The organism is Methylobacterium sp. AC690 (assembly GCF_979256535.1).
In genome coordinates this window covers 1-55,059 of the sequence record NZ_CEEDOX010000026.1, presented here as the reverse complement: position 1 = coordinate 55,059, position 55,059 = coordinate 1, and the positions used below count along the sequence as shown (strand labels likewise).

The window sequence follows — 55,059 nt, the reverse complement described above, 5'->3', positions numbered from 1 at the left end:
TCGGCATAGGCGCCGCCCTCCCCCGCGCCGCCTATGCCGACATGTTCGGCCCCACCACCGGCGACCGCATCCGGCTCGCCGACACGTCGCTGGTGATCGAGGTGGAGCGCGACCACACCACCTACGGCGAGGAGGTGAAGTTCGGCGGCGGCAAGGTCATCCGCGACGGCATGGGCCAGTCCCAGGTCACCAACCAGGACGGTGCCGTCGACACCGTCATCACCAACGCGGTGGTCCTCGACCATTGGGGCGTGGTGAAGTGCGACGTCGGCCTGGTGAAGGGCCGGATCGCCAAGCTCGGCAAGGCCGGCAACCCGGATATCCAGCCGGGCGTCGACATCGTGGTCGGACCCGGCACCGAGGTCATTGCCGGGGAAGGCAAGATCCTCACGGCCGGCGGCTTCGACAGCCACATCCACTACATCTGCCCGCAGCAGATCGACGAGGCCCTGTGCTCGGGCGTCACCACCATGCTGGGCGGCGGCACCGGCCCGGCGCACGGCACCTTCGCCACCACCTGTACCCCGGGACCGTGGCACCTCGCCCGGATGATCGAGGCGGCGGAATCGTTCCCGATGAACCTCGCCTTCGCGGGCAAGGGCAACGCCGCGCGGCCCGAGAGCCTCGTCGAGATGATCCGGGCCGGGGCCTGCGCCCTCAAGCTGCACGAGGACTGGGGCACCACCCCGGCCGCCATCGACACCTGCCTGACGGTGGCCGACCTGTACGACGTGCAGGTGATGATCCACTCCGACACCCTCAACGAATCCGGCTTCGTCGAGGACACGATCATGGCCTTCGCGGGGCGGACCATCCACGCCTTCCACACCGAGGGGGCGGGCGGCGGCCACGCGCCGGACATCATCAGGGTGGCGGGGCTGGCCAACGTCCTGCCGTCCTCGACGAACCCGACGCGGCCCTACACGAAGAACACCATCGACGAGCATCTCGACATGCTGATGGTGTGCCACCACCTCGACCCGGCGATTCCCGAAGACCTCGCCTTCGCCGAGAGCCGCATCCGCCGCGAGACCATCGCGGCCGAAGACATCCTGCACGACATCGGCGCCCTCTCGATGATGTCGTCGGACAGCCAGGCCATGGGTCGGGTCGGCGAGGTCATCATCCGCACGTGGCAGACGGCGGACAAGATGAAGCGCCAGCGGGGTGCCCTGCCCGGCGACGCGAGCGGCAACGACAACCTGCGCGCCCGCCGCTACGTGGCGAAGTACACCATCAACCCCGCGATCGCACACGGCGTCTCGGCCCATATCGGCTCGGTGGAGCCGGGCAAGCTCGCCGACCTCGTGCTGTGGACGCCGGCCTTCTTCGGGGTGAAGCCCGACCTCGTGATCAAGGGGGGCGCCATCGCCACGGCCCCGATGGGCGATCCCAACGCCTCGATCCCGACGCCCCAGCCGGTGCATTACCGCCCGATGTTCGGGTCCTTCGGCCGGGTGCCCTTCGCCACCGCCCTGACCTTCGTTTCGAAGGCCGCGATCGAGGACGGGCTCGGCGAGCGCCTCGGGCTGCAGAAGCGCCTCGTCGCCGTCGAGAATGTCCGCGGCGGCATCTCGAAGAAGAGCATGATCCTCAACGACGCGACGCCCGACATCGCGGTCGACCCCGAGACCTACGACGTCCGCGCCGACGGCGAACTCCTGGTCTGCGAGCCCGCCGAGGTGCTGCCGATGGCGCAGCGATACTTCCTGTTTTGAGGTCGGATGCGTTCGACGCCCGCGGAGTCCCCCCTGTCCAAGGCTGCCGCCAGCCCATCCCAGGGGCACGACCTCTCCGAGAGCGACCTCTACCTGTGGACGCAGGATCAGGCCGCCCTGCTGCGCGCGGAGCGACGGCAGGACATCGACCGGCACCACCTTGCCGAGGAAATGCAACGCCTTCGGATCGAAGGTCGTCTCGACGTCAGCCCGAGCCTCCGAGCCTGGCCGGAGACGGTTCTGTCGAAGGCCTGTCACCTGGGGCGCGTTCGCGCAGCGGACGAGACCGGGCTGGCGGAACAGACCTGTCCGCCGGCTTGTCCCTCTACCCTGGCGCAGATTCTGGACGACAGCGTCTATCCGGGGGCCCTCGAGCCCCGCTTCACCTGATGAGCCCTGCCTGACCCATGACCGCCCGCACCGTATCGTCCCACGCCCCATGATCCGCGCCACGAAAGTCCTGCGCCGCGACGCCCTCTCCGGCGAGATCGTCGACCGCATCGTCCTCGACCACGGCGACCGGCATCGCCGGCGCATGGCCATGCGCACGGTGGGCGGCCTGTCCTTCCTCCTCGACCTGCCGGAGCCCGCGATCCTCGACGACGGCGACGCCCTGGTGCTGCAGGATGGGCGGCTGGTCTGGGTCGAGGCCGCGCCGGAGCCGTTGCTGGAGATCCGCGCGCCCGACGACCACGCCCTGAAGCGCCTGATCTGGCACATCGGCAACCGGCACATCCCGGCCGAGATCGGGGCCGACGCGGTCTATATCGCCTTCGACCACGTGCTCGCCGAGATGGTGCGGGGTTTGGGCGGCAGCGCCGAGGCGGTGGAGCGCCCGTTCCGGCCGGAGGGCGGCGCCTATGCGGGCGAGGCCGCGAGCCAGCACCATCACGGCCACCATCATCACGGCCACCATCATCACGGCCATTCGCACGACGACGCCGCGCACCCCCACGACGGCCATCGCCATGACCCCGCGCACCCTCATGATTGAGGCCCTGCGCCTGATGGCGTGGCTGTCGCCGGGCTATCCGGTGGGCGCCTATGCCTACTCGCACGGGCTCGAAGGGGCGGTGGAGAGCGGCGAGGTCGGCGGCGAGGCCTCGCTCACGGACTGGCTCGCCGACGTGCTCGCGCACGGCTCGGGCCGCAACGACCTCATCCTTCTCAGCCAGGCCCATGCGGCGGCGCTGGCCGGGGATGCGCGGACGCTGGCCGAGCTCAACGACCTCGCCCTCGCCCTGGCCCCCTCGCGCGAGCTGCACCTGGAGACGAGCCAGCAGGGCCGCAGCTTCCTCGACGCCACCGTGGCGGCCTGGGGCACCCCTGATCTCGACCGCCTCGCCGCCACCCTCGACGGGGCGGTGGCCTACCCGGTGGCCGTCGGCCTCGCGGCCGGTGCCCACCGGATGGCCCTGGCCCCGGTGCTCGCCGGCTTCGGCCTCGCCTTCCTGCAGAACCTCGTCTCGGCGGCCCTGCGCTGCGCACCCATCGGCCAGAGCGCGGGCACCCGGATCATCGCCGCGCTGACGCCGCGGGTGACGGCGCTCGCCGCCACGATCCCGGCCCTCGGGCGCGACGATCTCGGCAGCGCCACCCTGAACCTCGACCTCGGCTCGTTCCGGCACGAGACCCAGTATTCCCGGATCTTCCGCTCCTGAGGACACCTCTTGAGGACCCTGCGATGACCTCTCCCAACGGCCCCCTCCGCGTCGGCATCGGTGGCCCCGTCGGCTCCGGCAAGACCGCCCTGATGGAGCAGCTCTGCAAGCGCTTCCGCGACACCTACGAGATCTGCGCGATCACCAACGATATCTACACCAAGGAGGATGCCCGCCTCCTTACCGTGGCCGGCGCCCTGCCGGAGGAGCGGATCATGGGCGTCGAGACCGGCGGCTGCCCGCACACGGCGATCCGCGAGGACGCCTCGATCAACCTCGCGGCGGTGGCGGAGATGCGTCGGCGCTTCCCGAAGCTCGACCTCATCCTGATCGAGTCCGGTGGCGACAACCTCGCGGCCACCTTCTCGCCGGAGCTGGCCGACCTCACCCTCTACGTCATCGACGTGGCGGGGGGCGAGAAGATCCCCCGCAAAGGCGGCCCCGGAATCACCCGCTCGGACCTCCTCATCGTCAACAAGACCGACCTCGCACCCCTGGTGGGCGCCGATCTCGGGATCATGGAATCCGACACGAAGCGCATGCGCGGCGCCCGGCCCTACGTGTTCTCGTCCCTGCGCGACGGCCACGGGGCGGACGCCATCGCGCGCTTCGTGGTGGAGGCGGGCGGGCTGAGCTAGCCGGTCCGCCGGGCCTGACACGACGAAGGGCCCGGATCGCTCCGGGCCCCTTTTTGGTCCGCTCGTCCGGGTTGGCACTCAGGCGGCGCGCACGGTGGCCAGGAAGCGCTGGACCTCGGCGCTGAGGTGCTCGGACTGGCGCGAGAGCTCCGAGGCGGCGCCCAGCACCTGGCTGGCGGCCGCGCCGGTCTCCTCGGCCGCGCCCGCCACCCCCGCGATGTTGGTCGTCACCGCCCCCGTGCCCATCGCCGCCTGCGCCACGTTGCGCACGATCTCCTGGGTGGCCGCTCCCTGCTCCTCCACCGCCGCCGAGATCGAGGTGGCCACGCCGCTGATCTCGCGGATGCGCGCCGCGATCCCGTCGATGGCCGCCACCGCTTGGCCCGTCGAGCCCTGGATCTGGCTGATGTGCTCGCCGATCTCCTGCGTGGCCCGCGCCGTCTGGTTGGCCAGTTCCTTGACCTCGGCGGCCACCACCGCGAAGCCCCGGCCCGCCTCGCCGGCCCGCGCCGCCTCGATCGTGGCATTCAGCGCCAGCAGATTGGTCTGGCCGGCGATCGAGGTGATCATCGTCACCACGTCGCCGATGCGCGCCACCGCCGTGTTGAGGGTCTGCACGAAGCTGGCGGTCTGGGCGGCCTCGGCCACGGCGGTCTGGGCCATGGCGGCCGAGCTGCCGACCTGGCGGCCGATCTCCTGCACCGAGGAGCCGAGCTCCTCGGCCGCGGCCGCCACGGTGTTGACGTTGGCGGCGGCCTCGTCGGCCGCGGCCGCCACGCTGCTGGACTGGTTGGCGGTCTGGGTGGCGGTGCCGGCCATGCTCTGGGCGGTGGCCTGCAGCTCGGTGGCCGAACTCGTCACCATGCTGATGATGCCGCCCACCGCGCCCTCGAAGCTGTCGGCCATCGCCCGCATCGCCGCCTTACGCTGCGCCTCCGCCCCGGCCCGCGCCAGCACCGTCTCCTCCTCGAGCTTGCGGGTCTGGAGCAGGTTGTCCCGGAACACGCTCACGGCGGCGGCCATGTCGCCGATCTCGTCGCGACGGGTCCGGGACGGAATGTCCACGCTGGTGTCGCCCCCGGCCAGCCTGCCCATGGTGCGCGTCATGCGCTCGATCGGACGCGCCACGCCGAACAGGCTGAACAGCATCGTGCCGATGGCCGCCACCACCGAGATCGTCATCGCGATCCAGGCCGTCAGCATGGCCGAGCCGGCGCTGGCCAGGCTCAGCGCGGTGCTGTTCTGGGCGCCCTCCCGGTTGAAGTCGACGGCCCGCTGCAGGGCCCGGATGGCGCCGTTGTTCAGGTCGGCCATCGCGGCGCTGGTGGTGAGCGCCAGGGCGTCGGCCTTGCGGCCGGCCTTCATGAGGTCGATGACCTGCTGCTGGCCCTCGCCGTAGCGCGTCCATAGGGGCGTGAAGGTGTCGTAGAGCGCCTTCTCCTCGGCGGAGCTGATCAGCGGCTCATAGGTCCGGCGCAGGCCGTCGAGGGTCTTCATGGCGGTCTTCAGGCCCGCCTCGTTCTCGGCCAGCGCCTGCGGCGTCTCGGAGGCGACGACGAAGCGGTACAGCTTCACCCGCACGTCGCGCGTCGCCGTGCTGATCGTGTTCACGACGTTGACGGAGGGAAGCCAGTTCGTCGCGACCTCGTTCACCTCGCGCTCGATCGCCCTGAGCTTCACGACGCTGACCACGCCCTGACCCGCCGCGGCCACGCCGAGCAGGGTTACCGAACCGATCAGGATGGATTTCAGAGACACACGCATCGTTGTGGGACCGTCCGGATTTGCATTCCGACCGGAGCAAACAACTGCATGCTTAACATGGCGTTATCAGATTGGCCTGGAACGTAACGAGGACTGATTTGTCATGTTTCCGACGATCGATGCGGTTGGAGCGATTACGCCCAATGCTGTCCGTTCAACGGTTGCCGAAGCTCCCTATACGGTCCGACAGCGCCCGGTTACACGCGCCGCGTGAGGTCAGATACCCGCGTACCAGGGGAAGCCGAGCTCGGCGACCATGCTGCCACGCCCCTTGCCGAGGCCCTCGACCCGATCCACGGCCTCGATGGCGCTGATGTACTTCAGGCTCTTGTAGCCGAGCTGGCGCTCGACCCGCAGGCGCACCGGCGCCCCGTGCGCCACCGGCAGGTCGCCGCCGTTCATGCCGTAGGCGAGGATGGTCTGCGGATGGAGGGCGTCGAACAGGTCGTAGCTGTCCCACCAGCCATCGACGCTGCGCACCACGATGAAGCGCGCCTCCGGCCGCAGCCCGACCTGGGTCATCAGGTGGGCCAGCGGCACGCCGGTCCAGCCGCCGATGGCCGACCAGCCCTGCTCGCAGGCATGAAGCGTGATCTGGGTGCGGGCGGGCATCGCCCTCAGGTCGGCCAGGGAGAAGGCCCCCGGGCGCGCCACGAGGCCGGTGACCGGAAGCGTCCAGTCGGAGAAACCCAGCGCCTTCGAGCGCCGGTAATCGGGATTGTCCGGGTCGGTGGTGTTGATGGTCGGGAACACCGCCGAGATCGCCTCCGGCCCGAACTCGCGCACCAGGGGCTGGTGGCGCTGGAGCCAGCGCTGGACCGCGAAGGTCAGGCCGTTGCTCCAGTCGTAGGGGGTGGCGAGCCGCGAGAGCGCCGGGGCGTCGCAGCCGCCGAGGAGGCCGGCGCCGATCAGGCTGCCGGAGCCGGTGAGCAGGCGGCGGCGCGAGAGGTCACGCATCGGGGGGCTCCGCGAAGGGGGGGCGGGCCGTCGCTGGCGGAACCCGGAAGCGTCCGGTGATCATCGACCGCATCAGGTTGCCGGCCCCGCCGACGAAGACCTGGGCCACGTGGACCACGAGGAAGAGCACGAGCAGGCAGGCGACGGCGAAGTGCAGGGTGCGCGCCGATTGCCGGCCGCCGAACAGGGCGAAGAGCTCCGGATAGGCCGCCGTGACCCCCGGCGACATGGTGAGCCCGGTGAGCACCATCAGCGGAAACAGCACGAACAGGACGACGAGATAGGCGAATTTCTGCAGGGCGTTGTAGCGCAGGGCCTCGCGTCCGCGCGCCGGCTTGAGGCGGGCATGGTCGGCGATCTCGCGGGCGAGGTGGCCCGGGGCCAGCTGATCGCGATCCGGCACGAGGTCGCGGGCGAAGTGACCGCCCACGAAGGCCACGATGAGGTAGACGATCCCGTTGAGGACGAGCACCCAGGCCGCGAGGAAGTGCAGGTTGCGGCCCCAGCCCGTCTGTTCGAGGTTCACGGGCAACGGCAGGTCGAGGGCGGCCGGCGCCCCGTTGGCTCCGGTCTCGCCCCAGAACAGCCGCGGCAGGGCGAGCAGGATCGCGATGCCGCTGACCAGGAGCGCAAGGAACGCAACGGCGTTGAGCCAATGCGTCAGGCGCACCCAGGCGGCGTGCCGGTGAACCAGGGACGGTCCCGGATCCTCCGCCATCGGCGGGCGGCTCACGCGGGGGCCCGCAGCACGTCGAGGCGATAGCGCTCGGTGCGGCCCCTGCGGTCGGGTTCGAGGGCACCGCGGGTGAGAGCGATCAGCGTCTCGACCGCCGTATCGGCGCTCAAGGGGAAGTTCGTCTCCCCGAGCCAGTGGACCAGGATGACCTCGCCCCCCGGTTTCAGGGCCGCCGCCAGGCGCACGGCGATGTGGGCGAGGTCCTCGGGCGTGAAAAAGTACAGCACCTCGGAGAGCACCACGAGGTCGAACCGGCCGGGGGGCCACTCCGCCGGCACCGCGGCGCGCCGGAACGCGACCTGGGGGCACGCCGTGCAACGGGCGCGGGCGGCATCGAGGGCCGTCTCGGCCACGTCGAGGGCGAGCAGCGCCGCGCAGCGGTCGGCCAGCCGGCGGGTCAGCACGCCGATCGAGCAGCCGATCTCCAGGGCCTCCGGGTAGGTCTCGCGGCCCAGCGCCGCCAGGGTGGCCTCGTACTTGGCGTGCTCGTAGGGGCTTGTGGTGAAGTCCCACGGATCGGGGTTCGCGGCGTAGAGGTCCGTGAAGTAATCCGGCGGCAGCGTATGTGGGGAGCGTGTCATCACCGTCACCGCCTAAAGATCGGCCGGACCCTCGTCGGGGCCCGGCGCCCCGGCGGAATCGCGCCAGAGCCGGTCCGCAGGTCGCGCATCGCCGAGGACGTAGGCCGCCGCGCTGGTCAGGGCCCGGTCGGGTCCGGGCTGGCGCAGGTAGGTCGCCAGGTCGCGCGCCAGCCGCTCGAGGGGATGCGGACTGAGGAAGCCCGCCAATCCCACGGAGCGATGGGCCCGCTCCAGCACGTCGAGGCCGGCCCGCTCCACCGCGAGACGCGTGAGATTGACGTAGGCGATCACCCGGTCCGGCTCCGCCCCGGGGTCGGCGGCGAGCCGGGCGGCCTGAGCCACGAAGAGGCGGGCGCCCTCCACCGCGATCGCGGCCTCACCCAGGCGGGCCGCCTGATGCGGGTCGCCGCCGCGGCCGGTGGCCCGCAGATGCGCCCGCAGGACGTCGAACACCGCCTCGATGCCGCCGAGTTGTACCGCGGCGAAGCGCCAAGCGCCGGCGGAGAAGTGCGGCTCGGCGAAGTAGTCGTCCGGGCCACCGACGAAGCAACCGGGGCCGGCGGGCAGGCCGGTGAAGTCGAGGAGACCGGAGGTCGAGGCCCGCATACCCTGCGCCTGCCAGCCGGACAGGTCGGCCCGGGTCCCGGTCTCGAGATCCGCGATCAGCATCTGCTGGCGGCCGTCGGGCCGGCGCGCCGTGACCAGGGGGCGGGTGACCGAGCCGGCCCCGGAGGCGAAAGACTTGACCCCCGCCAGCATCCAGGCCTCCCCGGCCGGTGCGGGGCCGTCGAGGATTGCCAGGCTCGGGCCGTCGGCTTCCTCGGGGCTGAGGCCGGCCTTCTCGAGGCTGAGGCCGCCGGCTTTCTCGAGGCTGAGGCCGCCGGCCTGGGGCTGGGTATTCCAAACGCCGAACAGGTGTCCGGCACGGACGTCGCCGGCCAGCCGCTCCATCACCGCCGGCTCCGCATAGCGCAGCACCAGGGACAGGGCGTTGACGTGGCCTTCGTAGAGGCGACCGAGGGCGAGGCTGCCCCGGCCGATCTGCGCCAGGACATCGGCGAGAACCGGCGCCATCGCGGGGGCGTCGAGACCGGCCCCGCCCAGGGCTACCGGCAGCGGCGCGGCGAGCAGCCCGGCCCGATGCGCGTGGGTGATGTCCTCGGCCGGAAAACCGCCGTCCCGATCGAGGGCATCGGCGCGTTCGCCCGCGCGGTCCGCGACCGCGCGGGCCGCGGCCTGGATGCGGACGGCGTGGGTCTCCGAACGATCCTGAAGATGCCGATGCGATGGGATGAAGTTCATACCCAGCACATGGATCACGCCCGCGCGATCTCCAGATGGCGGGCGCGTTTAGAAGGCCGGTTTTCCCCGCGTCAAAGGGCGCTGGAGCGTCCCCGGATTAATCCGCCGTGGACGCCCGTGCCCGCTCGGCGCGGCCGGCCCGCAGGTCGGTCAGCATGTCCCGCACGGTCCAGCCCACAGTCAGCAAAGTGAAGCTGCCGATGGCCACGATCAGGGCAGCCCCCACCAGCATCTTGGCGGTCTCGATATCCACGGTCCAGGTTCCCGAATACAGGTGTGCGTCACCGCATTCCGCGATGAAAACGATGATCACGGTCTTAAGATACGCCTTGCTGCCGGAACCCGGCAGACCTGCCAGACGAAACGCTGGCATGCAGCGATCCGGGTCCGGCGGGTGCGGCCGCACACGGATGTCCGGCGCGGCTCCGGGGGAGCACACCTGTTTGGGCCGGCCGCCGGTCACGGATCGAGCGCGTCGTCCGCCTTCGAAGCCGGTGGGGCGTGCGGGTGTTTCCGGCTGCGAGCGCGGAGCGGGATCGAGGGGGGCGACCTCGCGCGGGAGCCGGACAGGGCTTGGCCGCGCAGGCGCGGAGCAAGCGTCCCCGGAGGCGGGTCGAGCGCCCGTCGAGCGCCCCTGGGTATCTTCGTTAAAGGTCCGGCGGCAATCCCTCCGGTATAAGGAAGGCCTCGGCGAGGCGCGTTGACTCAAGGTTGCTCTGATGTTCGTGCTCATCCTGGATGATGCGCCCCTGAACAACATGCTGATGGTGGAGGCTCTCCGCGACCTTCCCGGCTGCACGGCCCGTGATTTCCTCCGGCCCGACGATGCCCTGGCGTTCGTCCGCGAGCACCCGGCCGAGATCGGCGTTGCTATCTCCGACTTCGAGATGCCGGGCATGAACGGCATCGCGTTCATCCGCGCCGCCCGGGACATCCCGGGCTTCGAGCATGTGCCGGTGATCATGGTGACGAGCCTGGACCAGCGCGCGCTGCGCCGGGACGCGCTGGCCGCCGGCGCCACCGATTTCCTCGCCAAGCCCTTCGATCCGGTCGAAGTGCGCGCCCGTGTCTCGAACCTGCTCGCCCTCAACCAGGCGCGCCTGGCGCAGATCGACCGTGCGGCCTGGCTCGATCGCGAGGTGAAGGCCGCCACCGCCCTCATTGTCGCCCGCGAGCGCGAGATCATCAGCCTGCTGATGAAGGCCGTCGAACATCGCGACTCGGAGACCGGCAACCACGTGGCGCGGGTCGCCGAATACGTGGCCCGGATCGCCGAGGGCTTGGGCTTTGCCGCGGAGGAGGTGGAGCAACTCAGCCTGGCCTCCACCATGCACGATATCGGCAAGCTCAGCGTTCCGGATTCGATCCTGCTGAAACCCGGGCGCCTGTCCGCGGACGAGCGCCGGACGATGGAGACGCATGCCGAGCGCGGCCGTCGCATCCTCGAAGGCAGCGACTCGCGTCTGGTCCGCCTCGCGGCGGAGATCGCGGCCACCCACCACGAGCGCTGGGACGGCAGCGGCTATCCGGCGGGCCTCCGCGGGGAGGCCATTCCCCTGTCGGGGCGGATCGTGGCCGTGGCGGACGTCTACGATGCCCTGACCTCCGATCGGCCGTACAAGACGGCGTGGTCGCCGGCGGAAGCGTTGGCCCATCTCCAGGATGAGGCCGGGCGTCATTTCGATCCCGCCTGCGTGGAAGCCTTCCTGAAGTCTCGCACCCGCTGAACCAGACCGGTCGTGGCGCGGCGCTCAACTTCAGGAAGACTCCAGGATCCTGTTGCGTGACCTTAACCTTGATCCTGTCTTCGCCCGAACACAGTGATTTTTCGGGGACGGTTTCAGGAGGTCGGTAACCCGCCCCTCGTAAGCGTAACGGCATGACTGCCGCCCACGCCGCCAAGTTTGCCGCCTGTTTCCGCACGGACCAACGTGGCGGCGTCCTCGTTCTCGTCGCCCTGCTGTTTCCGATCCTGACCGGCCTGAGCGCCGTGGCGATCGACTACGCCTCCCTGGTCAAGCGGCGGGCCGAGCTCCAGCGCGCCGCCGACAGCGGCAGCATCGCGGGGGTCAACCAGTTCAAGCTCGCCAATGCGGACGACGCGGCCGCGATCCGCACCGCCAAGGCCATGGCTCTGGCCCAGGCCCGCAGCGGCAGCGCGGCGCCCCCGGCCGTGACGGCCGAGGTGCTCAACAACCATTCCGGCGTCCGCCTCACGCTCAGCGAGCAGGTCGCCCTGTCCTTCGGCAAGCTCCTCAACATCCCGAGCCTGGAGGTGAGCGTCTCGTCGACGGCGAAGCTCGCCGGCACCACGCGGCTGTGCCTGCTCGCCCTCGACCGCCAGGCGATGGGCGCCTTCCACCTGGAGAGCGCGGCCCGCATCACCGCCACCGATTGTTCGCTCTACTCGAATTCCACCCACCCGGAGGGCATCCAGGGCGAGAACGCGGCGGTGGCCACCGCCCTCTCCACCTGCTCCGCCGGCGGCTATTCCGGGTCGGGCGCCAACTTCACGCCGCCGCCGGCCACCGGGTGCCCCGCCCTGCGTGATCCCCTGATCGATCGGCAGGGCCCGACGCCGGGCTCCTGCGTCAGCCTCGGCTTCTTCGTCGATCCGAAGAAGTTCATCGACGGCATCGACGACCCGACCTACGGCGTCAACGTCGTGAGCGGGATCGTCACCCTGCAGCCCGGCACCTATTGCGGCGGCCTGCACATCACCAAGGGCGCGGTCGTGACGCTGCAGCCCGGGATCTACATCCTCAAGGACGGCCCCCTCGTGGTCGACAAGGATGCCAGCCTGAGCGGCGTCAACACGGGCTTCTACTTCACCGGCGTGCGCGGCGGCCTGCTCTTCGACGAGAAGAGCATCATCAGCCTCACCGCGCCGAAGACCGGCCTGCTGGCGGGGCTGCTGTTCTTCGAGGACCGCAACGCGACCATTCCGTCCATCCTGCCGCTGCCGCTCGGCGGAAAAGGCAAGCCCAAGCCCGCGCCCGGCGGGTTCATCGCCCTGCGCGAATACCGCATCATCAGCGACAATGCCCGCACGCTCCTGGGGACCATCTACCTGCCCCTCGGCCGCCTGATCATCGATTCCAAGAAGCCGGTCGCCGACCAGTCGGCCTACACGGTGATCATCGCCCGGACGATCAACCTCTATGACGGCCCGAACCTGATGCTGAACGCCCGCTACGGCAGCACCGACGTGCCCGTGCCGGCCGGCGTCGGACCGAGCTCGGCCGACACGCAGCTCACGCAGTAGGCCGGGCGCCACCGACAGGCGGCTCGTGCTGGCCGACCGGCCGGGCCGCTCAGCGCGGCGGGCAGGCGGTGCCGCTACCCAGGACGACTTCGGGGCTCATGCTCGCGTAGCGCCGGCCGTAGCGGACCGGCCACAGGGTCTTGCGGGTGATGACGAAGCCCGGGCCGCCATCCCTGAACAGGGACGAGCCGGTCACCGGCTTGTAGGGCGCGCTGATCTCCACGAGCAGCAGGCGCGTCCCCTTCGGCTGCAGGCTGTCGGCGACGGCGACGGGGGCGGGCGCCCCGGGGGCACGAACCGGCGACCCCGCCGCGGCCACGCTGGAGCAGATCTGCAGCGGGCCCGTCTCGGTGTCGCCCACCACCCCCACCGCGCTCACCGTCATCTGCACCCCGGTGCCGTCGAAGGGCGCGAGCACGATGGGCGCCACCTGGAACACGTCGTTCACCTCGTCCGCCGTCGGCATCGTGCGCTGGGAGAGCGTGTCGCCGATGGTGCGGGACAGGATGTCGACCTTGCGCACGTTGCGCATCACGCTCGTGATCTCCACCGCTCCGAAGTAGATGAGCAGCAGCACCGGTACGATCAGGGCGAATTCGACGATCGCGACGCCGTCCTCCGCCCGTGCGAAGCCCGCGGCGACCCGCTCACCCATCCGACGGCGTGCGATCACGGAGCGAAGGCGCGCGACCGCCATGACTCAACAGCCGCTGCCGCCGGTGGAGTTGCCCTCCAGCTGCAGCACGGACGTGGCGTTGATGAGCCAGCTTCCGTCCTGAAACTGGGTCTTCACGACACCGAACTTCTGGAACGTGTGCTGCGCGAAGGCGGCCTGGACCACCACCACGCTGCCCTTCGTGAGACAGCCGTGCTGGACGCCGAAATCCGCCCGCCAGGTCCCCGAGGCGGGGTCGATCGGGCTGGTCCGGTCGATCCGGGTGAAGCTCTCGTAGACGCCGATATCGATCTTCAGGTTCTCGCAGCGGACGAACGGATTGACCTGGCGGCAGACCTCGCTGCGCACTGCGTCGAGGAGCGAGGTCGCCGAGGCGCCGGACTGGACGTAGAACTGCCGCATCGAGGCATCGAGGCCGTTGTCCAGCGCCGACGTGACCCAGAACACCAGCGCGTTCTCGAGGACGAAGAAGATCAGGATGCAGAGGGGAAACAGGACCAGGGCGAATTCGACCGCCATGGCGCCCGACTGATCCTGCCGGAACCGCCGCGGACCGGATCGCGCCAGGACGATGCGCAGCGACGTCCCGCTCCCGCCGCCGGGTGCGTGGCTAGAACCTGCGGCAACGCGATCGGGATTCACGAGTTCAGGATTTGCGGGATCGCACATGGATACGGGCGGCATACGGATCGGGCGGCCGATCGGAACGCGTTCGAGGGGGCGTCGGCAGCCCTGCCCTGGTCTAGCGCCGACCACTTAAGATTCCGGCAAGCCGGACGAAGCGATGTCCCGCCGGAAAGGTATCGAGGCATTCGTGGCCGCGCCGCCAAGACTTCGCGTGGAATCGTTCCCCCGATCACCGGATCGGGATGGAGAGGTTCAGTGCCTGGTCGCGGCTCGACGCTCGATGCGCGTGCTGATTGCGGATGGGGCTGGTCGAATGCCTGTCTCCGGGTCCGTTCCGGACGTGTCGCGACGGCGCGCTCGGAGAACGATTAAGACCCTTCCAACCAACACCCGGTACGCTGCTGCGACCATGACCGATCCCCGGCGCGCCCCCGACCCTTCCCGGCAAACCCCTCCGTCCGCCCGGCGTCCGGGTCGGCAGCGCACCCTGGCCGGACGCCTGGCCCTGGCGGTCTGCGCCTCCGTGGCGATCGCCTTCCTCGCCGGAACGCTGCTCTCGCTCTGGCAGGAGGTGAATCGCTACGCCGACGACAAGCGGGACGGCCTCGTCGCCATCGCCAACGTACTCGCGGCGGCGAGCGCGCGGGCCACGGCGGCCGGGGACGAGGCGGCGGCGGCCCGCGTCCTGAACGCTATCGGCAAGACCCGCGACGCCAGGGTCCTCAACGGCGAGGCGAGCGACGGCGAGACGGCGGACGACCGAACCGGGGAGGGAGACCGGAGCGAGCTCGTCTATGCGGCCATCGAGCGGCCCGACGGCTCGATCCTGGCCGACCGGGGTCTCACGGCCCGCCTCACCGATGATTTCGACCTTCGAAAGGGGCAGTCGCCCCTGGCCCTCCTCACCAGCCGGACCGCCCTGGTGGCGGTGACCGTCGAGGAGGCGGGCCGGACAGTCGGCAATCTCATCCTCGTCTCCGACCTGGCCGACCTCAACGACCGCCTGCTGGCGCTGCTGCGGACCTCGGCCCTGATCTCGAGCCTGGTCATGGTCCTGGGCTTCGCGATCTCCTACGCGATCCAGCGGGCGATCACCCAGCCGATCGCGGCGCTCGCCGGCACCATGGACCGCGTCCGCATCGCGCAGGACTACACGCAGGGCGCGGTGATCGCGCGGGACGACGAGGTCGGCGTGCTGGCGCGCTCGTTCAACGCGCTTCTCGACACCGTGCGGGAGCGCGACGCCCGCCTGGCGCAGTACATGCAGCGCCTGGAGGCCGACGTGGCGGAACGCACCGCCGACCTGCACGAGGCCAAGCAGGCGGCCGAGGCCGCCAACGCCGCCAAGTCGACCTTCCTGGCCACCATGAGCCACGAGATCCGCACGCCGCTCAACGGCATGCTGGTGATGGCCGAACTCCTGGCGGCTTCCGAGTTGCCCCAGCGGCAGCAGCGTTACGCCGAGGTGGTCGCCCGCTCCGGGCAGAGCCTGCTGGCGATCATCAACGACATCCTCGACTTCGCGAAGGTGGAGGCGGGCAAGCTCGATCTGGAGCGCATCGCCGTCGATCCGTCCGAGATCGTCGACACCGTGGTCTCGCTCTTCGCCGAGAAGGCCGTCGAGACCGGCCTCGACCTCGCCGCCTACGTGGCGCCGGACGTACCGCGCCAGGTGCTCGGCGATCCGGTGCGCCTCGGCCAGATCCTCAGCAACTTCGTCAACAATGCTCTGAAGTTCACCCCGTCCGGCTCGGTCCTGGTGCGGCTGGAGCGCGGCGCGGCCGGCATGCTGCGCCTCAGCGTCCGGGATACCGGCGTCGGCATCCCGGCCGACAAGGTCGGGACCCTGTTCTCGGCCTTCGCGCAGGCCGATCAGTCGACCACCCGGCGCTTCGGCGGCACCGGCCTCGGCCTCTCAATCGCCCATCGCCTCGCCCTCGCCATGGGCGGTCGCATGGGTGTCGAGAGCGTGCTCGGTGCCGGCTCGACCTTCTGGGCCGAGTTGCCCCTGGAGGCGATCGGTTCCGGCGCGCCGACCCTCGTCCGGCGTGCGGACGCGGTCGGGGCCGGGATCGTGCTCGCGCTGTCGGGCGACGCCACGCGAGAGAGCCTCGGGCTCTGCCTCGCGGAAGCCGGGTTCACCTGCCGTCCGGCGGAGGCGGCCGGGGCAGAGGCGGCGCACTGGATCGCGGATGCGGCCACGATCCTGGCCCTGGGGCGTCGCCCGACCGGTCCGGGCCGGGTCCTGGCCCTGGCGCGCCTCGGCGATGCCGCCGCGGCCCCGGTCCTGGAGGCGGGCTGGGCCGATCATCTCCTGAGCTGGCCGGTCGTCCAGGAGGAGTGGCGCGGGGCCCTGGACTCCCTGGCCGGCGGGACGCCGTTCGCCTCCGGACCGGGCACCCGCCTGTCCGCCCGCAGGCGCCTGCCGCAATTCCCCGCCGCGCGCATCCTGGTGGCCGACGACAGCCCGGTGAACCGCGAGGTCGCCCGCGAGGCCCTGGCCCGCTGTGGCGTCACCGCCCTCACCCTGGTCGAGGACGGCCGCGCGGCACTCGAAGCCTGTCGCGACCGGGCGTTCGACCTCATCCTGATGGACGGCAGCATGCCGGTCCTCGACGGCTACGCGGCGGCCGAGGCCATTCGGGCCGAGGCCCTCGCGCAGGGCCGCGCCCGCACGCCCATCGTCGCTCTCACGGCCCACGTGGTCGGGGCCGGTGCCGAGGCGTGGCGCGAGGCCGGAATGGACGCCAAGCTGGCCAAGCCCTTCACCCTGGCGGCCCTCGCCGACACGCTGGCGACCTTCCTGGTGCCCGAGGCGGAAAGCGCGGGCGCGCCGAGACTCTCCGTGCTCGATGCCGCGCCCGATGCCGCGCCCGAGCGGGAGGCGGCCGGCCTTCTCGACGAGGACGTACTCGCGGGATTGATCGACATGGCGGCCCGGGCCGGCGGCGATTTCAGTGCGCGCGTGCTCGGCCTCTATCGGGACCACGCGCCGAAGGCCCTCGCGGACCTCCGGGTGGCGGCAAGCCGCGGCGATGCCGATGCGATCGCGCGCGCGGCGCACAGCCTGAAGTCGATGAGCCTGAACATCGGTGGCCGCGCCCTGGGTCTGGTGCTGGGAGAAATCGAGGCCGAGGCCCGCGCCGGCGCCCTCCGTGCCACGGACGCGGAGATCGCCGGTCTGTCGCCATTGCTGGACCGGACCCTGGAGGCCCTCGCGGCCCGGCTCGGGCAGGCGCTCGATCCGGACGAGGTGGGGGCGGCGCGGCGTTCGGCCTGAGCGACCCCGCTCCGGAGCGGGCGGTGTCTATGCGAGGATCCCGGCGGGTCTGATCGGTGTGGAGCCTCTGCCCGCACGGCCAGAGGCTCGGTAGGAACCGGCGCCTCCGTCCGCGCGCGGGCGCCCGCTGCCGGACGCGAGCCGGCCGTGAGGGGACGTCGAGGACGTTGCGGGTCGGCGTCCCCGGTCAGCTCCATGCGTGGAAGGGTGGGTTCACCCCGTTGAGGGCATGATTGCCGACGATCGCGTATTTCCAGCGTACGGGGTCATGGAGCGTGTGGGTGCGGGCGTTGCGCCAGTGCCGGTCGAGGTTGTGCTCGGCCAGCGTCGCACGGGTGCCGGCGAGCTCGAACAGGGTGTTGCTGGCGCTGAGCGCCACCTCGGTGGTGAGCACCTTGGCTTCCGCTACCGCAAGCTGCGCGGCCGCCACCGTCTCGGCATCGGGGGCGGCCACGGCGGCGTCGAGGGCGAGGCCTGCCCGGTCGAGCAGCGCCTCGGCCGCATGCAGGCGGATCGTCAGGTCGCCGACGATGCGGATGGTGTGGGGGTCGTCGGAGGCACGCGCCAGGCCGCTGTCGATCCAGGGGCGCGATTTCGTGCGCACGAAGTCGATGGTCTCGGCGAGCGCCGCCCGGGCGATGCCCGCATCCACGGCCGCCTGGATGATCTGGAAGATCGCACCGTCGGCGCTCGGCTGCGCGTAGCCCTTCCAGGCCGGCACCAGGTGGGTTTTCGGCACGCGCACGCCGTCGATCCGCACGGTGCCGCTCGCGGTGGTGCGCTGGCCGAAGCTCGACCAATCGTCGATCACCGTCAGGCCGGGCGCGTTGCGCTGCGCGATGGCGTACCAGGCGCGGCCCTCGCCATCGAGGGCCACGATGGGCACGAGGTGGGCGAGCAGCGCACCGGTGGCGTAGAACTTGGTGCCGTGCACCACCACGTGGTCGCCGTCCTCCACGAAGTGGGTCTTGAAGTCGGCGGCGCGCGGCGTGCCGATCTCCGAGAAGGCGTTGCCGAACCGGGTACCGGCCAGGACGAGGCCGAACAGCAGGGCCTTCTGGGCCTCGTCCGAGACCGTGTCGATGGCGGCCACGATGCCGAGGTGGTTCTGGGCGATCTGACCGATCGACGGGTCGGCGGCCGAGATGAGGGCGATCACCTCGGCCTGGATCCTGTAGGACAGCCCCGGCCCGCCATGGGCCCGCGGCACGGTGATCGACCACAGGCCGCTCTGGGAGAACGCGTCGAGCTCGGCCAGGGGGCGGCGCCCGGTGCGGTCGCGCTCGGAGGCGCCGGCCCGGAACGTTGTCGCCAGGGCGTGGGCGACGCGCAGGGCCTCGGCCGCGTCGCGGATGACGTGGGCCGGCGCGGCCGGACGCGCGGGGCCGGGTGCGTCGTCGGGCCAGCGATCGGTGTCGCGCGGGGGCGGGCTGACGGCGATGGTCATGGGATATCTCCGGATCAGGGGGCGCGTTCGGGACGGGCTCGGCTCAGGCCGCCTGCGCCCGCTCGCGGCGCGCGGCCTCCAGGGCCCGCACCCGCGGGATCACGTGTTCGCCGAAATACGCGACCTCCTCCTGGAAGTGCAGGAAGGCCAGCAGGGCGAGGTCGACGCCGACCTCCTTCAGCGCCACGATGCGCTCGGCGATCTGGTCGGGCGTGCCGATCAGGTTGGTCTTGAAGCCGTCGTTGTACTGGATGAGATCCTCGAAGCTCGACTTGGCCCAGTTGCCCTCGCCCTCCGGCGAGGCCTTGCCGGCGTTCTTCGCCTCGTGCCCGAAGGCCTTCACGGCGTCCGGGTCGGCGTGGTCGATGATCTCCTGGAGGACGGCGCGGGCCTCCGCCTCGGTGTCGCGGGCGATGACGAAGGCGTTGACGCCGACCTTCACCGCGTGGCCGTTGGCGCGCGCCTTGGCCTGGACGTCGTCGACCTGGGCCCGGATGCCCTCGGGCGTGTTGCCGTTGGTGAAGTACCAGTCCGAGACGCGGGCCGCCATGTCGCGCGCCGCCCGGGATGAGCCGCCTTGGAAGATCTCGGGCTGCGGATCGGCGGGTTTCGGCTTCAGGGTATAGTCGCTGTAGCGGTAGAAATCGCCCCGGAAGGTGAAATTGTCCTGGGTCCAGATCCCCCGCAGGGCCCGGATGAACTCCTCCGAGCGGCGGTAGCGCTCGTCATGGTCGAGCCACGGCTCGCCGATGGCGCGGAACTCGCCCGAGAACCAGCCCGAGACCACGTTGATGGCGATACGCCCCTCCGTGATCTGGCTGATGGTGGCGATCTGCTTGGCGGCGAGCGTCGGGTTCCAGGGACCCGGTAGCAGAGCGGCGATCACCTTCAGCTTGGAGGTGGCTGCCAGCAGGGCGTGGCTGAAGGCGACGGATTCGTGCTGATACTCGGCGCCGTAGCCGGCGGTGAAGCGGATCTGCGTGAGGGCGTAGTCGAACCCGGCTTCCTCCGCGATCTGCGCGAGGCGCCGGTTGTAGGGCGCGTCCCAACTCGTGCGCTGGGCGATCTTGCTGATGACGAGGCCGCCCGAGACGTTGGGGACCCAGTAGGCGAAGCGGATCGGTTCGCTGCCGTCACGATTTCCGGTTTGAAAGGCCATCTTCCCACCCCTGCGTTGATCGAGCCACGCGTTCCGGCAGGGCCCATGGGGCCGCGCCCCAATACCAACTCTTTGACGGAATGAATACAAAAACCTGACGCATCACATGCTTGTGAAAACTGATATTGTCTCGATTAGTGTTCCGGTTTGTCGCTGTGTTCCTAGGATTGCGCGAAGTTGTCCGTGCGTCAAAGGAAGCAAACGGCTTTTTTCGGTCCGAACGGAAAAGCTCCTTCCCCGATCGCGAGCACTGGCCGGAAGTTTGCTTCACCGGCCCAAGCGCGGGGCGGGATCGCCCGCCCGGCCTGGATCTGGTGCACGCGGAGGCACGGGGAGATGAGGAGCGGCACGGTTTTCGCCCAGGCAATGCCCTTATTCCAGGCGGAGATCGGGGGTGAAATCCAGTCGACGCAGTCGGCCTGCTTGGATCGATATCTTTTCGGGCAGGTTTATGCTGATAAGGTGGGCATGTGCTGCAAATTGCCGATCTTGTGTGCTTATAGAAAGAATTGATGTTGCCTCGTGAAACCGGTCGTTTAAGCACGCGTTAATTGGTCGATCCTACGATCGCGCCACCATCCACTTGAAAGCCGAAGCGCGCGAGATCGGTTTACCCAGGAAGTTCACGCATGATGGCCGCGTCCCGCCAACCGCTCGTGGTTCTCCTCGCCGGAGACGAATTGACCCGCTCCATCACCACGAGCTGCCTGGAGATGTCGGGCTACGAGGTGCTCGGCGCGCGCACGGCCGGCGAGGTCGAGAGCCTGCTCCTCGCCCAGACCGCCGCGCGCCGCGTCGACGTGCTGGTGACCGATGCCGACGTGCGCGACACGGTGGACGGCCTTTCGCTCGCCGGCGTAGCCCGTTGTCTCGACCCGGCGGTGGGGGTCGTCTACACCGCCCGCTCGCTGCGCCAGCTCGACGCCGAGGCCCTGGAACCCGGGTCGCTGCGCCTGCGCACGCCGTATCACGGGCACCAGCTCGTCGCCCTGGTCGCCGAGCTCCTGGCCTCGGCCGTCGACCGGACCGATTACGACCGCGCGGCGGCCTGATTCGCCGGGATCGGGTCCCGCCGTCCAGGGCCGACGGCACAAATTCGGGATACGCGGCCCCGACCCCGCAGTGTATCAGGCGAGGCGCCGCCCCCCGGCCGACGTCCCGCCCGCATCGTCGAAGGGCGGTGGCGCGGTTCCTGCGCGGGTGTCGGTCCCACCCGGAACGCGAGACCCGATGATCAGCGCCTTCGACCTCTTCAAGATCGGGATCGGCCCGTCGAGCTCGCACACCGTCGGCCCGATGGTGGCCGCCCACCGCTTCCGTACCCGGACCGCGGGGCTGCCCGGGCTCGCCCGCATCCAGGCGGAGATCTTCGGCTCCCTGGCCTGGACGGGGCGCGGGCACGGCACCGACACGGCGATCTTCCTCGGGCTCCTCGGCCACGACCCTCGCACGGTCGACCCGGACGGGGTGGCCGGCCTCGTCGCGACGCTCGGCGCGGAGAAGCGATTGGCTCCCGCGGGCCCGGCCTTCGACCCGGCCGCGGACCTCGCGTTCAACTTCACCGACGTGCTGCCCCTGCACACGAACGGTCTGCGCTTTCGCGCCCTCGATGCCGCCGGCGCGATCCTCGACAGCGAGATCTACTACTCCGTCGGCGGCGGCTTCGTGGTGACGGAGGCGGAGGCGCAGGGCGCATCGGGGGCGGAGACGGATTGCCCCCTGCCCTATGCCAGTGCCGCCGGTCTCCTCGCGCTCTGTGTCGCCGAGGGCCTCTCCATCGCCGAGGTGCAGTTCGCCAACGAGTGCGGCACCCGCGCCCCGGAGGCGGTGGAGGCCGGGCTCGATGCCCTCCGCGACGCGATGTTCGCCTGCATCGACCGGGGGCTACGCCAGGACGGGGAGCTGCCCGGCGGCCTTAAGGTCCGCCGGCGCGCCAAGCGGCTGCACGACGACCTCACCGCCGGGCGCCTGCGCAATGCGCGCGCCGCCCACGAGATCGTGGATTGGATCAGCCTCTACGCGCTGGCGGTGAACGAGGAGAACGCGGCGGGCGGACGGGTGGTGACGGCGCCCACCAACGGCGCGGCCGGAATCGTGCCGGCCGTCCTGCGCTACGCCCGGGACTTCTGCCCCGACTGGTCGGATGCTCGTGCCCGGGAGTTCCTGCTCACCGCCGCGGCGGTGGGCGGCCTGATCAAGACCCGCGCGTCGATCTCGGGGGCCGAGGTCGGCTGCCAGGGGGAGGTCGGCTCAGCGGCCGCGATGGCGGCGGCGGGGCTCGCGGCCTTCCTCGGCGGCAGCCCGGCCCAGGTGGAGAATGCCGCCGAGATCGCGATGGAGCATCATCTCGGCATGACCTGCGACCCCATCGGCGGGCTGGTGCAGATCCCCTGCATCGAGCGCAACGCCTTCGGGGCCAACAAGGCGGTGGTGGCGGCGTCCCTGGCGCTGCGCGGCGACGGCATTCACCGCGTCACCCTCGACGAGGTCATCGAGACCATGCGCCAGACCGGCCACGACATGCAGGCGAAGTACAAGGAGACTTCCCTCGGTGGCCTCGCGGTGAACGTCGCGGCCTGTTGAGGCCCACCGCTTAAAAGGAACGAATTGGTTTCCTAATGGCGCCAGACCGGCGCGGGCCTTCGCGCGGGTCTTGGCACGGGTCTCCGACTCATTGCCGAGCTTCCATGGCGCATGACCGAACGCAAGCTTGAGCGTGGCCAGCGTTCGCGGGTCCAGACCGGCTGCTCTCTGAAAATTATGGAACGCCGTGGTTCCGATCCGGTTGTAACGCCCGAGGGGTCTACCGGACGGCGGAAGCGGCCAGCGCGTGCGGCCCGCGTTCGATCCGTCCTGCCAAGACGCGGGACAATGCCACCATGACCTTCGCCACCATGACCTTCACCACCATGACCTTCGCATCGCCGACGATCGGAACCGCCGGCCCCGGGCCGGATCGCGCCTCGGCGCTCATCCGCGACGCGGCCCCGTCCTGAGCGGTCCGCACGCGGCCGCCTCCGGGCGTGCGCGCCCGACCGCTGCGTCGGCACCGCCACGCGTTCGGTGGGCTCGATTGCCACGATGTCCTCAACCTGATTTTCTGACCGGAGACCCGCCATGCGGACCCTGACGCTCGCCCTGATTCTCGGAGCCTTCACCCTCGCCACGCCCGTCGCCGCCCAGGACCTGACGGGTCCCGGTCAGACGCCGCGCCCCACCCTGCTCATGCACGGGCATTATTGCGGCCCCGGCAACGACGGCATGGATGTGGCCCCGATCGACGCCCTCGACGCCGCCTGCCGCAAGCACGATGCCTGTACCCCCGACGGAGGCCTGCCCTCCTGCGGCTGCAACCGCGCCCTCAAGCGCGATGCCGGACGGGTCGCGGCGAGCCCGCGCGAGCCGCAGGACCTGCGCGCCGTCGCCGGTCTCGTCGCGGGAGCGACCGACCTGATGCTCTGCAGCGACGACGTCGCCGGGCTGCGGCCCTGAGGCCGAACTCGCTCCGCGCCGGCGCGCGGAGCGAGGCGGGGTCCGCTAGCGGCCGTCGATGCGCTCGCCGAGCAGCGCGATGGCGCGCTGGTAGACCGACGCGGCGTTCCAGCCCTGGATGGCCGCGAAGTTCGGCTCACCCGGCTGGTAGCCGGCGCCCGCGCGCCAGCCATGGCCCTTGAGGAAGTTCGCGGTGGAGTTGAGGGCGTTGGCGCTGCTGTCGAGGCTGCCGCCGACACCGTAGTTCAGGACGTTCTTGGGCAGGAACTGGGTGTGGCCCACCTCGCCGTGGGCCGCGCCCCGGGTGCTCGCGGTCAGGACGCCGCGATCCACCAGGGTGAGGGCAGCGTAGAGCTGATCGGTGAAGTAGGCCGAGCGGCGGCAATCGTACGCGAGGGTCGCGACTGCCGAGAGCGTGTTCACGTTGCCCTTCACTGCGCCGAAGCCCGTCTCCATGCCCCAGATCGCCAGGAGCGGGCCGGGCGGCACGCCGTAGCGCTGCTCGATCGAATCGAACAGGGCGGCGTTCTGCGCCTTCAGGGCGCGGCCGCGCGACACGATGGTGGTGCCGCCGCGCTTGGCCAGGAACTGATCGAGGGAGAGCTTGAAGCTCTTCTGGCCGCGATCGGCCGAGATGGTCGCCGTCGAGTAGGACGTGCCCATCAGGGCGGCGAGGCTCGCGGCACTGGCCCGGCCGCGTGCCTCCTCGGCGAATTCCCGCTTCCAGGCTTCGAAGCCAGCCGCGCTGTTGCCGCACTGCGCCGCATTCGCCCCGCCCGTCGCACAGACGAGCGCCGCGAAGGCCGCCGCGATCCACGGCGCCCGATACCCACGTCCGATCATGTCAAAACTCCCTGGCCGCGCGACGCCGCCCCGGGGCCGCACGGATCGATGGTGACCCCTTGCGCGGAGCAAGGCGGCAAACGTGGTCGGGAGTCGAGCCACATTGCGGCAATTTTGCTTGCGAACCGGGCCTCGGACATCACTTCCCCGCGTTTGGTTACGCAGAGATGTCCGAATGCACCGCCGGGTCGTCGCGTCGCCCTCGCCGCCGCGACGGCCCGGACCGTGCAGTTCAGCCCAAGACGAACGTCGAACTGTCCCGGGCCGCATCGATCATGTTCCGCTTCAAGACACGCCGTCCTGGTTCGAACCGGCGTCCGCCCCTGTCGCTGGTGCTGGTTCTCTGCGCGACGGCCCTGCTCCTGTGGTGGCCGATCTTGGCGCTCAGCGAGACGGCGGTCTGGTTCTGGTGAGGCGTCCGCACCGTCAGGGGTCGTCGGCGCGGACGCGCAGATAGGCGCCGAGCAGGTAGCCGGCCTGCAGGGCGCTGAGATGGGCGAGGAGTACGAGCCCGCCGACGGCGGAGGCGTCGCCCCGGGCGATCCACACCACGACGGAGAGGACGACCACGAGACCGGACAATCCGACGGCCGTCATGACCCGGCTGTAGAAGCCGACCGCGATCGCGCTCACGAACAGAAGCAGCGCGATCAGCATCGGCCGCCTCGCAAGCGATCACGCCGGTTCCGGCAACGCATGGTGGTCCTCCCTCGCCGCATCCTCAACGCGCAGCGTTGGTTTCGCAACGGTCGGTTGATGCCGCTGCCGGGCCAGCGCGCGCCGATCACGTGAAGGTCCGCGGAGGGCGATGCGTCGCGAGGGGCCGCTTTCGCCCTCGGGTCGGCGACGCTAGGCTCCCGACGGAACGAGGGAGGGAGACGACCCGCATGTGGTGCTGCCAGCGACGCTCCGGGGTTCTGCTCGGGCCTGCCGCCGCGCGCTCTGTCATGGCCGCCCTGTTCCTGCTTCCGGGCGCGGGCCGTACCGCGTTGGCCGAGACCGCGGCCCCCGCCGCGGGTGCCGCATCCGGGGGCGGGGCGCAACCCCTCGCCTTCGAGCGGTGCACCGGGGCGATCGCCGCCGAGGCGGAGGCGCGCGGCGTTCCCGCGCGGGTGGCGGACGGCTTGCGCGCCCTCTCGCCGGATGCCGCGGTGGCCGCTGCGCCGCAGGGCCAGGCGGAATTCGTGACACCGATCTGGTCCTACCTCGATGCCAACCTCACGGAGACGCGGATCGCCGAGGGGCGACGCAAGCTGGCGGAGTGGTCTGCGACCTTCGAATCCATCGAGGCCCGGTACGGCGTCGACCGCTTCATCCTGGCGGCCTTCTGGGGGGTCGAATCGACCTACGGCAGCGTCCTTGAGGATCCCGGGATCGTCCGCCCCGTCCTGCGCGCCCTGGCGACCCTGGCCTGCACCGAGACGGAGCGAGCGCCCTACTGGCGCACGGAGCTGATCGCCGCCCTGGAGATCCAGGCTCAGGACAAGGGCCCCCCCGGGCCGCTCACCGGGTCCTGGGCCGGGGCCATGGGCCACACCCAGTTCATGCCGACCGTCTACCAGGCCTACGCGGTGGATTTCGACGGGGACGGCCGGCGCGACATCTGGAGCTCGGTGCCGGATGCCCTCGCCTCCACGGCCAACTACCTGGTGGCGATGGGCTGGCGCTCCGGGGCGCGCTGGGGCAGCGAGGCGCGGCTGCCGGAGGGATTCGACTTCGCGCTGGCCGACGAGACCACGGAGCGGAGCATCGCCGCCTGGCGCGAACGCGGCGTGATCCCGGTCCAGCCGCTGGCGGAAGAGGGCGGCCCGGCGACGCTGGTCCTGCCGGCGGGCGCGGGCGGGCCCGCCTTCCTGCTCCAGCCCAACTTCCGGATCATCCTGCGCTACAACACCGCCCTCGCCTACGCGCTCAGCGTGGCGCACCTGTCCGACCGCCTGCGCGGTGAGCCGGCCTTCACCCGGGACTGGCCGCGTGACACGGTGATGCCGAGTGCCGGGGACGTCCGGGCGCTGCAGCTGCGCTTGGCCGAGCGCGGGTTTCCGGCCGGTAGCGCCGACGGCAAGATCGGCCCCCGGACGCGGGCGGCGATCCGGGCCTTCCAAGCCGCCAACGGCCTGCCACCCGACGGCTACGCCGACGCTGCCCTGCGGGAGCGGATCCTGGCCTCCCCGTGACCCGGACCGGATTTAGCGGTGGTCGTGCCGGAGGGGCCGCGATAGAGCAGCCCCCAGGAACCGAGACCGCGCGGCGGCGAGACGGAGGGGCGTGAGAGGGAATGAGTCGATCCGCGGCCATGCCCGTTGCGCCCGAGCGAACGCCACCGAGGACCATCGTCACCTACTGGGAAGGGCCGGTGACCTGGCTCGAACGGCTCAGCGCGGCCTCGATCGTCGCGGCGGGGCACCCGCTCCACATCTACGCGCACGATGTCGCCGCCCTGCGCGCGCAGGGCCTGCCCGGCACGGTGATCGATGCCCGCGAGGGGATCGGGCCGAACTTCATGGCGGATCTCTATCGCAGCCGCGGGGTCCTCGCCTTCTACGCCGACTACCTGCGGCTGAGCCTGATCCGCGACGGCAAGGGCATCTGGTCGGACCTCGACTGCGTCTTCCAGCGCCCCCTCGAAACGCCCGCCGGCGCGGCCGCGTACGTCTTCGGCTGGCTCAACGCGAGCCGCCTCAACAACGCGATCCTGTCGGCTCCCCCGGAATCCGAGCTCGTCACCCGCTACTGGGACGCGATCTCGACGGTGCCGATTCGAGCGCCCTGGGCGACCGGACACATCCGGGTCAAGCGCCGCCTCGAACTGCTGATCGGCAAGCGCATCCCGTTCCACCCGGAGCGCCTGGCGATCGGCCCGCGCGCCCTCACCTACTTCGTGCGCAAGCTCCGCCTGGAGGGCCATGCCCAGGCGCGGGAGGTGTTCTATCCTCTCGGCGACGACGACGCCCACCTCCTGACAGAGGCGGACGACCGGGCGGCCCGCGCGCTCATCGGGCCCGAGACGGTCTCGGTGCATGCCTGGCGCGGCAAGCTCTGGTCGATCGGCCGGGACGCTCCCCCGCCGCCCGCCTCCTGGCTCGGCCAGCAGGCCCGGAGCCTCGGCCTCTGACCGGCCGGACACGCGATCCCTGGAGATGTCGATGCGTCGGGTCCTGTTCATCTGCGCGACGCCGGTGGCCTTCGGCCTCGACACGCCGCCCGAGATCGGCCTCGGCGGGATCGAGAGCACGAACATCGCCCTGTCCCGCGCCCTGGCCCGACGGGGCTGGGCGGTGACCCTGGCCACGCGCCGGAGCGGGACGGTCGAGCGGGACGGGGTCCGCAACATCCCGCTCGGCGAGGCCGCGGGCTGCGAGGCCGACGCGGTGGTCACCAGCAACGATCCCCGCCCGCTCCGCGCCCATCCGGGCCGGCGCGGCATCGTCTGGGTCCACAATCCGCTGAACGTCGAGAAGTCCGTGCGGAAGGGCTACCTCCTGCCTTTCCTGTCCCTGCGGCCCGAGGCCGTCTTCGTCGGCACCCTCGCGGCGCGGATCATGTCACCGCTCTACCCCTTCCGGCGCCGGCACGTCGTCCCGCACGGCGTCTCGCCCGTGTTCCTGACGCCCGAGCCGACGCGGGGCCGGAGCCGGCACTTCGTCTACGCCTCCCAGCCCCAGCGCGGCCTGGACCGGATGCTGCGGCTCTGGCGCGGCGCCGCACCCCTGATCGCCTCGGGCGCGAAGCTCCACGTCTTCGGATCCGAACAGCCCGACTCGCCCGACGATCGCGGACCGGTGGTGTTCCATCCTCGCCGTGGGGCCGCCGCCCTGGCGGCGTTCTACGGCACTGCGCGGGCCATGGTCTGCCCCGGCTCCCCCGACGAGACCTTCTGCCTCGCCGCGGCAGAGGCCCAGGCCATGGGGCTGCCGGTGGTGACCGCCGGCATCGGCGCCCTCGCCGAGCGGGTGCAGCACGGCGTGAACGGCTGGATCGCCGGGACGGATGCGGCCTTCGCCGAGGCCATCGTGAGCCTCGCCACCCAGGACGACCTCTGGTCGGAGCTCAGCGCCGGCGCGCTCCTGCAGCGCCGAGCCCTGACCTGGGAGCGGGCGGCAATCCTCTGGGAGGCGATCCTCCGGGGGCCGTCCCGCGAGGGCGCCTGACGCCCCGGCCGGGTGACAGATCCGGGTCGGCGACACGCCTCCGCTCCGCCGCGACTGGACGCCTCCCCGCGAGGCGCGAATACTGTGTTCAAGAACCGATCATCAAGAGCCGGTCGCCAAGGCCGGACGACATCGGGAGGAAAGCATGAGGCTTCGGCTTGGTCTGGCCGCGCTCGCGGTCGCTTGGGCGACTGTGGCGTATGCGGATCCACTGACCTTCCAGGTCGATCCGGCCTGGCCGAAACCGCTGCCCAACCAGTGGATCATGGGGCAGGCCTCGGGCGTCGCCGTCGACGGGCAGGACAACATCTGGGTGGTGCAGCGCCCGCGCACCCTCACCGACGACGAGAAGGCCGCGAGCCTGTCGCCGCCGCGTACCAAGTGCTGCCGTCCCGCGCCCCCCGTGCTGGTGTTCGACCAGGCCGGCACCCTGATCCGAAGCTGGGGCGGTCCCGGCGAGGGCTACGACTGGCCGCAGAACGAGCACGGCATCCACATCGATCACAAGGGCTTCGTCTGGCTCGCCGGAAACGGCGACACCGACGGGCAGATCCTCAAGTTCACGGCCGAGGGCAAGTTCGTCCTGCAGATCGGCAAGCAGGGCCCGCAGACCAACAGCCTCGACACCACCCGGCTCGGCAAGCCGGCCGCGATGCAGGTCGATCCCGAGACCAACGAGCTCTACGTCGCCGACGGCTACTTCAACCACCGGGTCATCGTGTTCGATGCCGAGACGGGGGCGTTCAAGCGGATGTGGGGTGCCTACGGCAAGCCGCCCACGGACGAGGCCCTGCCGGCCTACGACCCGGCGGCGGCCCCGGCCCAGCAGTTCCGCAATCCCGTCCACTGCGTGCAGATTGCCCGCGACGGTCTTGTCTACGTCTGCGACCGCACCAATGACCGGGTCCAGGTCTTTCACCGTGACGGCACCTTCGTGAAGGAGTTCTTCGTCGAGAAGAGCACCCGGGCCAACGGCTCCGTCTGGGAACTGGCGCTCTGGCCCGACGCCGAGCAGAGCTATCTCCTCAACGCGGACGGGGCCAACAACGAGGTCCGCACCCTGAGCCGCGAGACCGGCGAGGTGCTCGGCGCCTTCGGCCGCAACGGCCGGATGGCGGGCGACTTCCACTGGGTCCACAACCTCGCGGTGGACAGCCACGGCAACGTCTTCACCACCGAGGTCGACACCGGCAAGCGTGCCCAGAAGTTCCTGTTCCGGGGCGACATGATCCTGCGCAAGCGCGCCGCGCTGCCCTGATCCCTCACACCGTCCCCTCGGCCGGGCCGGGCCCGCGCGCCAACGCCGCCCAGAGGCGCTCGGCCGGCGGGCTCTGGCGGGCTCGAGCCCGGTAGAGCCGGATCTCGATGGCGACGTCCCGCTCCGCCGGCGCCGCCCGTACCAGGGTGCCGCGGGCGAGGTCGTCGGCCACCAGGCTCATCGGCGCCCAGGCGAGACCCCGGCCCGCCCGGGCCATGGCCACCAGCACCGAGGCGAGATGCGAGGTGAAGCTCGGGCTGAGCCGCGCGCCGCTCTCCTCGACCGCCCGGGTGGCGGCGAGGATGCGCCCGATCCCGGATTCACCGCTGAAGCTCAGGAGGGGAACCGGGGTGTCCGAGGGCGCCGACAGGGAGAACAGCGGCGCCGTTCCTCCGGCCTCCGGCGCGCTCACGGGCAGCAGCCGGTCCGCGCCGACCGGCAGGTTGTGGAACTGATCCGACATCAGGAAGCTCGCTGCCGCCGGGTGGTGGTGGCAGAGCAGGAACTGCGCCTCGCCGCGCAGCATCACCTGCTCGCAGGCGGCCATGTGCGCCGCCGTCAGATGGACGGTGGCGCTGAACGATTCGCGCGCCTCAAGGGCCTGCAGCCAGCGCGGGAAGAAGGTCAGCGACAGGGCCTGGGTCGAGGCGAAGCGCAGGGTCTCGGCGGCGGCGCGTCCGGCCTCGCGGGCGGCCTCGCGTCCCTGGTAGAGCCGGCGCAGGGTCTCCTCCGCCACCGGGCGGAAGCGGATGCCCGCGGGGGTCAGGGTCACGGGCTGGCTCTCGCGGTCGAAGAGCGGGCCGCCGACCCAGTCTTCCAGGGCCCGGACCCGGCGGCTGAAGGCCGGCTGGGTGATGCCGCGCTGCTCGGCGGCCCGGGAGAAGTGGCCGCCGTCGACCAGGGCCAGGAAATCCTCCAGCCAGGCGGAGTCCATCGCGTCGGTGCTCTCGAGAGGTCGGGGATCGTCGAAGGTGGCAGATTGCGAGCGGGCCGCCCCAGGGTCAACCGGCCGGGGAGCCCGGCATCACCCGATGCCGCATCGGCATTGGCCTCGCAGGGCCGGATCGGGTTCAGTCCCGCTTGAGCCCAAGTCCCACGCCCAAGTCCCACGCCCAAATCCCGCCTGAGCCAGAGAGCCGATCGATGCAGGCCCGCACCCTCTACGACAAGCTGGTGGACGCTCACACCGTGCGCTGCCTCGACGCGGCCGAGGGCCCCGGGGCCAGCGTCCTGCTCTACGTCGATCGCACCGTGCTCAACGAGTACACCAGCCCGCAGGCCTTCAGCGGCCTGCGCACCGCCGGGCGTCGGGTCTGGCGACCGGAGGCCGCCCTGGCGGTGGTCGATCACGTCAATCCCACGGCGGCCCAGCGCGTCGCCGCCATGCCCGATCCGGGCGGAGCGCGGCAGGTCGCGTATTTCGACGAGAACTGCCGGGATTTCGGGATCGAACTCCTCGACGTGCTGCACCCCCTCCAGGGCATCGAGCACGTGGTCGCCCCCGAGCAGGGCTTCGTCCTGCCGGGCATGATCGTGGCGGCAGGCGACAGCCACACCACCACCTACGGGGCGCTGGGCGCCCTCGGCTTCGGCATCGGCACCTCGGACATCGAGCACTACCTCGCCACCCAGACCCTGGTGTACCGGCGGATGAAGACCCTGCGGGTCACGGTCTCGGGCGCCCTGGCGCCGGGCGTCACCGCCAAGGACGTGGTCATGGCCCTGATCCGCCGGATCGGCGCCGACGGAGCGACGGGCTACGCCGTCGAGTTCGCCGGCCCCGCCGTCGCGGCCCTGTCCGTCGAGGGGCGCATGACGATCTGCAACATGGCCGTCGAGTGTGGCGCCCGCGGCGTCGTCATGGCCCCCGACCAGACCGTGCTGGACTACTTGGTGGACAAGCCCCGCGCGCCGAAGGGCGCCCTCTGGGAAGCCGCCGCGGCTCATTGGCGGACCCTGCGCAGCGACGACGGGGCCGCGTTCGACCGCGAGGTCGCCCTCGACGCGTCCGCGATCGAGCCGATGGTCACCTGGGGGACCAGCCCGGACCAGGCCGGCCCGGTCAACGGCTGCGTGCCGGATCCGGCGGCCGAGCCCGATCCGGCCCGGCGGCGGGACATGGTCCGGGCATTGGCCTACATGGACCTGGTGCCGGGTACGCCCCTCGCGGCCATCCCGATCCAGCGCGCCTTCATCGGCTCCTGCACCAACGCCCGGCTCTCCGACCTGCGCGAGGCCGCCGCCCTCGTGCGCGGCCGGCGGGTCGCACACGGGGTCCAGGCCATGGTGGTGCCAGGCTCCTCCAGCGTGCGCCGGGCCGCCGAGGCCGAGGGGCTCGACCGGGTCTTCCGCGATGCCGGGTTCGAGTGGCGCCAATCCGGCTGCTCGATGTGCCTGGCCATGAACGACGACGTGCTGGCGCCGGGCGAGCGCTGCGCCTCCAGCACCAACCGCAACTTCGAGGGCCGCCAGGGCGCAGGCGGGCGCACCCACCTGATGAGCCCCGCCATGGTGGCAGCCGCGGCCATCGCGGGCCACCTCATCGACAGCCGCCGCCTCGCGCCGGAGACCTGACCATGCAGCCGTTCACGATCGTCGCGGGTCCGGCCGCCGGCCTGCCCGGAGCCAACATCGATACCGACGTCATCATGCCCAAGCAGTTCCTGAAGGGGATCGACCGCGCCGGCCTGGGCGCGGCCACCTTCCACGCCCTGCGCTACGTCGGCCCCGGCCAGCCGCGCCCTGACTTCGTCCTCAACCGGCCCGCCTGGCAGGGGGCGTGCATCCTCGTGGTCGGCCCGAATTTCGGCTGCGGCTCGTCGCGCGAGCATGCGGTCTGGGGCCTGCTCCAGGGTGGCATCCGCGCGGTCATCGGCACCAGCTTCGCCGGCATCTTTGCCGACAACGCCGCCAATAACGGTCTGCTGCTGATCGAGCTTTCACCCGAGCCTGTCGCGGATCTGGCGGCCCTGGCGGCCGACCCCGCCCGCAATCGCATGACGATCGACCTGCCGGCCCAGACCATCGCCACCGCGGACGGCGTGGTGCAGCGCTTCGACATCCCGGCCCGGCGCAAGGATCACCTCGTCCGGGGCCTCGACGCGATCGGTGCCACCCTCGACCACGCGGAGGCGATCCGGGCGTTCCAGGCCCGGCACCTCGCGGCCCAGCCCTGGCTCGCCTGAGCCGAGCGACGACCGCTCAATACACCCGCGTGACCCAGCCGTGGGGATCGGGGGCGTTGCCGCGCTGGATGTCCACGAGGGCCGAGCGCAGGCGCTTCGTCACCGGCCCAGCGACGTTATCCGAGACCGAGAACTCCCCGTCGGCGCTGCGCACGGTCCCGACCGGCGTGATGACCGCGGCGGTGCCGCAGGCGAAGACCTCGCGCAGGCGTCCGCTGGCGGCGTCCGCCTTCCAGTCGTCGATGGAATAGGGCCGCTCGGCGACCGAGATGCCGTCCGCCCGGGCCAGGGTCAGGATCGAGTCGCGGGTGATGCCCGACAAAATGGTGTCGCTCAGGGGCGGGGTGACCATCGAGCCGTCGTCGAAGACGAAGAAGATGTTCATGCCACCGAGTTCCTCGACCCAGCGGCGCTCGACCGCGTCGAGGAAGACCACCTGGGCGCAGCCATGCTCCACAGCCGCCGCCTGGGCGCGCAGGCTGGCGGCGTAGTTGCCGCCGCACTTGGCCGCACCGGTGCCGCCGGGCGCCGCGCGGGTCTGGTCCCGCGAGACCCAGACCGTCACGGTCTCGGAGCCGCCCTTGAAGTAGGCGCCCACTGCCGAGGCGATGACGAGGTAGAGGTATTCGGAGGATGGCTTGACCCCGAGGAACACCTCGCTGGCGATCATGAAGGGGCGCAGGTACAGGCTGCCGCCCTCGCTCGACGGAATCCAGTCGCGGTCGGCGCTGACGAGCTGCTTGACCGATTCGACGAAGGCGGCGTCGGGGAGCGGCGGCATCGCCAGGCGCTCGGCCGAGCGACGGAAGCGCAGGGCGTTGGCCTCCGGCCGGAACAGGGCGGCACCGCCATCGGCCGTGCGGTAGGCCTTCAGCCCCTCGAAGATCTCCTGGGCGTAGTGCAGCACCGCCGCCGCCGGATCGAGGGCGATCGGCGCGCGCGCCTCGACGCGGGCATCGTGCCAGCCGCGTCCCTCGACGTAGCGGATCGTCACCATGTGGTCGGTGAACACCCGCCCGAAGCCGGGATCGACGAGGAGCTCGGCCCGGCGCTCCGGTGAGACAGGCGAGGCATGCGGCTGCGTGGTGAAGGAGAGGTCGTCGGGGGCGCTCATCGTCAGTCCTTACTTACGTCTCGTCGGATCAATCAAGGGCCGGTGCAGCGCCCGCCACGGCGCGGGCCGCCGGGCGCATCCGGACGACGAGACGTGGGCTGGTGTCCTGATACGACGATGTCCGCTTGCGATCAAACGGATTGCATCCTAATAATACGCAAACGAAAAGAGAATCGGATCATCCACCGGTCGGTGTCACAGGAGCCTGGTGCGTGTCGCCTCCAAAACCGTCCGCGGAGCCGGCGCCGGTCAATCCGCCGCCCTCCCGCAGCCTGGACCAGCTCCGCCTCGCCTACACGCACACCCTGCTGCTGACGGGGCGCCACTGGCGCCGCGCCGCCAACGCCGTGATGGAGGCGCACGGCCTCTCGGACGCAACCGCCGTGCCGCTGATCATGATCGCCCGTCTCGACGGTGCGCCGCGGCAGAACGCCCTGGCCGAGGCCGTCGGCATCGAGGGACCGTCGTTGGTGCGTCTCCTCGACCAGCTCTGCGAAGCCGGCCTCGCGGTCCGCCGCGAAGATCCCACGGACCGCCGGGCCAAGGTGCTCAGCCTGACGCCGGCCGGCACGGCCGTGGTCGCCCATATGGAGGCCGATCTCGCCCGCCTGCGCGCCGAAGTCTTCGCCGAGGTCAGCACCGCCGACCTGGAAGCGAGCCTGCGCGTCTTCGCGGTTCTGCAGGCCTCCGCGACCCGCTGACGGACGTGCAACCGCTGCGGGCGTTCGTTCCGCGGCCGGGCTGCTGCCGAACGCCGCGTCCCCGATGACTTGAACGGACGCCGCCGCGCGCTCTTTCCCGGCAATGACTATCAAATCATCCGACCAGCCGGTCTTATATTGCCTCCATTATCTCGGCGGCAGTGCCGGGACTTTCGAGACGGTCGCGCAACACCTCGCGGACGCGGTGTCCTGCGTCGCCCTCGACCTGCCGGGCTTCGGCGCGGACGGCGCCGCTTCAGGCCGGGATGTGGCCGCCATGGCGGACGGCGTGGCTACCCGGATCCGCGCCGACGCGCCGGGCCGGTGGATGCTGGCCGGCAACAGCATGGGCGCCAAGGTCGCCCTGGTGGTCGCTCGCCAAGCGGAGGATGGTGCGCCGGGTCTCGACGGTCTGACCGGCCTCGTGCTCATGGCGGGGTCGCCGCCCTCCCCCGAGCCCATGGGCGAGGACAGGCGCGCCGCCATGATCGCCTGGATCGATGCCGATCCCGAAACCCGGCAGCGGGAGGCCGAGGCCTTCGTTGCCGCGAACATCGCCCGGCCCCTCGACCCGGATCGGATGGCACGGACGGTGGCGGATGTCCTGCGTGCCAACCCCGACGCCTGGAAACGCTGGCTGACCGGGGGCAGCCGCGAAGACTGGTGCGCACGCATCGGCGTGCTGCGCAGCCCGGCGGTCCTCCTGGCGGGGGCTGAGGATGCCGATCTCGGCCCGGCGGCCCAGGCCGCCCTGACGGCGCCGCATCTCGCCCATCACCGCCTCGTGTCCCTGGCGGAGACGGGGCACCTCATCCCCCTGGAGCGCCCGGAGGCGGTGGCCGAGGCGGTGCGGAGCCTTGCGGCCGGAGCGGTCTCAGCCACAGCCGAGGCGCCCGCGCTCCCGGACGCCTATGCGGCCCTGATCCGATCCGATCGGGTCAATGCCCGCCTGCGCGCGGCCCTGCGGCAGCGTGCAGAGCCAGACGACCCGGCCTACCAGCCTCGGGTGCTCGATCCGGTCGGCCTCGCCATCCTGCGAGCCGCCTGCGCCCGGGTGCTGCCGCAGGAGAGCGGCGGAACCATCGACTTTGCCGCCCGCATCGATGCGCGGCTGGCGAGCGGAGCGGGGGATGGCTGGCGCTTCGCCCGGCTCCCCCCTGATCCGGAGGCCTACCGACGCGCCCTGAAGACCCTGGACGCTGCCGCCCGCGCCGCCCACGGCGCGCCCTTCGTTGCCCTCGAGGCCGAGGCGCAGGACGCGCTGCTGGGAAGCCTGGAGGCCGGTGCGGTCTCTGGTGACCTCGACGCGGAGCAGATGGGCTGCTGGTTCGAGGACCTGCGCGCGGACGTGGCCCGCACCTATCTCGCCCACCCCGTCGCTCTGGCCCGCATGAACTTCAGCGGCATCGGCGCCGGCGGCGACACCGAACCCCTGCCCGGCTTCCACGAGGTCGGCATCGGCCAGCGCGAGGCCTGGGAACCGAACGCCCCCCTGGAGACTGTCCGATGAATCTCGATGCGATGCGTCGCCACGCAACCTCCGAGACCGTCGATGCGGTGGTGATCGGCACCGGCGCCGGCGGCGCGCCTCTGCTGGCGCGCCTCGCCCAGGCCGGCCTCTCCTGCGTGGCCCTGGAAGCGGGGCCGAACTTCGACCCGAAGGGATTCGCCTTCGACGAGACCCTGGCCGACGAGATTTACTGGACCGAGGAGCGGATCAGCGGCGGCTCGACGCCCGAGGCCTTCGGCGGCAACAACAGCGGCACCGGCGTCGGTGGCTCAACCCTGCACTGGGGCGCCTTCACGCCTCGGGCCGACGCCCGCGACCTGCGCCTCCAGACCGAGACCGGCGAGGGCGTCGACTGGCCCCTGGACTACGCCGAGCTGCTGCCGTTCTACGAGCGCGTCGAGGCCTTCATCGGCGTCTCCGGTCCGGCCGCCTATCCGTGGGACGCGTCGCGTGCCTATCCGCTCAGTCCCGTCGCCCGCAACGCCCCGGCCCAGGCCATGGCGAGCGCCTGTACGGCCCTCGGCGTGCGCTACGCCGATGCGCCGGCGGCCGTGGTTTCGCGCGCCTTCGCACAGGAGCACGGCCCGACCCGGCCCGGCTGCATCAATTGCGGCTACTGCCACCAGGGCTGCCGCACCGGCGCGAAAACCAGCATGGACGTGACCTACCTGCCGCTCGCCGTTCATCACGGCGCCGAGATCCGGGCCGAGGCGCGGGTCCACGGCATCGAGCGCGCCAAGGACGGCCGGGTGACGGCGGTGATCTACCGCCACGGCGGCGTCGACCATCGTCAGCCCTGTCGCAACGTCTTCCTCTGCGCCGGCTCGGTGGAATCCGCGCGCCTCCTGCTGCATCTCGACCTGGCCAACGGCAGCGGACAGGTCGGGCGCAACTACATGGGCCACGTCGCCACCCAGGTCTGGGGCACCTTCGAGCCCGAGATGCGGATGAACAAGGGCTATCCGTCCTCGCTCATCACCGAGGACATGATCCGCCCGGCCGACGCGGACTTTGCTGGCGGTTACCTCGTGCAGAGCCTTGGCGTCGTGCCCCTCACCTTCGCCAATTCCGTGGCGCGGGGCCGCAAGCTCTGGGGACGGGCGCTGGCCGACCAGCTCGCCCGCTACAATCACATGGCCGGCATCGGCATCAACGGCGAGACGCTGCCCTGCGACGCCAACGTGCTGACCCTGTCCGACGAGATCGATGCGCTGGGTATGCGCAAGGCCGCGATCAGCTTCGGCTACAGCCGGAACGAGGAGCGGCTCAACGCCCACGCGACCCGCTTCCTGAACCGCGTCTGGGAGGCGGCGGGGGCGACGGACCTCTGGACCCTGGAGCGCGTCGCCCACACCATCGGTACCTGCCGCATGGGCCGGGACGGCGACACGGCGGTCGTGGATCCCTTCGGTCGCACGTTCGAGGTCCCCAACCTCTGGGTCTGCGACGGCTCCACCTTCCCGAGCTCGCTTGCCGCCAACCCCGCGCTGACCATCATGGCCCTGAGCCTGCGCAGCGCCGAGGCGTTCCTGAAGGAGGGGCGCTAAGCGATCGGCACGCCTCGGCGGCGATGGCGTGAGGCCATCGCCGCGGCCACGGGCGTCGGGTTCATCAGTACATCGGCGTACCGCCCGTCACCGGCACCAGCGCGCCCGTCATGTAGCTGCCCTCGCGCGAGGCGAGGAGCACGTAGGCGGGGGCGAGTTCGGCCGGTTGACCGGCACGGCCGAGGGGCGTGTCGGCACCGAGGGACGCGATCTGCTCGGGGCTCTTCACGATGGGCTGAATCGGGGTCCAGACCGGGCCCGGAGCGACGCAGTTCACCCGGATGCCCTTGGGCGCCAGCAGGTTGGACATGCCAATGGTCAGGCTCGCGATGGCACCCTTGGTCGCGGCGTAGACCAGCATGGTCTTGTCGGCGACCTTGGCCTGCTGGCTCGTGGAGTTCACGATGGCCGAGCCCGGCTTCATGTGCGGCACGGCGGCCTGGGCGAGGTAGAGCATCGCGAAGACGTTCGCGCGGAACGATCCCTCGAGATCCTCCGGCGTCACGTCGTCGAGGTACTCGTTGACCACCTGTGCGGCGGCGTTGTTTACGAGGATGTCGAGGCCACCGAGCTCGGCGACGGTGCGGGCGACGAGGTCGCGGCAATAGGTCGGGTCCCGCAGGTCGCCGGGCAGGAGCAGGACGCGCCGGCCCGCCCTGCGCACCCATTCGGCGGTGTCCTCGGCATCGGACTGCTCGACCGGCAGGTAAGCGATCGCCACGTCGGCGCCCTCGCGGGCATACGCGATGGCCACGGCCCGGCCGATGCCGGAATCGCCGCCGGTTACCAGGGCGACCCGGTCGGTCAGGAGTCCCTTTCCGACGTAGCTCGTCTCGCCGTGGTCGGGAGCCGGACGCATCCGCGAGGTCAGGCCCGGCCGCTCCTGCTGCTGGTCGCCGGGAAAGGGCGGCCGCGGGCCGGCGTCACGGGGATCGATGGTCATCGGCGTCTCGGCCTTCCAGGGCTGTCTTCGAGAGAATGGGCCCGCCTGGCGGCGGGCCCCAGGACGATCAGGCGTCCGCGTCGTCGGCCTCGAGAATGGTCTCGAGGTCGCCCGTGAGGGCGTCGAGCTGGTCTGCGGTCGCCCGGATCTTGAACCGGGTGCCGTCCTCTGCCTCGACCGCGATCTCCACGTGATCGTCGACGCGGGCGGCCAGGGCCTGCTTGAGGGTGTAGGTCGTCACGTCCGTGGTCTTATCCGTGGTCTTATCCGTGGTCTTGGCCATGCTGCCGTCTCCTATCGTGGTCCCCGGCAACGCGGCAGGATGGGGGTCGGATCTGCGACCAATGCTCCCGCCGAATGCCGCAGCCTCACAGGCTGAGGCCCGACAGGGTGGCGGCAGCCTGGATGAGGGCGAGGTGGGTCAGGCCCTGGGGCAGGTTGCCGAGATAGGTGCCGCTGTCGGGGTCGGCCATCTCCGAGTAGGTGCCGGAATTCCGGTCGAGGGCTTTCACCAGGGCCTCGAACGCTGCTTGCGCCTCCGCCGTCTCCCCGAGCAGGGCCTTGGCCTCGACGAGCCAGAAGGTGCAGGCCAGGAAGCAGCCCTCCTCCACCTCGGCGCCAGTGTAACGGTAGTGGTAGGGGCCGCGTCCGAGCTCCCGGTCGATGGCCCGGCAGGTGGCTGCGAGCCGCTCGGGGTTGCCGAAGCGGAAGCGCACGGCCAGCGCCATCGAGGCGTCGAGCTTCTCCGTGCCCGGATACATGACGTAGGATTGCTGCGCCTCCGACCAGCAGTTCCCGTCGATCCACTCCGCTACGCGGTCGCGGGCCCGGGCCCATCGCTCGCGGCAATTGCCCGGCAGGTGGCCGCCATCCGCGAGTTCCACCGCCCGGGCCAACGCCTGCCAGCAACTGATCTTCGAGCCGGTGTAGTGTTCGGCCTCCGGCAACTCCCAGATGCCCGCATCCTTGAGCTTCCAGGATTCGGCGCATTGGTCGGCGAGCTGGGCGAGCAGCGCCCCGGTGCGCAGGTCGAGCATGTTCCCGTCGGCGACGAAGCGCTCGGCGGTCTCGAAGATGTCGCCGTAGATGCCGTGCTGGTGCTGGCTCGTGGCGGCGTTGCCGGTGCGCACAGGGCGCGAGCCGCGATAGCCCGGCAGGTCGATGTCCCGCTCGCCGGGTACGCAGCCGCCGTCGAGGGTGTAGAGCACCTGCGCCCCGTGCTCGCCGATGTGGCGCATCAGCCAGGACAGGGCCGCGTTGGCCTCGGCCTGGGCGCCCAAACGCAGGAAAGCCTTGATGACGTAGCCGGCATCGCGGATCCAGGCGTAGCGATAATCGTAGTTCTTGGAGCCGCCGATGCCCTCGGGCAGGGAGCTCGTGGCCGCCGCCGCGATGGCGCCGGTGGGCGAGTAGAGCAGCAGCTTCAGCGCCAGGGCGCTGCGCTCGACCTGCTCGGCATAGCGACCCCGATAGGCGAGACGCTCGGTCCAGTCGCGCCATTCCTGACAGGATACGTCGATGCGCCCGTCGATCTCGTCGATCGATGCCACCACCAGGGGCTGGTTCTCGGCCGCCACGATGGCGACGACCTCGCGCTGGCCCGCCCGCACCTCGACGAAGCCCGAGATGGCATGGTCGTTCTCCGTCTCGATCCGGATGCCGTCGCTGGTGCGGAACAGGCCCATCATACCGGCCACGTGGAAGGCGGTGCCGTTGCTGTTGCCCGAGAGATAGGGCGCGGCCGTGTCGCCCCGCGTGCCGAAGACCAGAGAGACCCGGAAGCGCACGTGCCCCTCCAAGCCTTCGATCCGGCGAGCCAGTTCCGCCCAGGGCAGGCGCCCAGCCGGGCCGCTGTTCAGGCTCTCGGTCAGTCGTGCTTGCCCGGTCTTCGTGGTGAAGACGGTCTCGTGGACGTTGCTGCCGCCGCGATAGCCGATCTCGGCGGTGAAGGGCTCCTCCGGCGTGATCGCGAAGTAGCCGCCCTCCTCCGGGCTGAGCAGGCGGTCGAACAGCGGCGGTGAATCGAGATTGGGACAGCACCACCAGTCGATGGATCCGTCGGCGCCCGAGAGCGCGACCGAGCGACCCTCGCCGATGGCCGCGTAGCCCTCAATCGGGAGGAATCCGTCGGTGCGGGCGACGGCACCGCCCTCGCGGGGAAAAGGCTTCAGCACGGCGCGGGCGACCTCGGATGGTGAGCGAACGAGTCCGGCCGGGTCCGGGCGAGGCGCCACGGGCAATCCCTGCGCGTCGCCTCTGTCCGAACCGGGCCGACCGGGATCCTCCGCGGGGGTCTGCTCGAACCCGTGCGGCGCTCCGCCGTTCCGGCCCCGGCTTGCTTCACGTTGACACGGCGGCTCGAGTGGCCAGGGCGTTCGTGGCCCTGAGGCCGCATGACCGTGTCCTGCCGCACCCCCAGAATGAACGCTCATTGACCAGTGAATGAACATTCAATACGACGATGGGGTCGGGTGGAGGATGCGATGCAGCGGACGCACGAAGATTTCCCGTTTCTGGCGCTGGTGGGCAAGGCGCGGGCGTTCGTCGCACCGGAGCACCTTCTGCTCGGGGCCGTGCTGGTGCTCGGCTGGGCCGCGCTCATCGCCTGGACCGGAAACGGCGCGGTCGGCTGGCAGGCTCGCCTCTGCGCCGATGCGGACGCCTCGGTCGCCGCCTGCCGGGTGGTCGCGCCCTCGGCGGACGGACGGGTCTCCTGACCATGGCCTCGCCGGTCGGCACCCTCATCGACGCTCGCGCCAGCCAGACCGCGCGGCGGGAACAGATCCTCGACGCCGCCTGCGCCTGCTTCGTGCGCAACGGGTTCCACCGCACCACGATGCAGGATCTCGCCCGCGAGGCCGGCATGACGGCGGGCAATTTCTACCACTACTTCCGCTCCAAGGAGGCGCTGGTCCTCGGCCTCGTCGAGCGCGAGCGCATCAGCGGCGCCCAGCTGGTGACGCGTCTCCAGCAGGAGGGCGACCGGCGCAGCGCGCTGTTCGGCGTGCTCGGGCAGTATTTCGGCGCCCTGACCCGGGAGGCGGCGGTGCTGCGCCTGGAAATCTGGTCCGAGGGCACCCGCAACCCGGCCATCGCCGCCCTGACGGCGGAGACCGAGGCGGAGGCCCGGGCCTGGTTCGAGGAGACCTTCGCCGACCTCGCCACCGCGCCGGACTGCGATCCCGTCGCCCTCTACGCCCTGCTCGCGCCGCAGCTGAAGGGGATCGTCCTGAGCCGGGCCATCCTGCCCGATTTCGACACGAGTCTCGCCGTGGCGCAGCTCCAGGCCCTGATCGAGGCCGAGCTCGCCGGCCGTGTCCCCCTTCCCGTCACGGAACCCCGCCCATGACCGTCGCCCGCCTCGGTCTCGCCCTGCTCGCCTGGGCGCTGCCCGCCTTCGCAGCCCTCGCCGGCCCGGCCCAGCCGCCGGCCGCCTCCGCTCAGCCGATCAAGGCCAACCTCGTGCCGACGATCAGCGTGGTCGAAGCCAAGCGGCGCGAGATCGTGGAGTCGGTGGTCGTCACCGGTACCCTGGTCCCGCGTGACGAGATCCTGGTGACGCCCGAGATCGAGGGCTACCGGGTCACCGAGGTGCTGGTGGAGGAAGGCGCCCGGGTGGCCCGCGGCCAAGTGCTCGCCCGCCTCTCGCGCGACCTCATCGACCGCCAGCTCGCCCAGCAGGCGGCCCTGGTGGAGAAGGCCGAGGCCGCCGTGCCCCAGGCCCAGAGCAGCATCGAGCAGGCGGAGGCCGCCGAGACCGAGGCGCGCCTCGCCTTCGAACGCGCCCAGCAGCTCCTGAAGACCGGCAACGCCACCGCGGCCGTGATGGAGGGCCGCACCGCTGCCTTGCGCCAGGCCGAGGGCAAGCGCGCCTTCGCCCGCAACGGCCTGCGCATCGCCCGGGCGGACCTCGCCCAGGCCCGGGCCGTCCTGGAGGAACTGAACCTGCGCCTGGCCCGCACCGAGATCCGCGCGCCGGAGGCCGGCATCGTCAGCCGCCGCAGCGCCCGCGTCGGTCTCGCCGCCTCCGCCTCGGCCGAGCCCCTGTTCCGCCTGATCGCCCGGGGCGAGATCGAGCTCGAGGGCGAGGTCATCGAGACCAAGCTGCCGCAGCTCCGCGACAACGCCCCGGCCTGGATCGACCTCGGCGACGGCACCCGTATCCCCGGCAGCGTCCGCACCGTCTACCCGGAGGTCGACAAGGCGACGCGGCTCGGCAAGGTCCGCATCCGCCTGGAGCCGGACCCGCGCCTGCGCATCGGCACCTTCGCGCGCGGCGCCGTCGAGCTCGCCCGCACCCGCGGCGTAACCGTGCCGCAGGCGTCCGTGCTCTACGGCGGGGGCAAGCGCAGCTCCGTCCTCGTGGTCGCGGACGACGTGGTCGAGGCCCGCGAGGTCCGCACCGGCCTGTCCGACGACGACGACATCGAGATCCGTGCCGGACTCGCCGACGGCGAGCGCGTGGTGGCCCGCGCCGGCAGCTTCCTGCGCGACGGCGACCGGGTCCGCCCGGTGGCGCTGGCCGTACCCGAGCCTGCCGTCGCCGCCGCCCCCTCCCCGCGCGAGACCGCCGAGGCGGGGACGCCCTGACCGGGTGCCTCCTCGTCTCCCGATACGAACCCCCCATCGAGTCGCCGCATGCGCCTGAACATCTCCGCCTGGGCGATCCGCCACCCGATCGCGCCGCTCGTGCTGTTCCTGGTGCTGATCGTGCTCGGCCTCGTCAGCTTCCGCAGCCTCGCGGTGACGCGGATGCCCAATGTCGACGTGCCGATCGTCTCGGTGACGATCACGCAGTCGGGCGCCGCACCCTCCGAGCTGCAGACCCAGGTGACGAAGTGGGTCGAGGATTCGATCGCGGGCGTGCGCGGGGTCAAGCACATCACCTCGGCCATCACGGAGGGCTCCTCGGTCACCACCGTGGAGTTCCGCCTCGAGGTGAACACCGACCGGGCCGTCAACGACGTCAAGGACGCGGTCTCGAAGATCCGCATCAACCTGCCCCGCACCATCGACGAGCCGGTGATCCAGCGCGTCGAGATCACCGGCCTGCCGATCCTGATCTACGGCGTGAAGTCGCCCGGGATGACGCCGGCTGAGCTGTCCTGGTTCGTGGAAGACAAGGTCGCCCGCTCGCTCCAGGGCGTGAAGGGCGTCGGCGGCGTCGAGCGCGTCGGCGGCGTCGCCCGCGAGATGCGCGTCACCCTGCTCCCCGACCGCCTGCTGGCGCTGGGCATCACGGCGGCCGACGTGAACCGTCAGCTGCGCCTGACCTCCGCCGACATGGCGGGCGGGCGCGGCGAGGTCGGCGGGCGCGAGCAGTCGATCCGGACGCTCGCCGCCTCGCGCTCGCTGCGCGACCTCAAGGCGACCTCCATCGTGCTCCCGGGCGGCCGCAAGGTCCGCCTCGACGAACTGGCGACGCTGGAGGATTCCATCGAGGAGCCGCGCACCTTCGCACGCTTCAACGGCGAGCCGGTCGTCGCCTTCGCCGTCTCCCGGGGCTCGGGTGCCAGCGACGCCGAGGTCGCGGCCGGCGTCGAGAAGCGCATCGCCGAGTTCAAGACCGCCTATCCCGACATCCAGTTCGCGACCATCGACTCCTCGGTGGCCGCCACCATCGGCTCCTACGATTCGGCGATGCACACCCTGATCGAGGGGGCGGCGCTCGCCGTGCTCGTGGTCTTTCTGTTCCTGCGCGACTGGCGCGCGACGCTGATCGCCGCCATCGCGCTGCCGCTCTCGGTCTTCCCGACCTTCTGGGCGATGGACGCCATGGGCTTCACCCTCAACGGGATCAGCCTGCTCGCCATCACCCTGGTCACCGGCATCCTCGTCGACGACGCCATCGTGGAGATCGAGAACATCGTCCGGCACATGCGGCTCGGCAAATCGCCCTACCGCGCCGCCATCGAGGGCGCCGACGAGATCGGGCTCGCCGTCATCGCCATCACGGCGACCCTGATCGCGGTGTTCGCGCCCGTTTCCTTCATGGGCGGCATCGCGGGCCGCTACTTCATGCAGTTCGGACTCACCATCGCGGTCTCGGTGTTCATGTCGCTCCTCGTGGCGCGCCTCATCACCCCGATGCTGGCGGCCTACTTCCTGCGCGACCACGGCCATGCCGAGGAGCGCGAGGGACCGGTGATGCGCGCCTACGGCCGCCTCGTCGGCTGGTCGGTGCGCCACCGCGTCATCACGCTGATCGTCGGCCTCGCGCTGTTCGCCGGCTCCCTGGCCTCCACCGGCCTGCTGCCCTCGGGGTTCGTGCCGAAGCAGGACAATGCCCGCACCCTGTTCATGGTCGAGCTCGCGCCTGGCGCCCGCCTGCCCGACACCGTCGCGGTCTCGGACCGGGTAGTGGCCCGCATCCGGGCCCTGCCCGAGGTGGTCTCGGTCTTCGTCGACGGTGGCCGCCAGGCCGGCGGCAAGAAGGAGACCCGGCTGGCCACCCTCATCGTCAACCTGACGCCGAAGAACCAGCGCGCCCGCAAGCAGGCCGCCATCGAGACCGAGATCGCCGGCCTGCTCGCCCAGGAACCCGACATCCGCTCCTGGACCCTGCGCGACGGCGGCCAGCGCGACCTCGCCCTCGTGGTCGGCGGCCCCGATGCCGCGGTGGTCGCGGAGGTCGCCGCCCGGCTCCAGCGCGACATGGCGGCGATCCCCCACCTCGTCTCGGTGATGTCGACGGCCCCCCTCAACCGCACTGAGGTCCGCATCCGGCCCAAGGAGGGGGCGGCCGCCGATCTGGGCGTCTCCACCGACGCCATCGCCGAGACCGTGCGGGTCGGCACCATCGGCGACATCGGCCTGAACCTGGCGAAGTTCAACGCGCCCGACCGCCAGGTCCCGATCCGGGTGCAGCTTCCCGAGAGCGCCCGCGGCGCGGTCTCGCGCCTGGAGAACCTCAAGGTGCCGGCCAAGAACGGCGCCGCCGTGCCCCTCGCGGCCGTCGCCGACATCGAACTCGACCAGGGCCCCGGCGCCATCGAGCGCTACGACCGCGTCGTGCGCGTGGCCGTGGAGGCCAACATGGAGGGCTCCGACGCGCTCGGCTCCTTGATCGCCCAGGCGCTGGAGACGCCCACGGCCAAGACCCTGCCGCCGGGCGTCACCATCCGTCAGACGGGCGACGCCGAGATCATGGGCGAGGTGTTTTCCGGCTTCCTCATGGCGATGGGCGCCGGGATCATGATGGTCTACGCCGTGCTGGTGCTGCTCTTCGGCTCGTTCCTGCAGCCGCTGACCATCCTGTTCTCGCTGCCGCTCTCCATCGGCGGCGCGATCCTCGGCCTCCTGATCCTGAACATGCCGATCTCGATGCCGGTGGTGATCGGCATCCTGATGCTGATGGGGCTGGTGACGAAGAACGCCATCATGCTGGTGGATTTCGCCGTGGAGGAGATGGCCCGCGGCGTCGACCGGGTCACCGCCATCGTGGATGCCGGTCGCAAGCGCGCCCGCCCCATCGTGATGACGACCATCGCCATGGCGGCCGGCATGGTGCCCTCCGCCATGGCGCTCGGCATCGGCGGCGAGTTCCGCGCGCCGATGGCGGTGGCGGTGATCTCGGGCCTGATCGTCTCGACCCTGCTCTCGCTGGTCTTCGTGCCGGCGGTGTTCCTGCTGATGGACAGCCTCAGCGCCGTCCTCGGTCGGGTCCTGGGTCGCTTCGTCGGCGCGACGGACGAGGCGCCTCTCCCCGTCCCGCACGCCTGAGGTCGGACGGAGCGCCCCCGACCAGGCGGCGCTCCGACGGACGGTCAGTCGATCCGGTCGCTGCGGCGCAGCTGGGCCGGCAGGGCGAACAGGCTGATGGCGGCGGCCGTGAGGCACAGGCCGGCGATCACCCAGATGGCCGGGGTGGTCGATCCGGTGAGATCCTTCACCCAGCCCACCATCACCGGGCTGACGATGCCGCCGAACTGCCCGAGGGTGTTGATGAGGGCGATGCCGCCGGCGGCGCCGACGCCGGTGACGAGCTTCGGCGGCAAGGTCCAGAAGGTCGGGATCGAGGCGACGATCCCGGTGCCGACGAGGCAGAGGGCCAGCATCAGCGGAACGATCTGCCGGTCGAACAGGCCGGCGCCGAAGAAACCGAGAGCCGCCGCGATGGCGAGGCCGGCGACGAATTTCGGCCGGTTGCCGGAGGCGTCGGACAGCCGCCCGATCACCACCATGCTGATCGCCCCGCAGATGTAGGGCAGCGCCGCCAGGAGCCCGACCGTCCCGGTGCTGGCGCCGCTCGCGGTGCGGATCAGGTCCGGTCCCCAGAAATTCAGGCCGTAGGAGCCGATCTGGAGCAGGAAGTAGATCAGCCCGACTTTGAGGAAGCCGGGGCTGCGGATGGCGCCCAGGAGCGAGTGGTCGCCGATGCCGCGGTTGGCCTCGGCGATCTGGCTCGCCACCAGGGTCTTCTCGGAGTCGGTCAGCCAGCGGGCATCGCTGACGCGGTCGTCGAAGCGGCTCATCACCAGGGCGCCGAGGAGCAGGCAGGGCAGGCCGCCGGCGAGGAACAGCCACTGCCATCCGGCGAGGCCCGCGACGCCGTTGAGCGAGGTCAGGATCAGGCCCGAGAACGGGGCGCCGAAGATGCCCGAGAGGGCCGAAGCCACGAACAGCATCGAGGTGATGCGCCCCCGCCGCGAGGCCGGGAACCACAGGGTCAGGTAGTAGAGGATGCCGGGGGCGAAGCCCGCCTCCATGGCGCCGATGAGGAAGCGCAGGGCGTAGAAGTGCCACTCCTGGGTGATGAACACCATGGCAGCGGTGGCGAGCCCCCAGGAGATCATGATCCGGGCGATCCAGCGCCGGGCGCCGACCCGGTACAGGATCAGGTTCGAGGGCACCTCGAAGATGACGTAGCCGACCACGAACAGACTCGCGCCGAGGCCGTAGGCGGTGTTGCTGAAACCGAGGTCGCTCTGGAGCTGGAACTTGGCGAAGCTGATGTTGATGCGGTCGAAGAAGGCGAACAGGTAGCAGACCATGATCAGCGGCATCAGCCGCCAGGCGATCTTGCGGTAGGTGGCGGCTTCGCTGGTCTCTGCGGGCACGCCGAGGGCGGCCGGGGCGGCGAGGGTCATGGTGTCTCTCCCTGGAGGCGTCTCGATGGCGCGCCGCCCTTATCCGGGCGGTCTTGCATGTTCGGCAGTCTCGTGTTCGGCGTTCTTGCGTTCGGGCAGTCTCTTGGTTCGGCTCGTGGTGCGGGTTCGGCTCGTCGTGCGCCGAACCCCAGCGTCAGGCCGCGATCCCGGGCGGCGGCGGGTGGAGGTCGCCGGGGCGCCCGGCCTGGGCCACCTGCCCCGGCACGGGATGGCCCACGAGGGCCGGCAGCCCGCGCGACAGGGTGATCAGTCCGTCGAGGTCGAGGCCGGTGGGAATGCCCATCTCGTGAGCCATGCTCACGAGGTCCTCGGTACAGATGTTGCCGGTGGCGCCCGGGGCGAAGGGGCAACCGCCGAGGCCACCGAGGGCCGCATCGAAGCGCCGGGCGCCGGCCGCCCGCGCCGCCAGCACGTTGGCGAGGCCGAGGCCGCGGGTGTTGTGGAAGTGGAGCGTCAGCGCCTCCACCGGGACGAGCCGGAGGGCCCGGGCCACGAGGTCGCCGACCTGGCGCGGGTTCGCCATGCCGGTGGTGTCGGCCAGCGTGATGCCGTCGATCCCGAGGGCGCGGTAGCGCTCGACGATGCCGAGGACCCGCTCCGGCGGCTGGGCGCCCTCGAAGGGGCAGCCGAAGGCGGTGGCCACCGTCGCGTTGAGTCGCACCCCGCTGCCGCGGGCCGCCGCGACGATGCGCGCGAAGCCGTCGAGGGAGGCCTCGCGGGTCAGGCCCATGTTGGCGCGGTTGTGGGTCTCGCTCGCCGACATGACGAGGTTGAGCTCGTCGGCGCGCGCCGCGAGTGCCCGCTCGGCGCCCTTCAGGTTCGGCACCAGGGCGACGTAGAGCGTGCCCGGGCGCCGGGTGATCCGGGCCAGCACCTCGGCGGCGTCGCGCAGGGCCGGGACGGCCCTGGGTGAGACGAACGAGGTCGCCTCGATCCGGCTAAAGCCCGTCGCCGAGAGGGCGTCGATCAGCGCGACCTTGTCGGCTGTGTCGACGAAGGCCGGCTCGATCTGCAGGCCGTCGCGGGGCGCAACCTCCTGGACGATCAGGGGCGTCTCGTCGCCCGTGCTGCCAGTCTCGCCGCCGCTCATGCCACCGCTCCCGTGGTCCGCAGGGCCGCGATCGCCGCGGCGTCGTAGCCGAGATCCGCCAGCACCGCGTCGGTATGGGCCCCGAGGGCCGGGCCGGACCAGCGCACCGCCCCGGGGGTCTCGGAGAGCTTGGGCACGATGCCCGGCATCTTCACCGCCGTGCCGCCGGGCAGCTCGGTCGGGAGGATCATGTCGCGGGCCTGGTAGTGCGGGTCGGCGACGATGTCGGCCACCGAGTAGATCCGCCCGGCGGGGACCTGCGCCGCCTCCAGGGTTGCCAGCGCCTCCGCGATGCTGCGCGAGCCCGACCAATCGGCGATGGCCGCGTCGAGCATCGCCGCCTGGGCCGAGCGGCCGTCGTTGCTGCGCAGGGCCGGGTCGTCGGCGAGGTCGGGCCGGCCGATCGCCTGCATCAGGCGCCGGAAGATCGGGTCGCTGTTCCCCGCGATGACGACGTAGCCGCCATCCTGGGTCGGGTAGGTGTTCGAGGGCGTGATGCCCGGCAGGGCGCCGCCCGTCCGGGTGCGGACCTCGCCGAGGAGGTCGTATTCGGGGACGAGGCTCTCCATCACGTTGAACACGCTCTCCACCAGCGAGACGTCGATGACCTGACCCTTGCCGCCGGCGGTCTTGACGTGGAGGAGCGACATCAGCGCCCCGATGACCCCGTGCAGGGAGGCCAGGGTGTCGCCGATGCTGACGCCGACGCGGGCCGGCGGGCTGTCCGGATGACCGGTGGTGAAGCGCAGGCCGCCCATGGCCTCGCCGATGGCGCCGAAGCCCGGCCGGTCGCGATAGGGTCCGGTCTGGCCGTAGCCGGAGATCCGGACCATGACGAGGTTGGGATTGAGGACGGAGAGGTCGGCCCAGCCGAGCCCGAGCTTCTCCAGGCCGCCGGGGCGGAAATTCTCGATGACCACGTCGGCGCTGGTGGCCAGGGCGCGCACCACCGCGACGCCTTCCGGCGACTTCAGGTCGACGGCGATCGACTTCTTGTTGCGGGACTGGAGGTACCACCAGAGGGAGGTGCCCTCGTGCAGCTTGCGCCACTTGCGCAGGGGATCGCCCTCCCCCGGCGCCTCGACCTTGATCACCTCGGCGCCGAACTCCGCCATCAGGCGGGCGGCGAAGGGGGCGGCGATGAGCTGTCCGAGTTCGAGAACGCGGATTCCGGCGAGCGGTCCGGCCATGAACGATTCCTCCGGGGGTCTGTCGGCGATGGTCTTCTGGGATCGTCTTCTTGTCACATCGATAGCTGCGCAGGGCCGGGGAAGGCCAACCGTCTTTCGGCGACGACCGTTCGCGTTCGGAGAACGCATCGAGGCTCAGGCGACGTCCGCGGTCAGGCTGGCGACGAGCAGGCTCGCCGCTGGCGACAGGGTGCCGGGGCGGCTGACGATGCGCAATTCGCGCTGGGCCCAGGGGTCGGTGAGCGGAATCGCGGCGAGGTCCATGGCGCGTCCCAGGAGGGCGAAGACCCCGAGGGGCACCACGCCGAGCCCCATATCGGCCTGGGCCATGCGCAGGACCGCGTCGAAGCCGGGAACGTGGACGCGCAGGCGTAAGGGGCGGCCTATGCTCTGGGCCTCGCCGCGCACGCTGGCATAGATCGAGCTCTCGGCGTGGAGCCCGACGAAGTCGTGGTCGAGGGTGTCCCGGAAGGCGAGTGCGGACCGGTCCGCCAGGGGGTGGTCGTGTCGCATGACCACGACGAGGCTGTCCCGGCGGTAGAGCACGCTGGTCAGGCCGCGGGCCGGGATGCTGCCGGCGCAGATGCCGAGCTCGGCCAGGCCCGCCTCGACGCCCGCGACCACGCCGCCGCTCGGGCGCTCCTCCAGGCTGATCTTGATGGCCTCCTGGCGCGCCAGGAAGGCGCGCAGGTCCTCGGGCAGGAACTGCACGATGGCCGACAGGTTGGCGAACATCCGCACGATGCCCCGGACGCCCTTGGCGTGCTCGGCAAGCTCCGCCACGATCTGCTCGACGTCGTGCAGCATGCGCCGTGCGTGATGCAGCAGGGTCTCCCCGGCCGGGGTCATCACCATGCCCCGCGCCTGGCGCGTCATCAGCTGGACGCCGAGGCTCTGCTCCAGCTCGACCAGGCGCTTGCTGACGGCGGAGGGGGCGATCGCCGCCCGCCGGGCCGCCTGGGTCAGGGTGCCGTCCTCGCACATCGCCACGAACAGGCGCAGCGTTGTCGGATCGAGGCGCCGCAGGAGCGTCGGGGCTAGCATGTCCATTCCTCTCACCGACCCCCACCGGCGCGGACCGCACCCGGGGCTCCGGTGAGACTACAGTGCCGGACGGCCCGGCGGACCAGCCCAGCGGCGGCTGATCGGCGCGAAGGGCGATCCTCAGCGCTGGGGCAGGAAGCCGCGTCCGTCTTCGAATGCCCGGAGAGCCGGCTCCCGGGGCCGATGGTTCGGCTTCCGCTCGGCGCGGACGGCGACGGGTTCGGGAGCGCCGGCGCGACCACGATCACCCGACTCCCGTCGGAGGCTGGCGCGGGCGACGGGGTTCTGCCAATCCGGGCGCTGCCGAGAGCCCCGACCCGAGGCTCCGTTCCGGGACGCCCATGAATCTCTGGCTGCGCCTCCTCTGGCTCATCGCGACCGCGTGGCGGCGACCGAAGCTCGCCCTGCCCTTCGGGGTCTCGCGCCTCGGCTTCCGGGTCTGGCCCCACGACCTCGACACGTCGCTGCACCTGAACAATGGGCGCTACTGGACCCTGATGGATCTCGGCCGCACCGACCTCATGCTCGGCTCCGGCCTGTGGCGCGCGGTGCTGCGCCAGCGCTGGACCCCGGTGGTCAGCGCCGGCCAGATCCGCTTTCGCCGCGAACTCCGGCCGTTCCAGACTTTCGACCTGGAGACCCGGCTGGCGCATTGGGACGAGACCCGCTTCGTCATCGAGCACCGGATGGTGATCCGGGAGACCGGCACGGTCGCGGCCATCGCGCTGGTTCAGGCCGGGCTCTATGACCGCCCACGGCGCAGCTACGTGCCCATGCGAACCCTGCTCGCGGCGATCGGCATCGCGGCCGAAGCGCCGCTGATGTCGGACGCGGTCGAAGCCTTCCTCGCCGCGGAGCGCGCCCTTCGCGACACGACGGCCCCGGCCTGAGGGACCGCTGCGACGCGGCCCCTTCCCAAGCACCCAGCGTTCGCTGGGGTCGCCGGCGGAACCTGGAGGGTCCCGGCGCCGCCCCGGCCCCACCGCATCCGATCGCACTCGTCGAACGCCTTACGGGGCACAGAGTGGCCCGGGAGAGGCGAAGGCACCCCTCTGGCTGGCGTGAGCGCGCCATCACAGGCCGTGCGATGCGTCAGGGTTGCGGCGATCTACCGAAGGTCAGGACTTCGGGGAACACTTCGCATTCTCTGCAACTGTCCAAGCATCCTGGTCTGGATGATGACGATATCGAGAAGCGGACCCGGCCAAATCCGTTAGAAATCGGCTTATTCGAGCCTCTGGCCGATCGGAGGGGGTCATGCTTTTTGACTATATATTTTAGATGATCGCTATGATTTAATATCAAATGTTGATCATCGGTGACGACTTCAGAGGGGCATGTGTTCAGGTCTTTTCTCCGCAAGTTCGAACCACGTTTCAGTCTTTCGGATGCGGATCGGGACGCCCTCGAGCAGGCCAACGTCCACGGCCGGTTCGTCGGTCCCCGGACGGATATCGTCTCGGAGGGCGACGTTCCGGATCACCTTCACATCATCCGCAGCGGACTGGCCTGCCGCTGCAAGTTTCTGCCGGACGGGACACGGGTCATCCTCGCCTTCCTCATCCCGGGGGATGTCTGCGACCTCAACGTGCCGGTCATCGGTGCGCTCGACCATTCCATCGCGACGCTCACCCTGTGCGAGGTGGCGCGCGTCCCGCACGACGTTCTGGGCCGGCTCACAGCCAGCTATCCGTCGCTGGATCACGTCCTTCGCTGCGCCGCCCTGGTCGACGAGGCGATCCTGCGCGAGTGGCTGCTCGTCGTGGGGCATCGCCCAGCCGACAGGCGGCTTGCGCATGTCTTCTGTGAATTTCTGGCGCGCTTCCAGTCCGTCGGGTTGGCAACCGCCAACCGGTACGAGCTTCCCCTCACGCAGGTCGACCTGAGCGATGCGCTCGGCCTATCGCCCGTTCACGTGAACAGGACGCTCGGAAGCCTGAAGCGCCGGAGGCTGGTCACCCTCGAAGGCAAGCAGGTGGCTATCCCCGATGTCGAAGCGCTCAAGGACTTCGCGATGTTCGACCCGGCCTACCTGCACCTCGCGCCCGAGGCAAATGCTCCGCGCGTGGCGTAGGCGGCCAGCCCCAAGGCCGCGGGCGTTCGCAGGCACGACGCCACCATCAGCACCAAGCTGGAGTGGCCCAGATACCAGCGGTAGCGGCTACCATCCGGACCAGCTCGCCGACCATGATCCGACGGCTCTCGCCTGCTTTGCGAGAGATCAATGCCGCTCACCCGCGTGCTGAACCCGATTTGCGCCCGGTGATCGCGGGCTCGCGCGAAGCCGCCCTTCATGCCAAGCGCATTTTGCCCGAGATCGCGAGCCACGAAGGTCGGGCGGATCGACCTTGCCAAGCCTTCACGGTGCTGGTGACGGACGAGAAGAAGGACCATCCGGTCTACTCGGCCGCCCTGTGTTGCCGCGGAACCTGGTTGCTACGCTGATCACGGGCCGCGTGCGCCGATCAGAACCGCCCGCCACACCGTGGGAGGCCCGGGCTCCGCGCCAGCGCGCGCCTGCAGGAGCGTGCTTGCCAGCGCGGGCGTGCCGGAGAGATCCTGCGGCGGAGCGACTGGCCGAGACCGAGGGTCGGGTTGGCCCCGACCGGCTGGCGTCCGGTCCCAGTCCGGGCGGTTTCGCGAAACGCTGCGCCAGGGATGGGCCGTCCCGGATCAGGTGATGTAGCGGTCGGTGGCGTAGAAGCCGGGGTTGGAGCGGACGAAGTCGATCATCCGGCAGAGTCCGTCATCGATCGACATCCGCGGCGTCCAACCCATGGCCCGGCGTGCCAGGCTGTTGTCGGAGATCAGCTTGAGCACTTCACTCTGCTCCGGCCGCATCCGCTGCGCCTCGGTGACGATCGGCTTGTCGACACCCATCAGTTCGAGGATGCGGTGGGCGAACCAGCCGACCGAGTAGGTCTCGCCCGTGCCGAGATTGATCGTCATCCCGTCAATGCCCGGCTGCGAGCCGGCTGCGAGGAAGCCCGCCACCGTGTCGGAGACGTAGGTCATGTCGCGCTCCGGTGTCAGGGAGCCGAGGCGGATCTCGTCCCGGGCGAAGGCCTGCGAGATGATGGTCGGGATGAAGGCGCGGGCACTCTGGCGCGGGCCGTAGGTGTTGAAGGGCCGCAGGGTCACCACCGGCAGCTCGAACGAGCGGCCATAGCTCTCGGCGAGCTTGTCGGCGGCGATCTTGGAGGCGGAATAGGGAGATTGCCCCTGGAGCGGATGGGTCTCGTCGATCGGCGTGCGCAGGGCCGTCCCGTAGACCTCCGAGGTGCTCGTATGGACGATACGCCCCACGGCGCTGCGGCGACCGGCCTGGAGTACGTTCAGGGTTCCCTCGATGTTGGCGCGGACGTAGCTGCGGGGCGCCTCGTAGGAATAGGGGATCGCGATCAAGGCGCCGAGGTGCAGCACGACGTCCATCCCCTCGAGGGTCTGGTAGATGAAGTCGCTGTCCTCGATATTGCCGAAGGCCACCGTGATCGCCGCCCGGACCTCAGGGTCGAGGAAGTCGAGGTTGCCGACCCGGGCGCCGGAATTGTAGCGCACGATCGCCGTGACCTCGGCTCCGGCCCGCGCCAGGGCGTCCACGAGGTGGCTGCCGATGAATCCGCCGGCGCCGGTCACCGCGACCCGCTTACCCTGCCATGCTGTTCCGTCCATCTCATGCTCCCCAACGGCTTTCCCGAAGCACAGTTTCCAGTAATTCAGCGCACGGCCGAGATTTCTGCAATAGACACAAAGGTACTAGGAAGATTTCACTCAGGTTCCGGGCGTTGGCCGGAGGATGCCGAGCGCTCAGCACTGGCGCGCGGCTCGCGCAGGACCCGGTCGAGCAGGATCTGAGCGACGTAAGGGCGGTGGCCGAGGTCGCGCTCACAGGTGTAGATCTTGGCGATGGTCGCGCTGTCCTCGGCGTCCCAGTAATCCAGGCTGAGGATCGGCACCGGTGGTTCCGCCTCGGCGAGCGGGCGCAGGGCCTGTCGGTGCGGGTCGAGCTCGCTGGGCTCGGTCCAGCGGTAGCCGTTCGCCGGGGCGTCGTAGGTCGTCAGCAGGCTCTC

51 protein-coding genes are annotated in these 55,059 nt (G+C 70.8%); 28 read left to right on the top strand and 23 right to left on the bottom strand.

Annotation, left to right across the window (positions count from 1 at the left end; genetic code table 11):
- Positions 1-5 precede the first annotated feature (5 nt).
- From ureC to ureG, 5 genes are read left to right on the top strand one after another with little or no spacing between them, the layout of a single operon-like run.
- Complete coding sequence (ureC, locus tag AC0IY1_RS23255; protein WP_471772781.1) at positions 6-1,718, top strand: urease subunit alpha; 1,713 nt, start codon at positions 6-8, stop codon at positions 1,716-1,718.
- 6 nt (positions 1,719-1,724) lie between these two features.
- Positions 1,725-2,108, top strand: a complete 384-nt coding sequence (locus tag AC0IY1_RS23250; protein WP_471772779.1) for a DUF29 domain-containing protein — start codon at positions 1,725-1,727, stop codon at positions 2,106-2,108.
- A gap of 49 nt (positions 2,109-2,157) precedes the next feature.
- Positions 2,158-2,712: an urease accessory protein UreE gene (locus AC0IY1_RS23245; RefSeq protein ID WP_471772777.1), complete on the top strand. Its 555-nt coding sequence runs from the start codon at positions 2,158-2,160 to the stop codon at positions 2,710-2,712.
- Positions 2,687-3,379 carry an urease accessory protein UreF gene (locus AC0IY1_RS23240; protein WP_471772775.1) on the top strand — a complete coding sequence of 231 codons (693 nt, stop codon included), beginning with the start codon at positions 2,687-2,689 and terminating at the stop codon, positions 3,377-3,379. The genes AC0IY1_RS23245 and AC0IY1_RS23240 overlap by 26 nt, the downstream gene beginning before the upstream one ends.
- Before the next feature lie 23 nt (positions 3,380-3,402).
- Positions 3,403-4,017, top strand: coding sequence for an urease accessory protein UreG (gene ureG / locus AC0IY1_RS23235; protein ID WP_055958291.1), 615 nt, complete (start codon positions 3,403-3,405; stop codon positions 4,015-4,017).
- 78 nt (positions 4,018-4,095) lie between these two features.
- Here the strand turns inward: ureG and AC0IY1_RS23230 are convergent, their stop codons facing one another.
- The 6 genes from AC0IY1_RS23230 to AC0IY1_RS23205 form a co-directional block, all read right to left on the bottom strand.
- Positions 4,096-5,781, bottom strand: coding sequence for a methyl-accepting chemotaxis protein (locus AC0IY1_RS23230; protein ID WP_471772773.1), 1,686 nt, complete (start codon positions 5,779-5,781; stop codon positions 4,096-4,098).
- Positions 5,782-5,997: 216 nt separating this feature from the next.
- Entirely contained in the window at positions 5,998-6,738 is a 741-nt protein-coding gene (locus AC0IY1_RS23225; RefSeq protein WP_471772771.1) for a molybdopterin-dependent oxidoreductase, read from the bottom strand.
- Positions 6,731-7,456: a cytochrome b/b6 domain-containing protein gene (locus AC0IY1_RS23220; RefSeq protein ID WP_471772769.1), complete on the bottom strand. Its 726-nt coding sequence runs from the start codon at positions 7,454-7,456 to the stop codon at positions 6,731-6,733. The genes AC0IY1_RS23225 and AC0IY1_RS23220 overlap by 8 nt, the downstream gene beginning before the upstream one ends.
- An 11-nt stretch (positions 7,457-7,467) precedes the next feature.
- Positions 7,468-8,058 (bottom strand): class I SAM-dependent DNA methyltransferase, encoded by a 591-nt coding sequence (locus AC0IY1_RS23215; protein ID WP_471772767.1) that lies wholly within the window; start codon positions 8,056-8,058, stop codon positions 7,468-7,470.
- A 9-nt stretch (positions 8,059-8,067) separates the two neighbouring features.
- A complete protein-coding gene (locus tag AC0IY1_RS23210) occupies positions 8,068-9,375 on the bottom strand; it encodes an acyl-CoA dehydrogenase family protein (RefSeq protein ID WP_471772764.1) in 1,308 nt (435 codons plus the stop codon).
- A gap of 79 nt (positions 9,376-9,454) precedes the next feature.
- On the bottom strand, positions 9,455-9,730 hold the full coding sequence (locus tag AC0IY1_RS23205; protein ID WP_471772762.1) for a hypothetical protein: 276 nt from the start codon (positions 9,728-9,730) through the stop codon (positions 9,455-9,457).
- Between the two features lie 346 nt (positions 9,731-10,076).
- Between AC0IY1_RS23205 and AC0IY1_RS23200 the strand changes: the two genes are divergently transcribed.
- Both AC0IY1_RS23200 and AC0IY1_RS23195 read left to right on the top strand, forming a co-directional pair.
- Positions 10,077-11,084: an HD-GYP domain-containing protein gene (locus tag AC0IY1_RS23200; RefSeq protein WP_471772760.1), complete on the top strand. Its 1,008-nt coding sequence runs from the start codon at positions 10,077-10,079 to the stop codon at positions 11,082-11,084.
- A 152-nt stretch (positions 11,085-11,236) separates the two neighbouring features.
- Positions 11,237-12,622, top strand: coding sequence for a pilus assembly protein TadG-related protein (locus AC0IY1_RS23195; RefSeq protein ID WP_055958313.1), 1,386 nt, complete (start codon positions 11,237-11,239; stop codon positions 12,620-12,622).
- A gap of 49 nt (positions 12,623-12,671) precedes the next feature.
- Here AC0IY1_RS23195 and AC0IY1_RS23190 read toward each other — a convergent pair whose 3' ends face one another.
- Together AC0IY1_RS23190 and AC0IY1_RS23185 are read right to left on the bottom strand one after the other, a co-directional pair.
- Complete coding sequence (locus AC0IY1_RS23190; RefSeq protein WP_055958315.1) at positions 12,672-13,319, bottom strand: TadE/TadG family type IV pilus assembly protein; 648 nt, start codon at positions 13,317-13,319, stop codon at positions 12,672-12,674.
- A 3-nt stretch (positions 13,320-13,322) separates the two neighbouring features.
- Positions 13,323-13,817: a TadE/TadG family type IV pilus assembly protein gene (locus AC0IY1_RS23185; RefSeq protein WP_471772757.1), complete on the bottom strand. Its 495-nt coding sequence runs from the start codon at positions 13,815-13,817 to the stop codon at positions 13,323-13,325.
- A gap of 517 nt (positions 13,818-14,334) precedes the next feature.
- Here AC0IY1_RS23185 and AC0IY1_RS23180 point away from each other — a divergent pair.
- Complete coding sequence (locus tag AC0IY1_RS23180; protein ID WP_471772754.1) at positions 14,335-17,205, top strand: ATP-binding protein; 2,871 nt, start codon at positions 14,335-14,337, stop codon at positions 17,203-17,205.
- Between the two features lie 187 nt (positions 17,206-17,392).
- Here AC0IY1_RS23180 and AC0IY1_RS23175 read toward each other — a convergent pair whose 3' ends face one another.
- Positions 17,393-18,652: an SfnB family sulfur acquisition oxidoreductase gene (locus AC0IY1_RS23175; RefSeq protein ID WP_471772752.1), complete on the bottom strand. Its 1,260-nt coding sequence runs from the start codon at positions 18,650-18,652 to the stop codon at positions 17,393-17,395.
- Between the two features lie 43 nt (positions 18,653-18,695).
- Positions 18,696-19,811 (bottom strand): dimethylsulfone monooxygenase SfnG, encoded by a 1,116-nt coding sequence (gene sfnG / locus AC0IY1_RS23170; RefSeq protein ID WP_471772750.1) that lies wholly within the window; start codon positions 19,809-19,811, stop codon positions 18,696-18,698.
- Positions 19,812-20,440: 629 nt separating this feature from the next.
- Between sfnG and AC0IY1_RS23165 the strand changes: the two genes are divergently transcribed.
- The 3 genes from AC0IY1_RS23165 to AC0IY1_RS23155 all read left to right on the top strand — a co-directional run bounded on the left by AC0IY1_RS23165 (position 20,441) and on the right by AC0IY1_RS23155 (position 23,303).
- Entirely contained in the window at positions 20,441-20,863 is a 423-nt protein-coding gene (locus tag AC0IY1_RS23165) for a response regulator (RefSeq protein ID WP_103711799.1), read from the top strand.
- A gap of 178 nt (positions 20,864-21,041) precedes the next feature.
- Complete coding sequence (locus tag AC0IY1_RS23160) at positions 21,042-22,394, top strand: L-serine ammonia-lyase (protein ID WP_471772747.1); 1,353 nt, start codon at positions 21,042-21,044, stop codon at positions 22,392-22,394.
- Between the two features lie 534 nt (positions 22,395-22,928).
- Positions 22,929-23,303, top strand: coding sequence for a hypothetical protein (locus AC0IY1_RS23155; protein WP_103711798.1), 375 nt, complete (start codon positions 22,929-22,931; stop codon positions 23,301-23,303).
- A 45-nt stretch (positions 23,304-23,348) separates the two neighbouring features.
- Here AC0IY1_RS23155 and AC0IY1_RS23150 read toward each other — a convergent pair whose 3' ends face one another.
- Positions 23,349-24,146: a lytic murein transglycosylase gene (locus tag AC0IY1_RS23150; protein WP_055958339.1), complete on the bottom strand. Its 798-nt coding sequence runs from the start codon at positions 24,144-24,146 to the stop codon at positions 23,349-23,351.
- A 275-nt stretch (positions 24,147-24,421) separates the two neighbouring features.
- Between AC0IY1_RS23150 and AC0IY1_RS23145 the strand changes: the two genes are divergently transcribed.
- Entirely contained in the window at positions 24,422-24,559 is a 138-nt protein-coding gene (locus tag AC0IY1_RS23145; RefSeq protein WP_156375853.1) for a hypothetical protein, read from the top strand.
- A gap of 13 nt (positions 24,560-24,572) precedes the next feature.
- Here the strand turns inward: AC0IY1_RS23145 and AC0IY1_RS23140 are convergent, their stop codons facing one another.
- Entirely contained in the window at positions 24,573-24,803 is a 231-nt protein-coding gene (locus tag AC0IY1_RS23140; RefSeq protein WP_055958346.1) for a hypothetical protein, read from the bottom strand.
- A gap of 290 nt (positions 24,804-25,093) precedes the next feature.
- Between AC0IY1_RS23140 and AC0IY1_RS23135 the strand changes: the two genes are divergently transcribed.
- The 4 genes from AC0IY1_RS23135 to AC0IY1_RS23120 all read left to right on the top strand — a co-directional run bounded on the left by AC0IY1_RS23135 (position 25,094) and on the right by AC0IY1_RS23120 (position 29,555).
- Positions 25,094-26,323 (top strand): lytic murein transglycosylase, encoded by a 1,230-nt coding sequence (locus AC0IY1_RS23135; protein ID WP_471772744.1) that lies wholly within the window; start codon positions 25,094-25,096, stop codon positions 26,321-26,323.
- 101 nt (positions 26,324-26,424) lie between these two features.
- Positions 26,425-27,261, top strand: a complete 837-nt coding sequence (locus AC0IY1_RS23130; protein WP_471772742.1) for a glycosyltransferase family 32 protein — start codon at positions 26,425-26,427, stop codon at positions 27,259-27,261.
- A 31-nt stretch (positions 27,262-27,292) separates the two neighbouring features.
- Positions 27,293-28,297, top strand: a complete 1,005-nt coding sequence (locus AC0IY1_RS23125; RefSeq protein ID WP_471772740.1) for a glycosyltransferase family 4 protein — start codon at positions 27,293-27,295, stop codon at positions 28,295-28,297.
- Positions 28,298-28,442: 145 nt separating this feature from the next.
- Positions 28,443-29,555 (top strand): NHL repeat-containing protein, encoded by a 1,113-nt coding sequence (locus AC0IY1_RS23120; RefSeq protein ID WP_471772738.1) that lies wholly within the window; start codon positions 28,443-28,445, stop codon positions 29,553-29,555.
- Positions 29,556-29,559: 4 nt separating this feature from the next.
- Here the strand turns inward: AC0IY1_RS23120 and AC0IY1_RS23115 are convergent, their stop codons facing one another.
- Entirely contained in the window at positions 29,560-30,489 is a 930-nt protein-coding gene (locus AC0IY1_RS23115; protein WP_055958362.1) for a LysR family transcriptional regulator, read from the bottom strand.
- Between the two features lie 209 nt (positions 30,490-30,698).
- Here AC0IY1_RS23115 and leuC point away from each other — a divergent pair, with 209 nt between their 5' ends.
- The gene (gene leuC / locus AC0IY1_RS23110) at positions 30,699-32,129 is read left to right on the top strand and encodes a 3-isopropylmalate dehydratase large subunit (protein ID WP_471772736.1); all 1,431 of its coding nucleotides are present in this window, start codon (positions 30,699-30,701) and stop codon (positions 32,127-32,129) included.
- 2 nt (positions 32,130-32,131) lie between these two features.
- Positions 32,132-32,740: a 3-isopropylmalate dehydratase small subunit gene (gene leuD / locus AC0IY1_RS23105; protein WP_471772735.1), complete on the top strand. Its 609-nt coding sequence runs from the start codon at positions 32,132-32,134 to the stop codon at positions 32,738-32,740.
- A 16-nt stretch (positions 32,741-32,756) separates the two neighbouring features.
- Here the strand turns inward: leuD and AC0IY1_RS23100 are convergent, their stop codons facing one another.
- Positions 32,757-33,854 carry a branched-chain amino acid aminotransferase gene (locus AC0IY1_RS23100; protein WP_055958370.1) on the bottom strand — a complete coding sequence of 366 codons (1,098 nt, stop codon included), beginning with the start codon at positions 33,852-33,854 and terminating at the stop codon, positions 32,757-32,759.
- Between the two features lie 272 nt (positions 33,855-34,126).
- Between AC0IY1_RS23100 and AC0IY1_RS23095 the strand changes: the two genes are divergently transcribed.
- From AC0IY1_RS23095 to AC0IY1_RS23085, 3 genes are all read left to right on the top strand, one after another.
- On the top strand, positions 34,127-34,555 hold the full coding sequence (locus tag AC0IY1_RS23095; RefSeq protein ID WP_055958752.1) for a MarR family winged helix-turn-helix transcriptional regulator: 429 nt from the start codon (positions 34,127-34,129) through the stop codon (positions 34,553-34,555).
- Positions 34,556-34,658: 103 nt separating this feature from the next.
- A complete protein-coding gene (locus tag AC0IY1_RS23090) occupies positions 34,659-36,065 on the top strand; it encodes an alpha/beta hydrolase (RefSeq protein WP_471772732.1) in 1,407 nt (468 codons plus the stop codon).
- A complete protein-coding gene (locus AC0IY1_RS23085) occupies positions 36,062-37,612 on the top strand; it encodes a GMC family oxidoreductase (RefSeq protein WP_471772730.1) in 1,551 nt (516 codons plus the stop codon). The genes AC0IY1_RS23090 and AC0IY1_RS23085 overlap by 4 nt, the downstream gene beginning before the upstream one ends.
- 64 nt (positions 37,613-37,676) lie before the next feature.
- Here AC0IY1_RS23085 and AC0IY1_RS23080 read toward each other — a convergent pair whose 3' ends face one another.
- From AC0IY1_RS23080 to AC0IY1_RS23070, 3 genes are all read right to left on the bottom strand, one after another.
- A complete protein-coding gene (locus tag AC0IY1_RS23080) occupies positions 37,677-38,555 on the bottom strand; it encodes an SDR family oxidoreductase (RefSeq protein WP_471772728.1) in 879 nt (292 codons plus the stop codon).
- A 67-nt stretch (positions 38,556-38,622) separates the two neighbouring features.
- Positions 38,623-38,838: a hypothetical protein gene (locus AC0IY1_RS23075; protein ID WP_471772726.1), complete on the bottom strand. Its 216-nt coding sequence runs from the start codon at positions 38,836-38,838 to the stop codon at positions 38,623-38,625.
- A gap of 85 nt (positions 38,839-38,923) precedes the next feature.
- The gene (locus tag AC0IY1_RS23070) at positions 38,924-40,789 is read right to left on the bottom strand and encodes a glycoside hydrolase family 15 protein (protein WP_471772723.1); all 1,866 of its coding nucleotides are present in this window, start codon (positions 40,787-40,789) and stop codon (positions 38,924-38,926) included.
- Between the two features lie 249 nt (positions 40,790-41,038).
- On the opposite strand from AC0IY1_RS23070, the gene AC0IY1_RS23065 reads away from it, so the two are divergent.
- Genes AC0IY1_RS23065 through AC0IY1_RS23050 form a run of 4 tightly spaced genes read left to right on the top strand, consistent with a single transcriptional unit; the run spans position 41,039 to position 46,277 of the window.
- Entirely contained in the window at positions 41,039-41,272 is a 234-nt protein-coding gene (locus AC0IY1_RS23065; RefSeq protein WP_471772721.1) for a hypothetical protein, read from the top strand.
- A 2-nt stretch (positions 41,273-41,274) separates the two neighbouring features.
- Positions 41,275-41,904: a TetR/AcrR family transcriptional regulator gene (locus AC0IY1_RS23060; RefSeq protein WP_471772718.1), complete on the top strand. Its 630-nt coding sequence runs from the start codon at positions 41,275-41,277 to the stop codon at positions 41,902-41,904.
- Positions 41,901-43,145: an efflux RND transporter periplasmic adaptor subunit gene (locus AC0IY1_RS23055; protein WP_471772716.1), complete on the top strand. Its 1,245-nt coding sequence runs from the start codon at positions 41,901-41,903 to the stop codon at positions 43,143-43,145. Before AC0IY1_RS23060 ends, AC0IY1_RS23055 begins: the two co-directional genes overlap by 4 nt.
- A gap of 48 nt (positions 43,146-43,193) precedes the next feature.
- On the top strand, positions 43,194-46,277 hold the full coding sequence (locus AC0IY1_RS23050) for an efflux RND transporter permease subunit (protein WP_055958398.1): 3,084 nt from the start codon (positions 43,194-43,196) through the stop codon (positions 46,275-46,277).
- Positions 46,278-46,321: 44 nt separating this feature from the next.
- Here the strand turns inward: AC0IY1_RS23050 and AC0IY1_RS23045 are convergent, their stop codons facing one another.
- The 4 genes from AC0IY1_RS23045 to AC0IY1_RS23030 form a co-directional block, all read right to left on the bottom strand.
- Positions 46,322-47,644, bottom strand: a complete 1,323-nt coding sequence (locus AC0IY1_RS23045) for an MFS transporter (protein ID WP_471772713.1) — start codon at positions 47,642-47,644, stop codon at positions 46,322-46,324.
- 154 nt (positions 47,645-47,798) lie between these two features.
- Positions 47,799-48,755, bottom strand: coding sequence for a hydroxymethylglutaryl-CoA lyase (locus AC0IY1_RS23040; protein ID WP_471772711.1), 957 nt, complete (start codon positions 48,753-48,755; stop codon positions 47,799-47,801).
- Positions 48,752-49,945, bottom strand: a complete 1,194-nt coding sequence (locus AC0IY1_RS23035; protein WP_055958406.1) for a CaiB/BaiF CoA transferase family protein — start codon at positions 49,943-49,945, stop codon at positions 48,752-48,754. Before AC0IY1_RS23035 ends, AC0IY1_RS23040 begins: the two co-directional genes overlap by 4 nt.
- A gap of 135 nt (positions 49,946-50,080) precedes the next feature.
- Positions 50,081-50,989, bottom strand: a complete 909-nt coding sequence (locus tag AC0IY1_RS23030; protein WP_471772708.1) for a LysR substrate-binding domain-containing protein — start codon at positions 50,987-50,989, stop codon at positions 50,081-50,083.
- A gap of 341 nt (positions 50,990-51,330) precedes the next feature.
- On the opposite strand from AC0IY1_RS23030, the gene AC0IY1_RS23025 reads away from it, so the two are divergent.
- From AC0IY1_RS23025 to AC0IY1_RS23015, 3 genes are all read left to right on the top strand, one after another.
- On the top strand, positions 51,331-51,879 hold the full coding sequence (locus AC0IY1_RS23025; RefSeq protein ID WP_471772706.1) for an acyl-CoA thioesterase: 549 nt from the start codon (positions 51,331-51,333) through the stop codon (positions 51,877-51,879).
- 428 nt (positions 51,880-52,307) lie between these two features.
- Positions 52,308-53,063: a Crp/Fnr family transcriptional regulator gene (locus AC0IY1_RS23020; protein WP_471772705.1), complete on the top strand. Its 756-nt coding sequence runs from the start codon at positions 52,308-52,310 to the stop codon at positions 53,061-53,063.
- Positions 53,064-53,176: 113 nt separating this feature from the next.
- Complete coding sequence (locus AC0IY1_RS23015) at positions 53,177-53,434, top strand: hypothetical protein (protein WP_471772703.1); 258 nt, start codon at positions 53,177-53,179, stop codon at positions 53,432-53,434.
- A gap of 228 nt (positions 53,435-53,662) precedes the next feature.
- On the opposite strand, the gene AC0IY1_RS23010 is transcribed toward AC0IY1_RS23015, so the two are convergent.
- Entirely contained in the window at positions 53,663-54,661 is a 999-nt protein-coding gene (locus AC0IY1_RS23010) for a GDP-mannose 4,6-dehydratase (protein ID WP_082513279.1), read from the bottom strand.
- A gap of 95 nt (positions 54,662-54,756) precedes the next feature.
- Positions 54,757-55,059 (bottom strand): hypothetical protein (locus tag AC0IY1_RS23005; protein WP_471772701.1); only part of this gene is annotated, 303 nt, incomplete at its 5' end.

Bases quoted from the DNA above. Each gene is read 5' to 3' on its own strand.
- AC0IY1_RS23045 (WP_471772713.1), bottom strand. From the start codon at position 47,644: ATGACCCTCGCCGCCCCGGCCGCCCTCGGCGTGCCCGCAGAGACCAGC.
- AC0IY1_RS23145 (WP_156375853.1), top strand. From the start codon at position 24,422: ATGTTCCGCTTCAAGACACGCCGTCCTGGTTCGAACCGGCGTCCGCCC.
- AC0IY1_RS23090 (WP_471772732.1), top strand. From the start codon at position 34,659: ATGACTATCAAATCATCCGACCAGCCGGTCTTATATTGCCTCCATTAT.
- AC0IY1_RS23025 (WP_471772706.1), top strand. From the start codon at position 51,331: ATGAATCTCTGGCTGCGCCTCCTCTGGCTCATCGCGACCGCGTGGCGG.
- leuC (WP_471772736.1), top strand. From the start codon at position 30,699: ATGCAGGCCCGCACCCTCTACGACAAGCTGGTGGACGCTCACACCGTG.
- AC0IY1_RS23140 (WP_055958346.1), bottom strand. From the start codon at position 24,803: ATGCTGATCGCGCTGCTTCTGTTCGTGAGCGCGATCGCGGTCGGCTTC.
- ureG (WP_055958291.1), top strand. From the start codon at position 3,403: ATGACCTCTCCCAACGGCCCCCTCCGCGTCGGCATCGGTGGCCCCGTC.
- AC0IY1_RS23180 (WP_471772754.1), top strand. From the start codon at position 14,335: ATGACCGATCCCCGGCGCGCCCCCGACCCTTCCCGGCAAACCCCTCCG.
- sfnG (WP_471772750.1), bottom strand. From the start codon at position 19,811: ATGGCCTTTCAAACCGGAAATCGTGACGGCAGCGAACCGATCCGCTTC.
- AC0IY1_RS23055 (WP_471772716.1), top strand. From the start codon at position 41,901: ATGACCGTCGCCCGCCTCGGTCTCGCCCTGCTCGCCTGGGCGCTGCCC.
- AC0IY1_RS23100 (WP_055958370.1), bottom strand. From the start codon at position 33,854: ATGAGCGCCCCCGACGACCTCTCCTTCACCACGCAGCCGCATGCCTCG.
- AC0IY1_RS23150 (WP_055958339.1), bottom strand. From the start codon at position 24,146: ATGATCGGACGTGGGTATCGGGCGCCGTGGATCGCGGCGGCCTTCGCG.
- AC0IY1_RS23115 (WP_055958362.1), bottom strand. From the start codon at position 30,489: ATGGACTCCGCCTGGCTGGAGGATTTCCTGGCCCTGGTCGACGGCGGC.
- AC0IY1_RS23160 (WP_471772747.1), top strand. From the start codon at position 21,042: ATGATCAGCGCCTTCGACCTCTTCAAGATCGGGATCGGCCCGTCGAGC.
- AC0IY1_RS23050 (WP_055958398.1), top strand. From the start codon at position 43,194: ATGCGCCTGAACATCTCCGCCTGGGCGATCCGCCACCCGATCGCGCCG.
- AC0IY1_RS23230 (WP_471772773.1), bottom strand. From the start codon at position 5,781: ATGCGTGTGTCTCTGAAATCCATCCTGATCGGTTCGGTAACCCTGCTC.
- AC0IY1_RS23085 (WP_471772730.1), top strand. From the start codon at position 36,062: ATGAATCTCGATGCGATGCGTCGCCACGCAACCTCCGAGACCGTCGAT.
- AC0IY1_RS23035 (WP_055958406.1), bottom strand. From the start codon at position 49,945: ATGGCCGGACCGCTCGCCGGAATCCGCGTTCTCGAACTCGGACAGCTC.
- AC0IY1_RS23120 (WP_471772738.1), top strand. From the start codon at position 28,443: ATGAGGCTTCGGCTTGGTCTGGCCGCGCTCGCGGTCGCTTGGGCGACT.
- AC0IY1_RS23040 (WP_471772711.1), bottom strand. From the start codon at position 48,755: ATGAGCGGCGGCGAGACTGGCAGCACGGGCGACGAGACGCCCCTGATC.
- AC0IY1_RS23010 (WP_082513279.1), bottom strand. From the start codon at position 54,661: ATGGACGGAACAGCATGGCAGGGTAAGCGGGTCGCGGTGACCGGCGCC.
- AC0IY1_RS23220 (WP_471772769.1), bottom strand. From the start codon at position 7,456: ATGGCGGAGGATCCGGGACCGTCCCTGGTTCACCGGCACGCCGCCTGG.
- AC0IY1_RS23135 (WP_471772744.1), top strand. From the start codon at position 25,094: ATGGCCGCCCTGTTCCTGCTTCCGGGCGCGGGCCGTACCGCGTTGGCC.
- AC0IY1_RS23205 (WP_471772762.1), bottom strand. From the start codon at position 9,730: ATGCCAGCGTTTCGTCTGGCAGGTCTGCCGGGTTCCGGCAGCAAGGCG.
- AC0IY1_RS23165 (WP_103711799.1), top strand. From the start codon at position 20,441: ATGATGGCCGCGTCCCGCCAACCGCTCGTGGTTCTCCTCGCCGGAGAC.
- AC0IY1_RS23125 (WP_471772740.1), top strand. From the start codon at position 27,293: ATGCGTCGGGTCCTGTTCATCTGCGCGACGCCGGTGGCCTTCGGCCTC.
- AC0IY1_RS23065 (WP_471772721.1), top strand. From the start codon at position 41,039: ATGCAGCGGACGCACGAAGATTTCCCGTTTCTGGCGCTGGTGGGCAAG.
- AC0IY1_RS23030 (WP_471772708.1), bottom strand. From the start codon at position 50,989: ATGCTAGCCCCGACGCTCCTGCGGCGCCTCGATCCGACAACGCTGCGC.
- AC0IY1_RS23075 (WP_471772726.1), bottom strand. From the start codon at position 38,838: ATGGCCAAGACCACGGATAAGACCACGGATAAGACCACGGACGTGACG.
- AC0IY1_RS23175 (WP_471772752.1), bottom strand. From the start codon at position 18,652: ATGACCATCGCCGTCAGCCCGCCCCCGCGCGACACCGATCGCTGGCCC.
- AC0IY1_RS23250 (WP_471772779.1), top strand. From the start codon at position 1,725: ATGCGTTCGACGCCCGCGGAGTCCCCCCTGTCCAAGGCTGCCGCCAGC.
- AC0IY1_RS23155 (WP_103711798.1), top strand. From the start codon at position 22,929: ATGCGGACCCTGACGCTCGCCCTGATTCTCGGAGCCTTCACCCTCGCC.
- AC0IY1_RS23060 (WP_471772718.1), top strand. From the start codon at position 41,275: ATGGCCTCGCCGGTCGGCACCCTCATCGACGCTCGCGCCAGCCAGACC.
- AC0IY1_RS23195 (WP_055958313.1), top strand. From the start codon at position 11,237: ATGACTGCCGCCCACGCCGCCAAGTTTGCCGCCTGTTTCCGCACGGAC.
- leuD (WP_471772735.1), top strand. From the start codon at position 32,132: ATGCAGCCGTTCACGATCGTCGCGGGTCCGGCCGCCGGCCTGCCCGGA.
- AC0IY1_RS23240 (WP_471772775.1), top strand. From the start codon at position 2,687: ATGACCCCGCGCACCCTCATGATTGAGGCCCTGCGCCTGATGGCGTGG.
- AC0IY1_RS23200 (WP_471772760.1), top strand. From the start codon at position 10,077: ATGTTCGTGCTCATCCTGGATGATGCGCCCCTGAACAACATGCTGATG.
- AC0IY1_RS23245 (WP_471772777.1), top strand. From the start codon at position 2,158: ATGATCCGCGCCACGAAAGTCCTGCGCCGCGACGCCCTCTCCGGCGAG.
- AC0IY1_RS23080 (WP_471772728.1), bottom strand. From the start codon at position 38,555: ATGACCATCGATCCCCGTGACGCCGGCCCGCGGCCGCCCTTTCCCGGC.
- AC0IY1_RS23190 (WP_055958315.1), bottom strand. From the start codon at position 13,319: ATGGCGGTCGCGCGCCTTCGCTCCGTGATCGCACGCCGTCGGATGGGT.
- AC0IY1_RS23015 (WP_471772703.1), top strand. From the start codon at position 53,177: ATGATCCGACGGCTCTCGCCTGCTTTGCGAGAGATCAATGCCGCTCAC.
- AC0IY1_RS23225 (WP_471772771.1), bottom strand. From the start codon at position 6,738: ATGCGTGACCTCTCGCGCCGCCGCCTGCTCACCGGCTCCGGCAGCCTG.
- AC0IY1_RS23185 (WP_471772757.1), bottom strand. From the start codon at position 13,817: ATGGCGGTCGAATTCGCCCTGGTCCTGTTTCCCCTCTGCATCCTGATC.
- AC0IY1_RS23130 (WP_471772742.1), top strand. From the start codon at position 26,425: ATGAGTCGATCCGCGGCCATGCCCGTTGCGCCCGAGCGAACGCCACCG.